Origin of the sequence: Bacillus sp. DX3.1, assembly GCF_030292155.1 — a bacterium.
Lineage (GTDB): Bacteria > Bacillota > Bacilli > Bacillales > Bacillaceae_G > Bacillus_A.
Window position 1 is genome coordinate 4,948,700 of the sequence record NZ_CP128153.1, and the last position, 57,671, is coordinate 5,006,370.

General features: G+C 37.7%; 57 protein-coding genes and 4 pseudogenes (2 of these 61 running past the window's edge). 4 read left to right on the forward strand and 57 right to left on the reverse strand.

What is annotated here, in order from left to right; genetic code table 11:
- The 14 genes and pseudogenes from QRE67_RS24840 to QRE67_RS28730 form a co-directional block, all read right to left on the reverse strand.
- A protein-coding gene (locus tag QRE67_RS24840) for a CgeB family protein (RefSeq protein ID WP_286122815.1) crosses the window boundary here: on the reverse strand, positions 1–2,885 show its 5' portion. Its footprint begins 646 nt before the window's first position; 2,885 of the gene's 3,531 nt are visible here — the first part of the coding sequence; its start codon is at positions 2,883–2,885; its stop codon lies beyond the left edge, outside the window.
- An 18-nt stretch (positions 2,886–2,903) separates the two neighbouring features.
- On the reverse strand, positions 2,904–3,173 hold the full coding sequence (locus QRE67_RS24845; protein ID WP_286122816.1) for a hypothetical protein: 270 nt from the start codon (positions 3,171–3,173) through the stop codon (positions 2,904–2,906).
- Positions 3,174–3,248: 75 nt separating this feature from the next.
- Positions 3,249–4,550, reverse strand: a complete 1,302-nt coding sequence (locus QRE67_RS24850; protein ID WP_286122817.1) for a glycosyltransferase — start codon at positions 4,548–4,550, stop codon at positions 3,249–3,251.
- A complete protein-coding gene (locus QRE67_RS24855; protein WP_286122818.1) occupies positions 4,501–5,742 on the reverse strand; it encodes a glycosyltransferase family 4 protein in 1,242 nt (413 codons plus the stop codon). Before QRE67_RS24855 ends, QRE67_RS24850 begins: the two co-directional genes overlap by 50 nt.
- Before the next feature lie 298 nt (positions 5,743–6,040).
- Positions 6,041–7,042: a rod shape-determining protein gene (locus QRE67_RS24860; RefSeq protein WP_286125373.1), complete on the reverse strand. Its 1,002-nt coding sequence runs from the start codon at positions 7,040–7,042 to the stop codon at positions 6,041–6,043.
- A 159-nt stretch (positions 7,043–7,201) separates the two neighbouring features.
- Positions 7,202–7,474, reverse strand: coding sequence for a sporulation transcriptional regulator SpoIIID (gene spoIIID, locus QRE67_RS24865; RefSeq protein ID WP_286122819.1), 273 nt, complete (start codon positions 7,472–7,474; stop codon positions 7,202–7,204).
- Between the two features lie 809 nt (positions 7,475–8,283).
- Complete coding sequence (locus tag QRE67_RS24870; protein WP_286122820.1) at positions 8,284–8,664, reverse strand: triple tyrosine motif-containing protein; 381 nt, start codon at positions 8,662–8,664, stop codon at positions 8,284–8,286.
- 135 nt (positions 8,665–8,799) lie between these two features.
- Positions 8,800–9,828 carry a serine O-acetyltransferase gene (locus tag QRE67_RS24875; RefSeq protein ID WP_286122821.1) on the reverse strand — a complete coding sequence of 343 codons (1,029 nt, stop codon included), beginning with the start codon at positions 9,826–9,828 and terminating at the stop codon, positions 8,800–8,802.
- A 57-nt stretch (positions 9,829–9,885) separates the two neighbouring features.
- The gene (locus tag QRE67_RS24880; protein WP_286122822.1) at positions 9,886–10,854 is read right to left on the reverse strand and encodes a glycosyltransferase; all 969 of its coding nucleotides are present in this window, start codon (positions 10,852–10,854) and stop codon (positions 9,886–9,888) included.
- A gap of 14 nt (positions 10,855–10,868) precedes the next feature.
- A complete protein-coding gene (locus QRE67_RS24885; RefSeq protein ID WP_286122823.1) occupies positions 10,869–12,998 on the reverse strand; it encodes a CgeB family protein in 2,130 nt (709 codons plus the stop codon).
- A gap of 79 nt (positions 12,999–13,077) precedes the next feature.
- Positions 13,078–14,898, reverse strand: a complete 1,821-nt coding sequence (locus QRE67_RS24890) for an FkbM family methyltransferase (RefSeq protein ID WP_286122824.1) — start codon at positions 14,896–14,898, stop codon at positions 13,078–13,080.
- A 329-nt stretch (positions 14,899–15,227) separates the two neighbouring features.
- The gene (locus QRE67_RS24895; protein ID WP_286125374.1) at positions 15,228–15,362 is read right to left on the reverse strand and encodes an ABC transporter ATP-binding protein; all 135 of its coding nucleotides are present in this window, start codon (positions 15,360–15,362) and stop codon (positions 15,228–15,230) included.
- A 230-nt stretch (positions 15,363–15,592) separates the two neighbouring features.
- Positions 15,593–16,567 (reverse strand): annotated as a pseudogene (locus tag QRE67_RS24900) (IS4 family transposase); the annotation flags it as partial.
- A gap of 60 nt (positions 16,568–16,627) precedes the next feature.
- Positions 16,628–16,843: pseudogene (locus tag QRE67_RS28730) on the reverse strand (IS3 family transposase); the annotation flags it as partial.
- A 219-nt stretch (positions 16,844–17,062) separates the two neighbouring features.
- Here QRE67_RS28730 and QRE67_RS24905 point away from each other — a divergent pair.
- The gene (locus tag QRE67_RS24905; protein ID WP_286122825.1) at positions 17,063–18,424 is read left to right on the forward strand and encodes a pectate lyase family protein; all 1,362 of its coding nucleotides are present in this window, start codon (positions 17,063–17,065) and stop codon (positions 18,422–18,424) included.
- A gap of 207 nt (positions 18,425–18,631) precedes the next feature.
- On the opposite strand, the pseudogene QRE67_RS24910 reads toward QRE67_RS24905, so the two are convergent.
- From QRE67_RS24910 to QRE67_RS25010, 21 genes and pseudogenes are all read right to left on the reverse strand, one after another.
- Positions 18,632–18,847, reverse strand: a pseudogene (locus tag QRE67_RS24910) (IS4 family transposase); the annotation flags it as partial.
- A gap of 213 nt (positions 18,848–19,060) precedes the next feature.
- A complete protein-coding gene (gene spoIIQ / locus QRE67_RS24915; protein ID WP_286122826.1) occupies positions 19,061–20,056 on the reverse strand; it encodes a stage II sporulation protein SpoIIQ in 996 nt (331 codons plus the stop codon).
- Positions 20,057–20,218: 162 nt separating this feature from the next.
- Positions 20,219–20,926 (reverse strand): ABC transporter permease, encoded by a 708-nt coding sequence (locus QRE67_RS24920; RefSeq protein WP_286122827.1) that lies wholly within the window; start codon positions 20,924–20,926, stop codon positions 20,219–20,221.
- Positions 20,927–20,928: 2 nt separating this feature from the next.
- On the reverse strand, positions 20,929–21,771 hold the full coding sequence (locus QRE67_RS24925; RefSeq protein WP_286122828.1) for an ABC transporter ATP-binding protein: 843 nt from the start codon (positions 21,769–21,771) through the stop codon (positions 20,929–20,931).
- Between the two features lie 297 nt (positions 21,772–22,068).
- Positions 22,069–23,076 (reverse strand): LytTR family transcriptional regulator DNA-binding domain-containing protein, encoded by a 1,008-nt coding sequence (locus QRE67_RS24930; protein ID WP_286122829.1) that lies wholly within the window; start codon positions 23,074–23,076, stop codon positions 22,069–22,071.
- A 174-nt stretch (positions 23,077–23,250) separates the two neighbouring features.
- Positions 23,251–24,864 (reverse strand): long-chain fatty acid--CoA ligase, encoded by a 1,614-nt coding sequence (locus tag QRE67_RS24935; protein ID WP_286122830.1) that lies wholly within the window; start codon positions 24,862–24,864, stop codon positions 23,251–23,253.
- A gap of 137 nt (positions 24,865–25,001) precedes the next feature.
- The gene (gene spoIID / locus QRE67_RS24940) at positions 25,002–26,024 is read right to left on the reverse strand and encodes a stage II sporulation protein D (protein WP_286122831.1); all 1,023 of its coding nucleotides are present in this window, start codon (positions 26,022–26,024) and stop codon (positions 25,002–25,004) included.
- A gap of 248 nt (positions 26,025–26,272) precedes the next feature.
- On the reverse strand, positions 26,273–27,577 hold the full coding sequence (gene murA, locus QRE67_RS24945; protein WP_286122832.1) for a UDP-N-acetylglucosamine 1-carboxyvinyltransferase: 1,305 nt from the start codon (positions 27,575–27,577) through the stop codon (positions 26,273–26,275).
- 35 nt (positions 27,578–27,612) lie between these two features.
- Positions 27,613–28,215: a YwmB family TATA-box binding protein gene (locus QRE67_RS24950; RefSeq protein WP_483298720.1), complete on the reverse strand. Its 603-nt coding sequence runs from the start codon at positions 28,213–28,215 to the stop codon at positions 27,613–27,615.
- Between the two features lie 156 nt (positions 28,216–28,371).
- On the reverse strand, positions 28,372–28,608 hold the full coding sequence (locus QRE67_RS24955; protein ID WP_286122834.1) for a DUF1146 family protein: 237 nt from the start codon (positions 28,606–28,608) through the stop codon (positions 28,372–28,374).
- A 277-nt stretch (positions 28,609–28,885) separates the two neighbouring features.
- A complete protein-coding gene (gene nuoN / locus QRE67_RS24960; RefSeq protein ID WP_286125375.1) occupies positions 28,886–30,406 on the reverse strand; it encodes an NADH-quinone oxidoreductase subunit NuoN in 1,521 nt (506 codons plus the stop codon).
- Positions 30,407–30,413: 7 nt separating this feature from the next.
- Complete coding sequence (locus QRE67_RS24965; RefSeq protein WP_286122835.1) at positions 30,414–31,916, reverse strand: NADH-quinone oxidoreductase subunit M; 1,503 nt, start codon at positions 31,914–31,916, stop codon at positions 30,414–30,416.
- On the reverse strand, positions 31,913–33,778 hold the full coding sequence (gene nuoL / locus QRE67_RS24970) for an NADH-quinone oxidoreductase subunit L (RefSeq protein WP_286122836.1): 1,866 nt from the start codon (positions 33,776–33,778) through the stop codon (positions 31,913–31,915). Before nuoL ends, QRE67_RS24965 begins: the two co-directional genes overlap by 4 nt.
- A 29-nt stretch (positions 33,779–33,807) precedes the next feature.
- Positions 33,808–34,122, reverse strand: a complete 315-nt coding sequence (gene nuoK / locus QRE67_RS24975; RefSeq protein WP_286122837.1) for an NADH-quinone oxidoreductase subunit NuoK — start codon at positions 34,120–34,122, stop codon at positions 33,808–33,810.
- A complete protein-coding gene (locus QRE67_RS24980) occupies positions 34,115–34,639 on the reverse strand; it encodes an NADH-quinone oxidoreductase subunit J (RefSeq protein ID WP_286122838.1) in 525 nt (174 codons plus the stop codon). The genes nuoK and QRE67_RS24980 overlap by 8 nt, the downstream gene beginning before the upstream one ends.
- The gene (nuoI, locus tag QRE67_RS24985; protein WP_286122839.1) at positions 34,636–35,055 is read right to left on the reverse strand and encodes an NADH-quinone oxidoreductase subunit NuoI; all 420 of its coding nucleotides are present in this window, start codon (positions 35,053–35,055) and stop codon (positions 34,636–34,638) included. Before nuoI ends, QRE67_RS24980 begins: the two co-directional genes overlap by 4 nt.
- A 24-nt stretch (positions 35,056–35,079) precedes the next feature.
- Entirely contained in the window at positions 35,080–36,081 is a 1,002-nt protein-coding gene (gene nuoH, locus QRE67_RS24990; RefSeq protein ID WP_286122840.1) for an NADH-quinone oxidoreductase subunit NuoH, read from the reverse strand.
- Positions 36,081–37,181 carry an NADH-quinone oxidoreductase subunit NuoD gene (gene nuoD, locus QRE67_RS24995; RefSeq protein WP_286122841.1) on the reverse strand — a complete coding sequence of 367 codons (1,101 nt, stop codon included), beginning with the start codon at positions 37,179–37,181 and terminating at the stop codon, positions 36,081–36,083. Before nuoD ends, nuoH begins: the two co-directional genes overlap by 1 nt.
- Positions 37,182–37,186: 5 nt before the next feature.
- Entirely contained in the window at positions 37,187–38,629 is a 1,443-nt protein-coding gene (locus tag QRE67_RS25000) for an NADH-quinone oxidoreductase subunit C (protein WP_286122842.1), read from the reverse strand.
- Positions 38,626–39,144 (reverse strand): NADH-quinone oxidoreductase subunit NuoB, encoded by a 519-nt coding sequence (gene nuoB, locus QRE67_RS25005; protein WP_286122843.1) that lies wholly within the window; start codon positions 39,142–39,144, stop codon positions 38,626–38,628. The genes QRE67_RS25000 and nuoB overlap by 4 nt, the downstream gene beginning before the upstream one ends.
- Positions 39,135–39,503, reverse strand: a complete 369-nt coding sequence (locus QRE67_RS25010; protein ID WP_286122844.1) for an NADH-quinone oxidoreductase subunit A — start codon at positions 39,501–39,503, stop codon at positions 39,135–39,137. Before QRE67_RS25010 ends, nuoB begins: the two co-directional genes overlap by 10 nt.
- A gap of 145 nt (positions 39,504–39,648) precedes the next feature.
- Here QRE67_RS25010 and QRE67_RS28955 point away from each other — a divergent pair.
- Positions 39,649–39,896: pseudogene (locus QRE67_RS28955) on the forward strand (EAL domain-containing protein); the annotation flags it as partial.
- A 163-nt stretch (positions 39,897–40,059) separates the two neighbouring features.
- On the opposite strand, the gene QRE67_RS25020 reads toward QRE67_RS28955, so the two are convergent.
- The 19 genes from QRE67_RS25020 to QRE67_RS25110 all read right to left on the reverse strand — a co-directional run bounded on the left by QRE67_RS25020 (position 40,060) and on the right by QRE67_RS25110 (position 54,965).
- Positions 40,060–40,713: a DUF975 family protein gene (locus QRE67_RS25020; protein ID WP_286122846.1), complete on the reverse strand. Its 654-nt coding sequence runs from the start codon at positions 40,711–40,713 to the stop codon at positions 40,060–40,062.
- Between the two features lie 112 nt (positions 40,714–40,825).
- Positions 40,826–41,623, reverse strand: coding sequence for a DUF975 family protein (locus tag QRE67_RS25025; RefSeq protein WP_286122847.1), 798 nt, complete (start codon positions 41,621–41,623; stop codon positions 40,826–40,828).
- Between the two features lie 183 nt (positions 41,624–41,806).
- Complete coding sequence (gene atpC, locus QRE67_RS25030) at positions 41,807–42,208, reverse strand: F0F1 ATP synthase subunit epsilon (protein WP_286122848.1); 402 nt, start codon at positions 42,206–42,208, stop codon at positions 41,807–41,809.
- A 20-nt stretch (positions 42,209–42,228) separates the two neighbouring features.
- Entirely contained in the window at positions 42,229–43,638 is a 1,410-nt protein-coding gene (gene atpD / locus QRE67_RS25035) for a F0F1 ATP synthase subunit beta (RefSeq protein ID WP_286122849.1), read from the reverse strand.
- Positions 43,639–43,870: 232 nt separating this feature from the next.
- Positions 43,871–44,731 carry a F0F1 ATP synthase subunit gamma gene (atpG, locus tag QRE67_RS25040; RefSeq protein ID WP_286122850.1) on the reverse strand — a complete coding sequence of 287 codons (861 nt, stop codon included), beginning with the start codon at positions 44,729–44,731 and terminating at the stop codon, positions 43,871–43,873.
- 215 nt (positions 44,732–44,946) lie between these two features.
- Complete coding sequence (gene atpA, locus QRE67_RS25045; RefSeq protein WP_286122851.1) at positions 44,947–46,458, reverse strand: F0F1 ATP synthase subunit alpha; 1,512 nt, start codon at positions 46,456–46,458, stop codon at positions 44,947–44,949.
- 11 nt (positions 46,459–46,469) lie between these two features.
- Positions 46,470–47,012 carry a F0F1 ATP synthase subunit delta gene (locus QRE67_RS25050; protein ID WP_286122852.1) on the reverse strand — a complete coding sequence of 181 codons (543 nt, stop codon included), beginning with the start codon at positions 47,010–47,012 and terminating at the stop codon, positions 46,470–46,472.
- A complete protein-coding gene (gene atpF, locus QRE67_RS25055) occupies positions 47,009–47,515 on the reverse strand; it encodes a F0F1 ATP synthase subunit B (protein WP_286122853.1) in 507 nt (168 codons plus the stop codon). Before atpF ends, QRE67_RS25050 begins: the two co-directional genes overlap by 4 nt.
- A gap of 125 nt (positions 47,516–47,640) precedes the next feature.
- Positions 47,641–47,859, reverse strand: coding sequence for a F0F1 ATP synthase subunit C (gene atpE / locus QRE67_RS25060; protein ID WP_286122854.1), 219 nt, complete (start codon positions 47,857–47,859; stop codon positions 47,641–47,643).
- A 60-nt stretch (positions 47,860–47,919) separates the two neighbouring features.
- Positions 47,920–48,642: a F0F1 ATP synthase subunit A gene (atpB, locus tag QRE67_RS25065; protein ID WP_286122855.1), complete on the reverse strand. Its 723-nt coding sequence runs from the start codon at positions 48,640–48,642 to the stop codon at positions 47,920–47,922.
- Positions 48,643–48,649: 7 nt separating this feature from the next.
- On the reverse strand, positions 48,650–49,042 hold the full coding sequence (locus QRE67_RS25070) for an ATP synthase subunit I (RefSeq protein ID WP_286122856.1): 393 nt from the start codon (positions 49,040–49,042) through the stop codon (positions 48,650–48,652).
- Entirely contained in the window at positions 49,042–49,266 is a 225-nt protein-coding gene (locus tag QRE67_RS25075) for an AtpZ/AtpI family protein (RefSeq protein ID WP_286122857.1), read from the reverse strand. Before QRE67_RS25075 ends, QRE67_RS25070 begins: the two co-directional genes overlap by 1 nt.
- Positions 49,267–49,322: 56 nt before the next feature.
- Positions 49,323–49,406 carry a DUF4024 domain-containing protein gene (locus tag QRE67_RS25080; protein WP_286125376.1) on the reverse strand — a complete coding sequence of 28 codons (84 nt, stop codon included), beginning with the start codon at positions 49,404–49,406 and terminating at the stop codon, positions 49,323–49,325.
- Between the two features lie 496 nt (positions 49,407–49,902).
- Complete coding sequence (upp, locus tag QRE67_RS25085; RefSeq protein WP_286122858.1) at positions 49,903–50,532, reverse strand: uracil phosphoribosyltransferase; 630 nt, start codon at positions 50,530–50,532, stop codon at positions 49,903–49,905.
- Between the two features lie 377 nt (positions 50,533–50,909).
- Positions 50,910–52,151, reverse strand: coding sequence for a serine hydroxymethyltransferase (gene glyA, locus QRE67_RS25090; protein WP_286122859.1), 1,242 nt, complete (start codon positions 52,149–52,151; stop codon positions 50,910–50,912).
- Positions 52,152–52,418: 267 nt separating this feature from the next.
- Entirely contained in the window at positions 52,419–52,991 is a 573-nt protein-coding gene (locus QRE67_RS25095) for a TIGR01440 family protein (protein WP_286122860.1), read from the reverse strand.
- A 190-nt stretch (positions 52,992–53,181) separates the two neighbouring features.
- Positions 53,182–53,625 carry a ribose 5-phosphate isomerase B gene (rpiB, locus tag QRE67_RS25100; RefSeq protein ID WP_286122861.1) on the reverse strand — a complete coding sequence of 148 codons (444 nt, stop codon included), beginning with the start codon at positions 53,623–53,625 and terminating at the stop codon, positions 53,182–53,184.
- Positions 53,626–53,760: 135 nt separating this feature from the next.
- Entirely contained in the window at positions 53,761–54,201 is a 441-nt protein-coding gene (locus tag QRE67_RS25105; RefSeq protein WP_286122862.1) for a low molecular weight protein arginine phosphatase, read from the reverse strand.
- A gap of 266 nt (positions 54,202–54,467) precedes the next feature.
- Positions 54,468–54,965 (reverse strand): PTS sugar transporter subunit IIA, encoded by a 498-nt coding sequence (locus tag QRE67_RS25110; protein WP_286122863.1) that lies wholly within the window; start codon positions 54,963–54,965, stop codon positions 54,468–54,470.
- Positions 54,966–55,363: 398 nt separating this feature from the next.
- Here QRE67_RS25110 and QRE67_RS25115 point away from each other — a divergent pair, with 398 nt between their 5' ends.
- Positions 55,364–55,750, forward strand: a complete 387-nt coding sequence (locus tag QRE67_RS25115; RefSeq protein ID WP_286122864.1) for a DoxX family protein — start codon at positions 55,364–55,366, stop codon at positions 55,748–55,750.
- Between the two features lie 203 nt (positions 55,751–55,953).
- Positions 55,954–56,565, forward strand: a complete 612-nt coding sequence (locus QRE67_RS25120) for a flavin reductase family protein (protein ID WP_286122865.1) — start codon at positions 55,954–55,956, stop codon at positions 56,563–56,565.
- A gap of 417 nt (positions 56,566–56,982) precedes the next feature.
- Here QRE67_RS25120 and QRE67_RS25125 read toward each other — a convergent pair whose 3' ends face one another.
- From QRE67_RS25125 to QRE67_RS25135, 3 genes are all read right to left on the reverse strand, one after another.
- Positions 56,983–57,246 (reverse strand): DUF3935 domain-containing protein, encoded by a 264-nt coding sequence (locus tag QRE67_RS25125; RefSeq protein WP_286122866.1) that lies wholly within the window; start codon positions 57,244–57,246, stop codon positions 56,983–56,985.
- A gap of 88 nt (positions 57,247–57,334) precedes the next feature.
- Positions 57,335–57,466: a hypothetical protein gene (locus QRE67_RS25130; RefSeq protein ID WP_286122867.1), complete on the reverse strand. Its 132-nt coding sequence runs from the start codon at positions 57,464–57,466 to the stop codon at positions 57,335–57,337.
- 39 nt (positions 57,467–57,505) lie between these two features.
- Positions 57,506–57,671, reverse strand: the final stretch of a protein-coding gene (locus QRE67_RS25135; protein WP_286122868.1) for a manganese efflux pump MntP. The gene runs 383 nt beyond the window's last position; the window shows 166 of its 549 coding nt (coding positions 384–549); its start codon lies beyond the right edge, outside the window; the stop codon is at positions 57,506–57,508.

The following is a 57,671-nucleotide window of genomic DNA, read 5'->3' on the forward strand; positions in this document are numbered from 1 at the left end:
TTTTCTGTAATATATTTTAATCTATGAGTATACGTATGTTTGCTTAATACTTCACGTATCCCTAATAACGATTTTTTTCGATATGCTCTTTCATCATTTAATAAAGAATCAAAGGCTTGATCAATGTCATTTTCATTTTCAGAAATATACACTAAATCTCCGAAAATATTCTCAACCCCTTGAGCATACGTACTCACAACTGGTGTTCCACATGCTAATCCTTCAAACACACGACGTGAAAACATTGTTGGAGATTGTTTTACAGTGTTGACATTAATCATTACTTTGTACCCTTTATACGCTTTATCAATCTCATAATATTTTAAGCTTCCTTTAATGTAAGGGTCAAAACGCTCTGGAAAACGATGATTTGGCATTAAGCCTTTTTTGTTTTTCTCATAGTTACGGTCAAAAATTTCTAATCCATATTTTGCAGCTTTGTCCAATACACGATCCATGTCAACAGAACGTTCTTCGTGATGACGGTAATAAGATCCCGCAAAACACGCTTTATTTTCACGTTCTTCAACAATTTTAATTGGATTATGAATCACCGGCTGCGCAGCAAACGGAAGAGCATACACGTGATCATGACCAGCTCTTTCTTGATAAGATGGAATCATATTTTCATCTGTTGTGAAAATATAATCAAATCGTTTTGCTGTTTCAATAAAGCGGTCAAAATGCACAGGATCTTCTTTATTCCAAAACACTGTCGGAATGTTATTCTCATTACACCATTTCAGTAAATTAAATAATGGCTTCATATTTTCTTCTCCGTAATAGCCAACACGCTTATTCCAGCTACCGCCGTTACCTTGCCATGCTGACTCTACCATAAGAAGATCTGGTTTATTATGACTTAATACTTCTAGCCAATTTTTCGGTGTAAATGTAATTAACTCACATTCTTCTTTATACGATGCTGTTGTAAATTCATCAAAAATAACTGCCATTTTCAAATCTTTCAACGGTCTTGTTGGAACTATTTCTAAAATACTTGTTTCTTGACTATTGATCCAATTGATTTCTGTATTAACATTCACAATTTCCATTTCTTTCACAGTAAATCGCTGAATGTTAAATTTACCTAAACCAGAAACACGAAAAGCAATTCTAAATTCTTTAACGTCTGGATGCGGACGAACAATCGTTGGCGTGTTTAACTTCAATTGTAATACTTGAACTTTTTTATCACCTGAATATCCAATAAACATCGGTAACGCTTCTAATCCTTCTTCAACATCCGCTCTTACGTAAAATTCATAAACATGTTTTTGTTGAATCGGCATTAATGAAATAGTAGGAAGTTCAGTAAATTTATTATTCTTTTCTTTATAGGAAAGATACATCTTTTTATCATTTGTTACATGAGATTCTCCAACAAAAGCATTATCTTCGTTAGATAACTTCAATAGCTTTCCTGTTTGAAACCAATTCATTTGGTTTAAATCTACTTCTAAACTGTTCGTAATTTTAATTGGTTTTTCATTAACAGCTATATATAAGTTACGGAAGTAACCACCGTTGCTCACTCTTAGGAAGCATTTTATATCTGTAGTATTTTTATTAAATTGAAGAATTGTTTTCTTATTAAACGGCACTTGGTGTAATTTTTGTTTTTTTCCATATTTGTACTCTAAAACAAATAAAGTGACATCCACATCACCAAATGTTTCAGCACCAGCATAAAACTCATAATAATGTTTATCTTTTGGATGAAATAAACTATTTTTCGGTGCTTCATGAATGTCAATATTTTCAAAGCACGGTACATACATAAATTGATTTCCAACTAACCTTGATTCAAAAATAGCTTGCGCATCATGATATAAAATTTTGTTATCTTTCTTCCAATTAAACAACGCCTCTTGTGGCAATTCAAAATGATAGTCATGCTCAGAATGTGATTCATGGTTAAACACAATGTCTTCATTTAACCAATAGCCATTTCCAGAAACAGCTATATTCTCAATTGTCAGAGCTCCCCTTCCGGAAACACGAATTGCTAGACGCATTGCATTGATATTCTCTGTAATATTAATAAGCTTTTTATCATTAAGGTCGATTTGTTCAACCCTTACTCTCTTATCTTCTTCATAGAATATTAAAAATAGATTCGCATCTACGTCACTACTTTTGCTGCCCTCAAATGCAACAGCAAGATTTTGTGTTTGCATTTGAATTGGATTTTTCGGAACCTCAGCAAACTTTCTATTACCTTCATTGTACGGTAAATATAAATGCTGGTCTTCTTCTAAATCGATATAAAAAGCTGATGAGCCTTTTTGATATACGATTTCAGATTGATTCGGTACATACCAATTTGTCCCGCCAATTAAACTAAAATTATTTACTCCATTTCCCTCTGGTGAATCCCACAATAATACATCATCTATACGGATAGTATGAATTTGGAACTGCCCTTTCCCGCTCACCTTCAAGGCAAAACGGACATTATCTACCTCTTTAGGGATCACAATAGACGTAGCAACATTAAATGGAATACTATGGTCAGCCTTCTTCTGATCATTTCCATAAAAAATAACATGTAGACTCACATCTACTTGTTTTTCTTTTTTTCCTTTCATCTCAACTTTATATTCCTTACCAGGTTGTACTCGAATCTGTTTATTCTTAGGAACAATCTTGAAGTCTGTATTTGTTTCGCAATATGATAAATGAGTGTACTTTTCAGTCATAAGATTAGAAGTAAAAGTATTTGTTTTTTCATTGAATACAATAGGAGCATCTGCTTGCTTAAACCATTTGCTAAATGAAATTTCTTCTACTCCCAATTGTTGTACCCATTTATTTGGACGTTTATTAAGCCATTGACGCTTTTCCTTAACTTCTTGTAGCTTTAATGAAAACTGATTGTTCATAATCTACTTAACTCTCCTTTACTTATTCCCTAAAGTCACTCTTAATTTTTTTCGAATACGCCAATACTTAATTGTACAACGCCCTAAAAAAGAACTGCGAAGAGATTGGTATTTATGTTGCAACTGTTCATATTTTTTCTTCTCATTAAAAAGTTCTTTCAATTCTTTTTCACGTAAATTTAATTGCTCATGCAATTCCTGTTTTATTATCATTAATTCTCTTTCCATAGCAGAAACTTGCTTCGTTAATCTTTTATTCTCCAAATCTACTTTACTCAGCTCTATCATATATACCACCTTTATAGCATAATCTCTTTTTTCCTTACTTATCACACAAAGAATTTCAATAACAAACACTATCTTTTAAGATGCTATTTCTCTATAAATATCGATGAATGCTCGCTTTTCCTCATTCCAATTGTATTTTTCACGAGCTGTAAAACAATTCTCTTTCATTCTTTCTCTTTCTTCAGGATGATCTAGTAAATAGTTTACCCCTTCAGCAATCGAAGCAGGCTCATGAGAGTCTACACAGACCCCTACATTTTCTTTTTCAACTACACCCTGGATTTCAGGAAAACTACAAGCGACAACCGGTACCCCACTCATCATATATTCAAATAGTTTATTTGAAGAAGCTGAATAATGGTTAAAACAAACATTATTTAATAGTTGAAAACCTAAATAAGCATTCTTTGTATAATGTATTAGATCCTGAACTGGTACTTTTGGAAGAAACTTCACACGTTCTTCTAGCTGCATGTCTTGTACCATTTTTTGCAGCTCTGGTTTAATTCGTCCATCACCAATAAACACAACTATCCCTCGTTTAAACATTGGAACCGCTCGTACTAACTTATCAAGTCCTCGACCAGTTTGAACACCACCTTGATATAAAAGAATCGGTTCATCTTTTGGGAGATTTAATAATTCATGTAAATCTACGGAATCACTAAACTCAGGATTTGAGACAAATGGATAGTTATGAATAACTTTTGGATAAAAACCATACAAATCTTCTGTATATTTTGCTCGTGTATGATTTTCCATAATCATTACATCACAAAATTTAATCAAAAACTTCTCCATTACACCGTAAATACGACTATTATATCCTGTTCGACTCGTTTGTACTTCGTGAGAGTCATAAATGAGTTTCTTTCTTCTAAATATTTTTGCACACATAAATCCTTGCGGTACAGTATTCAAATCATTCGAATGGTATATATCATACTTCTTCTTTAAACCAGCCCGTATCATTCTGAACAAAATTGCTCCCCTCACAAACAAAGTAGCAACCTTCCTCTGTGAAAGTAAATAAGCTAATACTAGCAAACTAATTGTTAGTATCGGAAACTTCCAAACTCCTAACATAGCGAAGAGGCCAAAAGCACCCATTGTAACGATATTTTTCATCGCTACTCTTTTTGCACGTTTAGCCAATCCGAATACTTTTTGTAATGATGGAATTCGATTTTTCACACGGGTTACAGTAAATCCTTCCGGACGCTGTTCCCATGTAGGAAGATCGACTTGTTTCCAATCATGAATACAAATTAAATCTACCTCATATCCAGCTTCGACCAAAGCTGTACATTCTCTTAATACACGAGCATCATTTGTGAAGTGGTTCCATACAAACATGCAAACTTTCTTCTGTGACATTTTTTTCCTCCAGTACTTGCACTAAAGTTTTGATATTTGTTTTCCAACGCAATGTTTGAAACGCATATCGGTATCCATTTTTTCCAAGTTGCTTCTGTAACTGTTTATCATTTGCCAATTTTATAATATAATCGCCTAGTTCATTAACTGTTCGATTTTCAGCAACAAATCCACATTCCGCTTCTTCAATAACTTCTTTTGCATAACCATCAACATCAGCAACAATCGGTTTTTTCATACTCATATAATCAATAACTTTTCCAGGAAGAACTTTTTTAAAGACATCTTGCTCCACTAAACTCACATAAGCTATGTCTGCAGCAGCAACTTCAGCAAGTGTCTCCTCACGGTTTTTAGGTTTAATTAATTCAATATTAGAGAGGGTTTTATTTTGAATCCTCTCCTCGATATCATTTTTTTTATAACCATATCCGATAATCTTAAATGTAATATTTTTATAGTCTTGTAAATACTCTGCCACGGAAATTAATTTTGTAATATCTTGTGCCAATCCAATGTTTCCTGTATAAATAATTGTAAGATTATCACTATTATTTTCCTTCGGGACAATAGATAATTCCTCTTCCGTTAGTGAATTGGGAATAAATGAAATAAGCTTTGGTTCAATACCCTTTGAAACAATGTAGGAGAAAAAACCTTTACTATTAATAATGATTTGGTCAGCCGCATGATAGATGCTATTTTCTAATTTATAAGCGATTTTTAATATCCACTTTTTATTAAAAAAACCTACTCCTATTAATGATTCTGGCCATAAATCTCGTACATCTAAAATCAATTTTGCTTTCATTCTTTTCTTAGCAAACATACCAGTTACAGCAACGAAAATTGATGGCGTAGACACAAAGACATAATCATATTTTTCTTTATCTTTACATATTGCCAGGATAAATCTAAGAGCAACTTCTATATACAACATCAACCTTCGAAAAAGATTTCTTGTATACTTCCTCATTTTCGGATGAATACGTATCGTATCTTTCTCTATATCCCCATTACCCCAATAGCTTGGATCTTTATATAAATTACGATTTGGGTAACTAGGATCAGAAGTTAGTACCGTAACCTCATATCCCTTTTTCTCCAATTCTAAGTATATATTCTTCATTCTATTCGCCGCGCTACCAATTTCCGGATAAAAATTCTGTGTAATCATTAAGATCTTTTTCATATCGAATAATCTACCACCCACTTATGATATTAAAATCATCTATATAATATTATATTATTATTCATACCTTGAAAATTAACATTTGTTTAAAATCAGATTACAAAAAGTAAGATTTATACATACATAAGGATACTATGAAACATTAATGAGTTAAATACTTTTTTACAAATCCCAACATAATACTACAATTACATGCTCATGAAGCTAAAATTATTCTATAAAGATATAAAAAAATAATAAAAAACACCTGTACAAAACTGAACTATAGATTCAAGTTTTGTACAGGCATTCCTTAGTTTTATTTTAGTGCACGACGTGGTAATTTATCGATGTTCTCTAACATGATTCCTGTACCAACTGCAACGCAATGCATTGGGTTTTCAGCGATTAACACCGGTACTTTTAACTCTTCTGCTAAAAGCATGTCGATGCCGTGTAATAACGCTCCACCGCCTGTTAAAATAACACCGCGGTCAATAATGTCTGCAGATAATTCTGGTGGTGTACGCTCTAATACACCTTTTGCAGCTTGTACAATAATAGAAGCGTTTTCTTTTAATGCTTCTGTAATCTCTTCTGAGCATACTTTAATTGTACGAGGCAAACCTGTTACCATGTCACGGCCACGAATATCAAGCTCTTCGCTACGTGCACCTGGGAATACTGTACCGACTTTAATTTTAATATCTTCTGATGTACGTTCCCCGATTAATAGTTTATACTTACGTTTAATATAATTTAGAATCTCCATATCAAACTTGTCGCCGGCCATTTTGATAGAGGAGGAGGTAACAATATCACCCATGGAAAGTACGGCGATATCTGTTGTACCTCCACCAATATCAACAACCATGTTTCCGCTCGGTTGGAAAATTTCCATACCAGCACCAACAGCAGCTACTTTTGGTTCTTCTTCTAAGAATACTGTTTTACCACCTGAACGTTCAGCAGCTTCGCGAATTGCTTTTTGTTCTACAGATGTGATGTTTGTTGGACAACAAATTAAAATGCGAGGTTTTGAAAAGAAGCTTTTCACGTCCAGTTTGTTAATGAAATGCTTTAACATTGCTTCTGTAATTTCGAAATCTGCAATTACACCATCTTTAAGCGGACGAATCGCTACAATATTACCAGGTGTACGTCCTACCATACTTCTTGCTTCTTCACCTACCGCTAATACTTTACCAGTATTACGATCAATTGCTACAACAGACGGTTCGTTTAATACGATACCCTTACCTTTTACATGAATTAATACATTAGCCGTGCCTAGGTCAATTCCGATATCTCTCGCAAACATTCCTGTTTCTTCCTCCTCGATATTCAAAATCAGGTTGCACCCGAATTCTTTTACACCTAATTTCTGATTTTATCATAAATTTAATGAAAACGTAACATTTGCAAAAGAATTCTTCTGAAAATATTACGTCAGCACCAAGGAATGTTTGCCAATATCATGTTATTGCCGCACAGTTTTTTCTGTATCTTCTTTTTGGTACTTTTGCTTCGTCGCTTCCCCGCCGCGCAGGTGACGAATCGACTTATGATAATCAAGAATTTCTTTCACTTCATTTGCGAGCTCTGGATTTATTTCTGGTAAACGTTCTGTTAAATCTTTATGGACTGTACTTTTTGATACCCCAAACTCCTTTGCAATTACACGAACTGTTTTTCTTGTCTCCACGATATACTTACCAATCTTGATAGTTCTCTCTTTGATGTAATCGTGCACACCACTCGCCTCCCTAAATTGGATGTGAGAAGTGTGAAATGAGACTCGCTGCATATGACTAAGAAGTAAATTCGAGTGCTGCTTGTAAGCGCTAAACATTCTGGAATTTATAATGAAATGATTCACGATTTCTCACCTCAAACACTCTCTTTGCATTGGTTTATACCATTGTATTGCTGGTATTCCAGTTATATGCTACAAGTTCTGTATTTTTTCGGACTAAGATGACAAAAATTACATTTTTCGGGAGGGCAATCATAAATTAGATAACGTGAAACTTTAATCAGTGGGGGCCTTCATCCCCACCTAACTTCTTTGCTTTTTGCTGAATTTTGAGATGGGGGTATTGCTACCCGTTAATGTAGGATAAACATTTCTAAATATGGACCTAGCTCTATTTCATCTCAAAAGTGCTTATATGACCGCTGATTTCATCCCTATATAGAGTACATATTCCATTAATAGTTTTACTAAGAAAGGAGCTTCCAATCTGTTAAAGCAAAATAAAATATAGAAAGGCTGGCTCATTACGTGATGAGTCAGCCTTTGAGAACACTTATTATTATATATTTAACACGCAAATTATAGTGCCTGATTTCTTCGCTCCCCCTCCATCCTAAAAATCGGATAGCTTGAGTTACGAGAGTTTCATAAATCTATGTTATTTTCTTGAAAACTTAACCAAATATCTATAGAACTATAAAATCTTTCTTGTAAATAAGCTTTGCATACATTAGATGATAAAATTAAAAGAGCAACTAAGCTAATTAACTCAGTTACTCTTTTATATCAAATAAAAATAGAGAATCTTATTTTCCCATCTTTACTACACTTGTACTCTTTGCTTCGATTTTATTATTTTTATCTTTTACGAACACTTTTACCTTATAGTCACCAGATTCCTTCACTTTATAAGTTAAAGAATTCTCTGGTTTATAATTCATTTTTTCTACTACTTCGTCACCTTTATAAATATAATAAGCATACTGTAGCTTATCTCCTGTTGCTTTTGCTCCAACCTTTAAATTCTGATCATCAATCTTTTGAATCGTCACGTTTTTAATCTTTAAATTATCCGCTTTTTTCTCTTGATTGACATTCTTTTTAGATGTTTCTTGAGTTGTTTCCTTACCACATCCAGATAATATAAGTAATACTGCTATGAATGGTAAAATTAATTTTTTTATCACTGTATTCACCTCAAAAATCAAAATTTTAATTATTCTAGTGAAAATTATAACAAAAAAGGAATATAAAAGTAACGAAAAATTCAAAGATGGCCTTCGCCAACAATAACAAAATACCTATTCTAAATAAAAGACCCTTTATTTTATCACTTTATATTTCGATACTTCTGTACTGATAATCTTAGCTGGAACTCCAGCCACTACACAATTACTAGGGATATCTTTTGTTATTACAGCATTCGCCTCGATAATCACATTGTCTCCTATTTTTCCACCTATGCACTTTGCACCAGAAGCAATAAAAACATCGTTTCCTTTTATTGGTATTTCCTCTTTAGATTCAATTGTAACATTTTGACCAATAACACAGTTTTCACCGATTACAGCCTTAGCATGCATTACTACACCTATGCCTCCATAGGCAAATCTTGTTCCTTTTCCGATCTCAGCAGTATATGGAATAACAGAATTATATCTAAAATGAATGTACTTTTCCGTAAAGTTTGCCCCCTCCTGCAAACCATTTTCGTAACAAAATTTAGATATCTCATGCAATTCCGTGATACTCATATCAACCATCTTTTTTATTACATAGTTATGAGAGACGAGATTAAAATCGAAAATTTCATAATCTGTAATTCCAATGGTATCAAACATCAGTTTTGTGCCCTCGGTAAAATGATCAGCTACGATCATCTTGAAATTCCCAATTTCTTTCAATTGATGTATGCCGATTATTTTTATCCCAAAAAATATTTTATCCCACTTCTGGTCATCTACATCTACAAAATATTTAACCGCTTTCCGTGTATCAAGTATACTTTTAACAGCAGCCCCTTTTTTAGATACACCAAATATTACAATAGGGACTTCTGGTTCTGTTATAATTTCCTTACTGTAAAAACCTTGAAATTTCATTCGATTTGTCGTGAAAGCTATTGTTTCTTTACTCTTATCTCTTATAAAAACCCGAACACGATATATCCCTGGCTTTTGCAGGTTATATTCAAATGTTCCTTCATTCGTATAAGCTCCTTTTTCTACAATATCATCCTCACAGTAAAGGTAATACGCGTACTGTAGATTTTCACCTACAACATCACATGTCACTTTCAATTGATAAAAATTTTCTATTTTTATATCGATGTCTCGAATCTCTATACTCAATCCTTTTCATCTCCTTCGAAATTACCTTATAAACAGACACAATTATTCTTATTACACTTATTTTCTTTCCATTAGCTCATCGATTTCAAAAGAGATTTTTTTCAATGAATATTTTTCCTCAACAAATTGTTTCAATTGCTTACTATCATTCAATTTATTTATCTCAATAAATCTAACAGCTTCATCTGTCGTTTCAAATATGTATTTTTGAGGGAACACAGTGTTTACTCCTTCTCTTCTCAAAACGATCGGATACGCTCCAGATGCCATTCCCTCAATAGGGACCATATGAAAGCTTTCATAATCACTCACTGATAATACATATCCTATATTGGTTAACCACTCTGAAACGTCTCCCCATCCTTCAAAAGATATATGATCTTTAAAGGGTGACTGCTCAATTCTATCGAACACCTTGTCATAGAATTCTCTTTCAACTGGATTATTCCAAACCCAGCTAAACTCTTCTGGATGTTTTCCTTTAATAAATAAACGGTACCTATTATCTTGATAAGATAACTTTTCAAAGATATCGAATGCTCGATCAATCCTTTTCAGCTTTGGAACTATTCCAATGATTCCTAAGTTAAATTCTGATCCTGCTTTTTTAGATGTATTAAATCTATCAATCTCTACAGCGTTATAAATAACTTCCATTTTTTCGCGTGGCACTTTTGCTACTCGATGAAACTCTTCATAAATATACGGAGAAATTGCTATAAGCTTATTAATCTTACTATAATCAAACATGGCAGGATACTTCGTATTCATCTCAAAACGATGTAAACGCACAAACAACTTTTGATGTTCTTTCTTATGCTGTTGGTACCAAACAACATTTCCTAATCCCCATTCACAGAATAAAATATCTGCCCACTCTATGATTGCAAGGCTTTTTTCGACATCATGCTGTTCATGACCTTGCCATTGGTCAATCCGTACTTCATAGTTTAGCTCTGTTTCAAAAAAATTGATAATATGAGAAATAAATTTTAAATCATTTCCGATAAACGCTATTTTCTTCATGATTGTCACCTAAATTAGATATTTATTTTACGAATAAAATTATCTATGCCCTTTCTGCTTTTATAATTGCCAATTACATTAAAATCATCAATATTAAAGAATCTAAATCCGTACTTAAACAAGTTATCTAAAGATCGCTGTGAACGACTTGTAAGCTGATTTACAAACTCCAATGGGCTCAACAATTTACTTGCTTCCTTGTACAATAATGACTGATCCATATTCCCATTCGTCACATATGTATATTCAGGTCCTTGCTTTTTAACAATAATTGTTTTCTCTGTATATGAAGTTGCCAGCATCATATCTGTCAAATAATGTTCACCGTAATAATTTTGCAAATGAAACGGAGCATAATATTCTGTTTCAATTATATCGTTAATACTTTCATAATGATGGATATAGTCGATTAAGTATGTCTTTACCATATCATTATTATTCGTATTAAATATTTTTAAGTAACCCTCGAAAATATCCAAAAGAATTACTAATTTTTTATTTTGAAACTGTTGTCTATGAAATTGCTCCATTAATTCTTCATAGTCCTTATGACTCTTCACAACCCCAATTACTGTTACTTGTAACTCTTCTTTTTTATAAGAAAAGCTCATATAATCTAACATATCCCTAACTCTGTTATGATAAGTATGGTGTGATAAAACCTCTCTTAATGCATGTAAACGAACCTTTTTATAAAAATATTCGTCTTCAAACAACAACCTTATTCGCATTTGCAGCTCCTGATAGTCTGATGAAGCAACTACTAAATCCCCAAGCATCGTTTTAATCCCTAACGACTCAGAGCTAACTACAGGAGTATTAGCAGCAAGTAATTCAAATACTCTTCTTGAAAACATCGTCGGTGAATCAATGATACTATTCACATTTAAAGAAACTTTGTAACCTTTATAAGCAAGATCGATTTGATCTCCTTTTAATGTTCCGACAATATACTGTTTAAATTCTTCCGGGAATCTATTAGGAGATGTCGGATTATCATAATTACGATCATAAATATCTAAACCATATTCCCCCGAAATATTGATCATATTATCCATTGCACGTTTTCTTTCAGGAAATTTATCTCCATAATACGCTCCTGCAAATACGACCTTATCTCTACGTTCAAATCTCTCAACTGGATTATGATATTTTGGCTGTGCAGCGAATGGCAATGCTGCAACTGCTTTACATCCTTCAGATGTATATTTCCTAATTGAATTTTCATCCGTAGTAAATACAAAATCAAAATGCTTTGCAGTATTAATAAACGCATTGTAATGAAAAGGATCCTCTTTATTCCAAAAAATCGTTGGAATCTCTCTATCTTTACACCATCGTAATAACTGCAATAAAATTTTATTATCACGAGACCCACCAGTTCCTACCTTATTTTGCCAATCTCCATTATTACCAAACCAAGCAGACTCACAGAAAAATAGATCTGGTTCAACCTCTAATAACTCTTGCTCCCAATTATCTGGAGTAACCTTGATAAGGTTAAACTCAGGCTCAAACGACCTAGTTGTAAATTCATCTGCAATGAAAATAACATTTAAATCTCTTATATTTTTAAGCTTTCTTTTTGGAACATCTAGGTTCATTCTTGTATTATCTTCACGTACCCAGATAAATGGGTTGTGTAAATAAACCGCTCCATTTCGTCTTAAACGTATTCCTATTTTTAATTGATCACTTTTATCTAATTTTGGAACAGTAAAGCACACACGTTTTCCTATATTTACTTTTGTCTGATCAATTTTTTTACCATCTGCTTTTAAAAATATAATATGGACCTCTGCACTACATTTTCCAGAACTAAAACCTGAACAAAAAAGTTCCATTTCTTTATTTTGATATTTGTAGAAATATTGAAAGAGCTTAGATTTAAACTCTTTATTTTCACAAAAAATATACTCATGCCGATCTTCTGGTAGAGAAGAGGTAATTGTAATTCCTCGTTCTTGATTTTCAACATCTACCTGTCCATTTAACTTAAAGTACTCTCGTTTTAAAACCATTTGATATGTTTTTGTTATAGAATCTATCGATGGCATATTAGTATCAAAAGACTTTAGGCGATTCTTATAATACATCTTTTCTTTTGCGATATTTTCCATCCTATGAAATAGTAAGTTTTTCATTGTTTCTCTCCTAGCCAAGTTTTACTCGTAACACTCTCATATATTTTGACTTACATATAAAACACGAAAAGTATTCATGTTACTTTTTAGTCTCTTGTTCTTTGGAATCCTTATACCCTTTTAATAGCCCCCAGTATTTTAAGGTCAACTTTCCTAGTCTGGAATTTTTTAAGGCTGTATATTTTCCTTTAATTTTTTCATACTTTTGTTTATAATCCTTCAGATCCTTTAATAACACCCGATTCTCACTTTGAAGGTTGTTATAGTTTTGTACTAAATGCTCATGTTCTTTTTGCAGAGCTTCATAAGTAAAATTTATAACTTTTCGATCATACTCAATTTTCTGGGATGCTTTGAATAACTGCTCGTACTCCTTTTGAAGACTATTATAATTTATAGCGATAGCATCTCTTGCTTCTTGTAGATTCTGATAGTTATTGGATAACTCTTGATTTCTTTTTTCAAGCTTTCGACAGCTATCCATTAATTTTTCACGTTCTAATACAACTTCATTTTCTATTTTAGAAAGCAATTCCTCTTCTTTATTTAAAAGGCAAATATTATCAATGATTGCTTGTTGTAATTCTGCCTCTAGATTTATTTTCTCAACAGCTAATCTTTCATTTTCTTCCTTAGTAATATGTAGCTTCTTCTTTATCGTTACAAGTTTTTCCTCATCTAACCCAGATTTCTCTTCTACTTTTGCATAGTTACCTTCTAGAAGCTTAATCTTCTCCTCTTTTTCAGCTAGTAAAGAAAGATATTTATCGGCATGTCTATCCTCCTTTTGAATGAGCGCTTCTATTTTCTTTGTTAGTGAGTCTTCTATGTTTTTCAAATGATGAAATCGAATTTCAGTTTCTTTTTTATCCTTTTCCATTACATCTAATAAAAATGTACTTTTCGCCTTTAGCTCTGTAATTTCATTTAATAACTCGTTCTTCTCTTTTATATGCTGTTTATTTAATTTCTCTACTTTCAATTCTTTTTCATTTTCTTCTACTACTTTGAGTAGTTTTAGTTTTTCTTTTAAAGCTTCATTATCAGCATTTAATAACGCTAGTTTGTTTTCTAGGTTTCCATTAATCCCTTTTATTTGATTATAATTTTTTTCAACCTTACTTATCTCATTTTTCAACTTCTGCATTCCTTCTGTTACATTTCGATATTTAAAATTTAGTTCTTGAATTCTATTTGTGAAACGTCTTAAAGGTTTTGATTTAAATGTATTTGCTATATTTTCTAAGTCAGCATAATTTTTTGGTTTTATATACACATAATTATCTAAGTATCTATCTACCTGAATGTAATTCATACTACTTAACAATTCGTCTACCTTAGGATAATGCTCCGAAAATATTTCAACCCAAAGCACTGGACTAGCATTATTTAAATGATTCACCATTCCTTTAATAACCTCATATTCCAATCCCTCTACATCGACTTTTATTAAGTCTGGTTCTTCAAGATTGAGGTCGTCTAGTGAAACTACTTTAATCTCTCCATTTTTATTTAATTGTATATTAGACGCTCCTGTATTTTCTTGATTATAATTCAACGAAGCTTTTCCACTTTTTTCCCCAACTGCATAATTAAAAGTTTCCAAATTTTCTAATCCATTAACTTTAATATTATATTTTAATATTTCATATATTTTTTCAGCTGGCTCAAAGGCATAAACTTTTTTCGGATTAAAACACTTTGTAAAGTACACTGTGTGATTTCCTATATTTGCACCAATATCATATATTACTCCATTCTCAGGTATATAATCGCTAAAATACTCTAAAGCTTCCTTCTCATAATAATCTTTCGTACTACTAATAATTCTTCCGATGTAATCGTCAAAAACTCGAATAATGTTATCATCTTTAAGTGTTATATCTAACGTCTTTGTCATGTTCTCCTCCGTCAACAAGTAATAAGATATCTATTATAAATAAAAACAATTTTTCACTATCTTTAGCCCCCCTAAATCAAAATTAACTTTTAGAAATGATGATTTTTTACACACACTCATTTTTCTTTATTTATGTACGGATTAAATATAAATGGGCATAATAAAATTCTACATGAATTATACCACGGGAATAAATGGATAATCACATCCCCTAAACATAAAAAAATGCATTAGGATGTTTATTCCTAATGCTAACTTCTCATTTTATAATTTGAACGAAAAGGATTCTTACCATATGTTATACCTTATATAAAATGCACACTCAAACATTATTCCTCTCGATCTAATTTTTCCTCGCAAAGACTCTGGTGGGGAACTTCTTTCTTACTGGCGATATAATAATATAATAAGAATAAAATAACCAATAAAATAAGAGCAATCGAAAGGACAAATACGAACGACAGTGGAATCCCCTCCTTTTCCTTATATATATTCGAGAATTTCGTCCAATTTCCTTGTTATTACTATATTTTTACGTATACCAAATCACTAGCGTTGTGTAAATAATAATTGAAAATTCATTTTATTTATTTTTATCGTTCAGAACCAAAAAAGGAAACACTTCAATAAAGGTGACTTTATCCATTTGGTTTTTATTTACAGTTAAACTTGAGTGACGTCGACCTTTTGCTTGTTATGGTACAACTTCCCCTTCAATTTTCCGGATCCAGATATGTGCGGATTTCCAAAGCGTAACCTTTAAGTACCGGCTGATTTGCAGGATTTTACGTTTACTCTCCGTTTGGATCTGTATGAGTACATACAGGCAGTAGACGATGAGTGCAATGAATACTTGATTTTGAATCGCCCATTCGCTTTGACCATAGAACTTTTTGATGTGCAAATGTTGTTTTATCCATTTGAAAAACAGTTCAATCGCCCAGCGCGATTTATACATATCCGAAATTTTTTCAGGCTCTAAATCAAAGCGGTTGGTAAGTAAATGAAGCATATTCCCTTTTGAATCTACGACTTTTAGTAAGCGAAAAAAGTTTTCTGCGCGATTTTGCGTCGTTCCAATGAGTACCATTTGATCCGATAAAACAGAGGAATCTTCGGGTGTTTTAAAGTCATAAATTTCTCGTACGACCACATTTTTACGTAGCCTAGAAAGGAAAAAATAGCCCTCATCTGTCATACGATCAAATCGTTCATAATCCAAATAACCACGATCAAAAACGTACATGCAAGCTTTGTCGTCTACCATAAATTCGGGCTGACCACGGTCATGTTCCTTCGCATTTGTAAGTATAGCTTTTTCTGGATAGGATACGCCTTTTCCTATGAACACTAGGCGTAAATGCAGTTTCACACCGGCTTTCGTTTTACGGAATTCTGCCCACTTATGATTCGTTAGATTGAGCGGTAAAGTGCTCGAATCAATAATTTTTAGAGGCATGACGATTTTTGAGTAGTTCGTTTTTTGATGAATTTGAACGACTAAATCAAGAAATAACTGTTGGAATACATCCGGATTCATTCCGTTTAATCGGCGTGATAGCTGTGAAACACTGATGGAATCTAAGTTTACTTCATCTTGAAGTTGATCATCAAATAAACAATCTCTCAGTGCATGCAGGCTTTCCGTTTCGTGTAGTTGCGCAAAAAGCCCTAGTTATCTAGCCTTAGTCTTTGAACTGGACCACTAATGTGAGACAGGAATAAACACCTATGCTACCTGTCCCCTATACTCAATCGGGGACAGGTAGTTTAATTTTTTAAACGGTCGTATGTGATTATAATAATGCATGAAATGATTCACTTTTTCTTCGGCTAAATTCTGAAAAGCATAAGAAGTATAGACGGATCCCTGATCGCTATGGAGGATAACTCCTTTTGCCTCTCGCTTCTCACAGACAGCTTGTAATGTCTCTAACACAAGGGATACAAGAGAGTTTTAACCCACTATTTAAATTTTAATGTAACTTTAGTTTATAAAAAATATGATAAAATCGTATCTATTAAGTTTATAGTCATTATGTTGTGAGCATTATGCAAAATTGAACACTTATTTAGTGAAAGTGTTCAATTCTATTCAGCGGCCACAGTTATACTAATTAACAAAAAAATGATAGCATCAAGAGCTTTTATAAGGAGAGAGAACATGAGAAACCTTTATAAAAAGAAGTGGATATACCTAGTTCTATGTATTTTTTTCAGTGTATTTTTTTTCAATACCTTAAACCATTTGCGAAACTCCTCTAATTCAAAAACTTTTTATTATACACCTATTACGCCTGAGCAATTTGGAGCAACTGGACTTGGTAAAGAATTCGATACACAAGCTTTACAAAAAGCCATTAACAGTGGTTCACACCTTATTTTAAAAAGTGGTGCTACTTATCTCATTGATAAACCTCTTATTATCAATCATTCGATTAAAATTGAAACAAGTAAAAAGAACGGAAAACCAGCTATAATTTTACAAAAAAATAAAGATAGTGCACTTATTTTTAAAAATGACCCCGTAAAATCAACTTATGTAAAACAAACAATTACCCCTAATCAATCTTATGTTGTATTAGAAAGTACAGAAGGAATGAAAATCGGTGATCTACTACATTTAAAGTCTGATAAATTATGGTATTGGGATAATCGGCGTTATTTGACTAAAGGTGAATTACATAAAATCACAAAAATCCAGGGAAATAAAGTGTATCTTGAAAGTCCAACAAGTGAATATTATAAAATACAAGAAGGGGAAAAAGTTACAGCCACCACATATCCTGAACAAAATCTAGAGTTATATAACATTTCATTCAAGCACCCAAAACCTCAAGATACAACAATGCTAAAAATAAATTATGCGAGCAACGCCAGAATAGAAGGTATTTCTGTAATAAATTCTAAAATAACAGGTATTCTCCTAAACAAAACATTTCATACATATGTTTCAAATAGCTATGTAGAACTAGGTACAACAAAAGAAATACCAACTGGCTATGGTATACAAGATTACGGGGGAATCGGAAACGTCATTACAACTAGCACCTTTAAAAAAGTGAGGCGTGGGGTAGATTTTTCCGGAGATACACCATCTCGTTATGGAACAGTTTCCTATTCAAAAGCCTTTGGATATAAAAAAGGCACATTGGCAGTAGGAAATAGTGGGTTTGGTACACACTCCACCGCTGAACATATTCTCTTTGAAAATAATTATATTGAAAATTTCAATCATGCTTTTATTACACGAGGAAATCATATTTCAATCAGAAATAACATATTAAAGGGTTTTAGTCAAAGTTTTGTAGCTACTTCATACGGTGATAACGTGAAAATATGGGATAATATGTATGAAAGTAAAAATGGGAGCAAGTTAGATTATTTCGCAATCATTCATAGGCAATACCACGGAGCATTTACTGCAACAGAAAATACTATCAATGGTCTGACCGGTCCATTCATTAAAAAGAGTTCAACAAATCTTCGTTATATACACGTTAACTCTAATCAGACTATACCTTAAAATAAAAAGGAGTTTATCAAAACAAACTCCTTTTTAAAAAATTATTTATAATAATTTTAACACTAGCGTTTTGTAAATAATGATTGAAAATTCATTTTATTTATTTTTATTGTCCAGAACCAAAAAAGGAAACACTTCAATAAAGGTGACCTTATCCATTTGGTTTTTATTTACAGTTAGACTTGAGTGACGTCGACCTTTTGCTTGTTATGGTACAACTTTCCCTTCAATTTTCCGGATCCAGATATGTGCGGATTTCCAAAGCGTAGCCTTTAAGTATCGGCTAATTTGCAGGATTTTACGTTTACTCTCCGTTTGGATCTGTACGAGTACATACAGGCAGTAGATGATGAGTGCAATGAATACTTGATTTTGAATCGCCCATTCGCTTTGACCATAGAATTTTTTGATGTGCAAATCTTGTCCATGTGTTTGGTCCTTTTTAGTGGATTTGGACAGGGTACCACCTGGCTTTATCCATTATAAAGGACTTTTTCTATGCATAAAACAATATTATTGAAGATTTTGAACGTTTTTGAAATGCAAGCTATTTTAATGCAACGCTAGTGATACCAAATTATTTTTATATAATAATAAAAAAATCAATTCCCTTAGAGGGAATTGATTTTTTTCGTTTTATTCTTGTGTAGAGGAAGAATCACTAGATGGTTCTGTTGAGCTGTTTGTTGATTTTTCTTCTTTTTGTTTGTCTTCAGCTGAGCCATTTGTTGATTTTTCTTCTTTTTGTTTGTCTTCAGCTGAGCCGTTTGTTGATTTTTCTTCTTTTTGCTTGTCTTCAGCTGAGCCATTTGTTGATTTTTCTTCTTTTTGCTTGTCTTCAGCTGAGCCGTTTGTTGATTTTTCTTCTTTTTGCTTGTCTTCAGCTGAGCCATTTGTTGATTGCTCTTCTGTTGCTTTTTCATTACCAGAGCCGTTTGTTGATTTTGCTGCGCCTGCTTCCGCTTTTACCTCTGCAACAGACTTATTCAGGTAACGCTCTGGATTTACAGCTACGTTATCTTTACGTACTTCAAAATGGACGTAAGATCCTGCTTCTTTGTTCATTGCGCTTAGACCGGATTTTCCTAGTACTTCACCTTGTGCAATTTGCGCACCTTTTTCTACTTTCACACTGCCTAAGCTTTGATAAAACGTCGTAATACCATTTCCATTATCGACTGTTACCACATAACCAAGAAGCGCATCTTTTTCCGCTTTCGTTACCGTACCGCTTAAAGCTGCTGTAACATCAAATTCTTTTCCATTTTTCGCAGCAATATCGATTCCTCGATTTACAGAGTATGTGTTGTTATAAAAGACAAGTGCTTCTTCTTGTTCCTCTGCCGCTACTCCATCTTCATAAAACTTCTTCTTCACAACAACTTCTGTGCCCTTTGCAACAGGCATTTTCACAACTTCTGAAGATTTTGTTACGGGTACTGCAGGATTTTCACCTTGACTATACGGCGTTGCTTGCTCTTTATTAGGCGTTTTCTTCGGATTAGTCGCCTGGAACCATAGAGCAACCGACAAAATTACCGCTGCACACGCAATGTATAATGCCGGAAATACCCACCGTTTTTGAAATAAATGAACTACCTTTCGAGACTTTTTATTATCCCTTCCTCGCATTCTATCATCACCTCAGCAATCATTTTGAACAAAATCACCCCATCCTATACAACTTATAACTAATTATCTTTCGACAAAGTTTGTAAAAATATGTATAGGAATTACAAAATTTCCGAGGAAATGATAAAATAATCAAAAAACTGAGCTCATTGGCTCAGTTTTTTAGTCTAGTTGTTTCTTTTTGTAGATGAAGAGGCTAATAATAAGAGCTGCAACTAACCAAATTGTTACGTTTAATACGTTGTTCGAGATTGCGCTGAAGCCTTCTCCTTTCATAATACTGCTGATTGCTTCGCTAATATTTTTAGTCGGTAAATATTGGAATGCTGTTTTTATACTTTCATTTTTCACAAGCATCTCCAACAGGTCAGCAAGGAAAAAGAAGAATAGTATTGGCATCCCAATAATTGAAGTTTGCGGTACATTTTGAGCAAGCAGTCCGATACATGTTCCAATTAGAGTAAATAAGATTGTTCCAAATACAAAGATCAATAATAAAAGCGCAATGTTTCCTTCCAGTTTGTCTAAAATAAATAAATTTATAAAACATACCGCTACAGTCATGATTCCTGTTAATGCACTTTTTCCAATTAACACTTCAAAGGCCGACGCTGGTGACAACATAAGGACGCGAAGCGTATGTTTTTCCTTTTCTTCTGCAATCATCATCGCTTGCACAAATCCACCAATAAAAACCAATGACATAATTGTCGTTAAGCTTACTGCCCCTCCTTGCATCTGACCCATTCGACTATAAAGAAAAGCCATGAAAATAGGTAATACTAGCATCATTAAAACTTGTGAATTGGACTTGAAATCCTGTACTTCTTTCCGAAGAATTGCTGAAAATCGTCTCATTGAAAATGTCATAATTATAATCCCCTCCCAGTTACTTCGATAAAGATATCTCCTAATGTTGGCTCATAAGAATGAATCGATAGCAGTTCGCCGTTTTTCATCCACTCAGAAATACGTTTTGCCCCTAGCTCATCTTTTTGCACTGTTTCTTTTTTCTTATCTTTTAAAACAACTTCAATTTTATCTTTCGCATACTTGAGTCGTAAGTTTTCTGGTGTATCAAGCGCGACAATTTCCCCGCCGCATAAGAAGGCAATGCGATCACAGAGCGTTTCTGCTTCATCCATATTGTGTGTTGTTAAGAAAATCGTTGTCCCTTCTGCATTTAAGTCCCTTAATATTTTATGAATGTTTTGGACGTTCACTGGATCAAGTGCAGACGTTGGTTCATCTAAGAACAGCATATCTGGTTTATGCAAAATTGCTCGTGCTAGCGTAACACGCTGCTTCATCCCTTTTGATAATTTTTTAACAGGTGTTTTTTTATCTTCTAATAAGTTCACTTGCGCTAGCACTTCATCAATCCGTTCTTTTTTACAGTCGTATAAATCGCAAAATAATAGTAAGTTATCATAAATACTGAGTCTTTCATATAAGCCACTGTTATCTGTTAAAATACCGATTCGTTTATAATCGATGCTACTTGGTCCTGTAATATCTTTCCCTAGCACTCTCACTCTTCCTACACTATGAAGTAATTGGGAAGTTAATATTTTCACTGTTGTTGTTTTGCCCGATCCACTCGGTCCAAGAAATCCAAAGATTTCGCCTTGCTTCACTTCAATATTCACATTTCGAAGTGCTGTTTTTTCCTTGAAGGTTTTCATTACATCCTTCATTTCAATTGCCAATGTCATTTCGCCATCCCCTTTGTTTTTTCTTTTATAAGTTACATTTCGCTTCAGCAACTTGCTTAGCCGCTTTCGCTTTTTGTTTGCGCTGTTCTTGACTCAATCATATGAGGAACAAAGGGGCTGCGCAGTAAAATGCCGGTAAAAGGAGTATTTTTACCGGTGAATGGCGTATAACTTTATCTCATTGGAACAGCTTATAAGACCATTGGAGCAATATTACCCTTGAATGAGGCAATATATGAACCATTCCATACAAAAGGGGAATTGTCTTTCTCTCATCATGGTAAATGCAACATACATTTATAGGCCGATGACAGCTTTCAATTCATCCATCCTTCCTTTGGAAAGGGGAATGGAACTTTTTCGTTCATCATCTAAAATTAAACTAAAACTGTTCCGTGTCCAGGTGATGACTTCGCGTACACGCTGTAAATTCACGAGGTAAGAGCGATGACAGCGGAAGAAGCCAAATCCTTTTAAACGTTCTTCTAATTCACTTAATGTGAGTGTACACATGAAGTCCCCATCACGAACATGAATGTGCGATGTTCCATTTTGACTTTCAATGAAATGAATCTCTGTCGGATCAATTAAAATGATTTTATCGTTCACTTTAGCTGGAATTCGCTCTAGCTTCATTTGCGGGATCATTTGAACAACTTTTTCTGCATCTACTTCTTCGTTTTCTTCTTGCTCAATTTCAACTTTTTTAACACCATCTTGATGGAGTACATACACATCTTCTGTTAAAGAAAGTGCGTCAGATAAAAACGCTGATGTAATAAAGATTGCTTTTCCTTGCTCTTTTAACTTCATAATCGCCTTTCGAATCATAATCGTGCTCTCTATATCGACATTTTGTTCAGGCTCTTCAAAAATAATCAGATCTGGGTTATGAATCATTACACGGCCAATATGCAAACGTCGTTTTTCAGAAAATGTCAGCTTTTCGATTTTGATATTTAGCTTATCGACTAGTCCCACGTACTGAACAACCTCTTCGACGGATACATTCGATTCGTATAAACCTGATAAAAAGGCGAAATATTCTTTCACTTTCAATCGGTCATATGCTTCATCTTTCAAAAAACAAAAGCCAATGCGCGAATAGACTTGTTTTCGAAGCGGCTCTCCATCAAACAAGACGCTCCCTGTAGATGCCTCCTCTGCCCCAATAATAAGGCTATGTAAAACCTTTGCAGTATGATTGTTACATTGCAGCACAACACATTGTCCCTTTTCAATTTTGAGCTGAGTCGTTGGCAACTGATTTGTCTTCCCCAATTGTTTTAGCTCGAATAACGCCATTCTTTCTCCTCCAGATTGCTTTTTTATCATATTATACCAAATACAAGATAGAAAATTATTACATTTATTACAAAAATAAAAAGGAACTAATGTAGCATTAGCTCCTTTTCTGTCTACCTATCATTTATAATTCAATCACCAATATAAGAACGGCGCAATCCAACTTCTTCATTATCACGATTTCACCATATAACTCTTCAATTGATCACGCAGTGCCCGTTTCAAAAATTTACCGACGGATGTTTTTGGGATTTCATCGACAAATAAAATATCATCTGGCATCCACCATTTTGGAAATTGATCTTCTAATAATGCATAAAGCTCTTCTTGAAGGGCTGCTTGTCCTTCTTTCAGAACAACGCAGGCAACCGGACGCTCTTGCCATTTTTCATGTGGAACAGCAACAACCGATGCCTCTAATACTTTATCATGTGCCATTAAGGCGTTTTCTAAATCAACGGAAGAAATCCATTCACCGCCGCTTTTAATTAAGTCTTTCGTCCGGTCGGCAATTTTAATGAACCCTTCTGAATCAACTGTTACAATGTCTCCTGTATACAACCAACCATCTTTCATCGCTTCTTCCGTGCGCTCATCGTTATAATAGCTACCAGCAATCCATGGTCCACGCAGACAAAGCTCGCCCATTTCTTCGCCGTCCCACTTAATTTCGCCCTCTTGACCGATGACTTTCATTTCAAGACCTGGGAATAAGTAACCTTGGCGGGAACGCAAATCATAATATTCTTCTTTTGGCAGGTCACGTTGATATGACTTCGGACAGTTAATGACAACAGCTGGGCTCGTTTCTGTCATCCCGTAAATTTGGCGGAAAGCAATCTCGTATTTCTCTTCATATGTGCGAATCATACCTTTTGGCGCTGCTGATCCACCTGACCAGATGGTGCGGACACTACTAATATCGTAGGAATGCTTTTCGAGCTCTTGCAGTAAGCCAATCCAAATTGTCGGCACGCCGGCAGTAATGGTTACCTTTTCCTGTTCAATAAGCCCGGCTAAAATTTCCGAATTAAAATGTGGCCCTGGTAGTACGAGCTTTGTACCAAACCATGTACCCGCAAACGGCAGTCCCCATGCATTCACATGAAACATAGGAACGACTGGCATACAAGTGTCTCCTTCTGATATGTTACCGCCGTCCACAAGTCCTAACGTGTAGCTATGAAGCGCAATACTGCGGTGCGTATAAACGACACCCTTTGGCTTTCCTGTCGTTGCAGAAGTGTAGCACATGCCCGCAGGTGCTTTTTCATCTAAGTCTTTTATAAATGGAAATGTTTCGTCGCCGTCTTCGAGTAGTGTATCGTAATGATAGGCTGGTGATAATGTTGTGTGAGGTAGTGTAGCATCGTCTGTCATAATGATAAATGCTTTAACGTGAGGAATCTCGTGTTGAATGCTTTCAAGTATTGGAACCATATCTTCGTCAACAAGAATGATTTTGTCTTCAGCGTGGTTAATGATGTACGAAATATGTTCTGCTGAAAGTCGTAAGTTAATTGTATGTAAAACAGCTCCGATTCCCGGAATCGCAAAGTATGCTTCTAAATGGCGGTGATGGTTCCAAGCGATTGTGCCAACTTTGTCACCAGTCTCAATCCCCATTTTACTTAGCCTACTAGCAAGCCGCCTTGTCCGCTTTGCAATCTCTCCGTATGTTAATGTTTGAATACGCGATGCAGTGCGTGAGACAACTTCCTTCTTTGAAAAATACTTCTCCGCTCGTTCCATCATTGTCGGAATGAGAAGTGGTACATCCATCATCATATTGCATTCCCCCTGTATTATTCTTATATATACACATACACCTGTATTATAACACAACAAAACGAGACAAAAGCCAACAACATTTCTTTTGTTTTCTACAAAACATGACAAAAAGCATGACGCCACAGCGCCATGCCTTATTTCCTTGCCATTAACTTTCCCTCATACTCATTCATCGTCTTAATTGCTACACCTTTATAATAATGAGCAACAATGTCTGTATAACCTTTTCCTTCTTTCGCCATACCATTGGCACCAAATTGGCTCATGCCCACGCCATGACCGTATCCCTTCGTTGTTACGATAATGTTGCTTCCTTGTTGTTTCCACGTAAAGTCAGAGGAGCGTAGTCCGAGCTTTTCACGGACTTCTTTTCCTGTTAATACTTTCCCTTGAAACTCAACTTCTTTGACGCGTTTTCCTTCTGTACGGCCTTTAATGGCACCAACCTTTCCATTTCCTAGTGTTTTCACACCAAGGCGCTTTTGAAAGTCAGCTACGGTAAAGGTTTGTTCACTCGTAAATTTCGGAGCAGCTTGATCCCACGGACTGTCTACACTTTTCAAATACGGATAGTCGTTGCCCCAGTAGTCGGCAGCATTCTCTGTATAGCCGTTACTCGTTGAGAAGAAGGATGCTGTGATTGGATTTCCTTCATACGTTAAAACTTGTCCGGCTGTTTTGGAGACCGCTTCTTCAATCCGTTTCATGTTGCTTTCGTATCTCTTGCCCCATTGCTCTTTGAGCTCCGCTTTGCTTTTGTACACTTGGTTCGCGACCGTATCCGTTACATCCGCTTTGTTTTCCTGTTTACTTCCGCTGAGCATGTGCTTCACAACGAATGTCCGCGCTGTTAATGCCTGTGCCTTTAATGCCTCCATTTCGAAGTTTGCCCCCATTTCAGCAGCTACTACACCTGCGACGTAATCTTCCATGGGCACTGTTTCTACCTTCTTTTGCCCGCTGCGATACACATCAACTTGCACAGCGGTGTTTGTCTTGGCAGGAGCTGGCTGTTTTTGCACGGCTGGAGGATTCGCAGCTACTTTCGATTCGTTTTCTTTCCCTTTCGTAAACGGAATCACAAGCATGCTCGGTACGATAATGACTAACGCTACTAAGAGCGCAACTGTAACAAAAAGTGGCTTTGAAATGTTCATCTTTTTCCCCCGCTATGAAATTAGATTCATTTCATTCTTATGGAAAGAAACAAACTTTTAGAACAGAGTACGAGGAACTTCTCGAAAAAGCCACTAGAAAATTGGGACCTATCAAGGTATAACTTTAAAGGAAAGAATTTTCTAACTATTTTCAGGTGAACATGCATAAATAAGAAAGTTATTGACTATAACAGTAATAGCCCAAAAAAAATAGCCTCTATGTCAGAAAGACATAGAGACTATTCCCCTTAAGCGCGAAGATCAGATACTTTTTGTTCTGTCACTTCTTCTACTTGTTCGTTTACACGTTCAATATTTGCACCTAATGCCGCTAACTTACCATGGAAGTTTACATATCCACGATCAAGATGTTTTAATTCTGTTACACGAGTGTAACCATCTGATACTAAACCAGCTAAAATTAATGCAGCTGCAGCACGTAAATCTGTTGCTGCTACTTCTGCACCTTGTAAGTTGCCTGGTCCATTCATAATAACAGAGCGACCTTCGATTTTGATATCTGCATTCATACGGCGGAATTCTTCAACATGCATAAAACGGTTTTCAAATACCGTTTCTGTAATCATGCTTGTGCCGTCAGCTTTTAATAACAATGCCATCATTTGTGATTGCATATCTGTTGGGAAACCTGGGTGCGGCATTGTTTTAATGTCAACCGCTTTTAGTTTATCTGGACCGATAACGCGTACGCCCTCGTGTTCCTCGATAACTTTAATACCCATTTCTTCCATTTTCGCTGTAATAGAACGTAAATGTTCTGGTACAGCATTTTCAATTAAGATGTCTCCACCTGTAATTGCAGCTGCAACCATAAACGTTCCTGCTTCTACGCGATCAGGAATAATAGAATGATTTGCACCATATAATTTCTCAACGCCCTCAATACGAATCGTGCCAGTTCCAGCTCCGCGTACTTTTGCTCCCATTGCATTTAAGAAATTCGCTAAGTCTACGATTTCTGGTTCTTTCGCTACGTTTTCAATTACTGTTGTCCCTTTTGCTAATACAGCTGCAGACATAATATTTTCTGTTGCCCCTACACTCGGGAAGTCTAAGTAAATTTTTGCGCCTTGTAATTGACCGTCTACATATGCTTCAACAAATCCGTTACCAACTTTTACTTTTGCTCCCATTGCTTCGAAGCCTTTTAAATGTTGGTCAATTGGACGTGAACCAATTGCACAGCCACCAGGAAGTGCAATACGAGCACGACCATTACGTGCTAATAGTGGTCCCATTACAAGAACAGATGCACGCATTTTACGTACATACTCAAATGGAGCTTCAATGTTTAAATCCTTTGAAGCATCAATTGTAACTTGATTGTTTTCAAATACGACTTCAGCATTTAAATGACGTAACACCTCGTTAATTGTGTATACATCAGATAAAACCGGTACTTCAGATAGTACATTCTTTCCGTCACTCGCTAATAGGGCTGCAGCGATTATAGGTAATACAGCATTTTTTGCGCCCTCTACACGCACTGTGCCGTTCAACCGCTTTCCGCCACGGACGATGATCTTTTCCAAATTATTCCCCTCCGTGTCCTTTATTCAATATCTATTCAATACTCAGAAGTTATGATCGGTGTGCCAACCACAATTATATCTTTGTTGTCTATAGAACGTATTGCTATTTGCACATTGATTTTCTCTCTATTTGTTGAAAGAGCGTCATTCCACTTTTTATTGTATGCGGAGACTGACACAAATGCTCTTTCTTCTATCTCTTCGATCGCTCTTGCTGAAAGATCTTTCAAAACCTCATTGGTTTTATTTTGCAAAACACCTTCAATCTTATCATCCAGTACACCTTGAACACAAGTATAAATTGTAGGTTTTGTACTAAAAATTTTATCCATTTTTCGAACGATTTCAGAGTCCCATTTTGACCCACTTATTTCAAAAATAATGAAAGTGTTTTCTTTAGTATTTTCCTTTGTCCACGTTACTACTATTCGTTCTTCATAGGAAGAAAATTTTTTGTATGAGGTTGCTTTATATCCATCGTGGGATTCTTCTAATTCCCAATTTTGAATATTCGCATTTTCTTTCACTTCATTTAGCAGATTTTGAAACGTATGTATGTTAGAAATGGTTTTTGTTTCTCGTGCTAGCCATGACCACCGCTCCATTTGTGCTCCATTTTTTTCAAGAGCTGCAATCATACTCTCCATCTTCTCTTCGTCACTTATGGGCTTTATCTCTTTATATCCCACTAAGAATACGACAATACTTACGATAACAATAAGAATGACTTGTAACTTTCTCACGTTCATCCCCTCCTATCCCCATTGTTAACGGAGATATGAGGTTCTATACGCTTACTTTACTAAATACGTTAAACTCTTTGAATACCCTAAATAATCAAGGAAAAAGTTGCTGACAGATGTCCCGATTGCAATCGTAACAAGAATGAGTAGGATCCTTGTTTGCAGTACTTTTCCCGCTTTCATCAGGCGTTCGATATGGAGGCCTTGCAATGCCCACCACGTAATGGTAATAAACAGTAAATGCGACACAATCGCAATCAGTGCTTGTTGCCCTAAAAGATGCGCCAAAAAAATCGCCCCCTTTTGTTTAGCCTACCACTCAGAATACAAAAACCTCATGAATGGAAGCTTCACTTTATCCGGCCCTAATAGGCAGTATGATCCCCACCTTAAAATTTACAAAAAGTAAAGAAGTTAGGTGGTGAATAACTACCTATAGGAGTCCGGTTGGCAAGAGTTCACCATTAGCGGAGAGATAACATCTCTCCGCTAATGGAAGTTTTACCTTTTCCCATTGCACCAAAATAAAAAGCGTAGAGTTAATCTCTACACTTTTTTATTTTCACTATTGTACCACGTTCCCAGTAAAGAAGAAATCTTTCATTAATGGAAAATATTCATAAAAGAAATTGTAGCCGATTGCTGGTAAAATTCCTAACACCAAAGTTGCAATCGCACAAAAACTAATAACGACTTTCAAGTTGAATGTAAGATTCACTTGTTCTTCCGTATTTCCCTTTCGAAAGAACATTTGCTGCAAAATGCGGAAGTAATATACAAATGAGATAACCGTTGTTCCCATCATGACTGATGCTAATACATAATGTGCCGGCTCTACGAAAAATGCACCTAAGAAAATATTCACCTTTCCGATGAAACCAGCTGTTCCTGGAATCCCCGCCAAAGATAAAATAAAGATGGTCATCATAACGGCGGCAAACGGAGATCGTTTGTACAAACCCGAGAAAATTTCCAAATTTTCTTTTCCACTTTGTAAGATTAATCCGTGAATAACAGCAAAAGCTCCGATGTTCATCAGAAGATAAGCCAACATATAAAACCACATGCTGTCCATCATAAACGGTGATAGTGCTACAAAGGGAACAAGCAAGTAACCAGCATGTGCCACGCCAGAATAGGCAAGCAGACGCTTTACGTTGTGCTGCCTTAGCGCCGCCGTATTACCAATTATCATTGTAATTCCGGCCAGGACTGCGATATAAATGTTCATATTACCAAGCAGTGATTGTGTACTACTATTAACAGGTATGCCGGCAAAAACCATGAGGAACAGCCGGACAATCATAATAAAACCAGCGATTTTGGAGATTGACCCTAGAAATGCGGTGACAGGCGTCCCCGCTCCTTCATATACATCTGGTGCCCACATATGAAACGGTACTGTCGCAATTTTAAAAGACAAACCAACGAACAGAAGCAAGAAGGCCAATGCTAACAGAAGCTGTATGTTTCCATCCACGCCTTGCATAAACAGGCGCTGCATATCCATTATATTTGTCGATCCCGTCATACCGTATAAATAGCTCATTCCAAACAGCGTAATTGCCGTAGAGATTCCGCCGTTAATGACATATTTCATCGCCGCCTCATTGGCAGCACGATTTCCCTTTTGTATACCTACTAAAATGTACGAAGACAACGATAGCAATTCCAAGCCGATAAAGAGTGTAATAAAATCTACGCTAGACGCCATAAACAGCGCCCCGAGAAGAGCTGTTAAAAACAAATAATAGTACTCTCCTTTATCTTGAATTGGCCACCTTTTATCATCGCTCATCGCCATACATAAGACGAGAATTGCTCCAAGTAGTAATAATGTTTTAAAACCTTTTGAAAATCCATCTAGTACGAATGAGCCGTTTAAAATGTCTCCAGCTGGCTCACTATACAGTGAAATTAAAGCTACAAGTGATAATATGATTGCACCAATCGCTCCAATCGCTAAGTAGCGACGATCAAAGCTAGGTTTTAAAAATAAATCAAACAGTGAGAGAAGGATGGCAGCTCCGAAAAGGATAAATTCCGGCGTCATTAAATGCCACGATAAGCTAAGTAGTGTATTCATATCCATCCTATCTACCTCCCAGCATTTTTACGGTGTCTTGCAGCGGCATTCCCAGCATTTCCGGTATAACACCTATCACGATAATACAAGCGAGAAGCAAAACAATCGGAACGTATTCCCAGCCATGCACATCCCGCTTCGGCTCCGAGTTCCCTTTTCCGAATGTAACTTGCAAGGTAGCCCGAAGGACATATACCGCTGTTAAAATAATGCCAAGTGCTCCAATCGCAGCGATGATCGGCTTTGCTTGGAATAATCCAAGGAATGCGAGAAATTCGCTAACAAATCCGGACATGCCCGGAAGGCCGAGCGAAGCCATGCTTCCGGCTAATAGAAAGCCGCTCAGCACTGGTACTTGTTTTGTCAAGCCACCAAGCTTGGTTATGTTAGAAGTCCCAAAGCGCTCCTCAATCATGCCGAGCAAGAAGAACAGTAAAGCGGCAATTAAACCGTGGGACACCACTTGAAATAACGCGCCTTTCATACCCGCTACATTGAGTGCAGCCAATCCCATTAAGACAATTCCCATATGAGAAATACTAGAGTAGGCTAACACTTTTCGGAAATCCGTTTGAACCAGTGCCAAAAACGCACCATACAGCAAGTTGACCACACCTAAAATGGCAAACACCATTGCAAAGTCGTTAAACTGTTCTGGAAATAACCCTTTCCCAAACCTGACAATCCCATATGCCCCAATCTTCAGCAGAACACCTGCATGTAGCATAACTGCCGCAGGATGGGCTTGTACGTGTACATTCACCATCCAGCGATGCAACGGAAATACCGGCAGCTTAATTGCAAATGCAATCATAAGAGCAAGGAATAAACCAAGCTGCAAGGAATCTGAAATAATGCCGGTAGATGTCGTTTCAGCTCCTGTCAAAATCTCTTTTAGCTCTGTAATATTCGTTGTACCCGTTTTCGCAAAGAGAATAGAAAAGGCAATCAGTAAAATAGCGGAACCAATGCCGTTATAGATTAAATAGCTATACGCTGCTTTTTCGCTATTCAATTTCCCCCACTTTCCAATTAGTAAAAACATCGGTGGCAATGTAATTTCAAAGAAAACGAAGAACAAGAGTAAGTTTTCTGCGGCAAAGACACCTAACATACCAATCTCAAGTATTAGTAGCAGCATATAAAATTCTTTTATATGTTTCTGAATCGAAAACGCCTTTATCGCAGCAAGTGTTGCCAAAAGCGCCGTTAAGAACATCATCACAAGTGAAAAACCCTCGATGCCAAGCTCATAGTAAATGGAAAAAAATTCTTTATCCACATCTGGAAAACGCCCAAATTGAATCCATTTTACCTTTTCCGCAAACATCGTTAAGCTCTTTCCGGAAGCATATGTACTGGCTAGAACAATGGCGATGCCAAGCGGAAACAACGTTCCAAATAGGCCGAAACCTCGCGCCGCTCTTACCTCTTTGCTAGGTGTTAACGCGAGCATGAGAATACCAAGAAGCGGTGAAAAAATGAAGAATGATAATAAGAATGCATTCATTGCCAATACCCCCCTGTAAATAACAGAATGACAACTAATGCCGCTAAAGAAACAGCAGTCACTGTTCCATACATTTGTACCTTCCCATTTTGTAATTTGGAGCCACCGCTACTAGTACCTCGTACTATACCGCCAATCAATCGTGCGATTCCTTCAACGATATATGTTTCAAAAAAACGAAGTACAATCGCAATTCCTTTTACGAGCGGGAGTACCACAGTGCTATAGATTTCATCTATATAATATTTCTCCTTCAATATGCTGTACGTCATTGTTTCTTTTCCGCCAGCCCAGTCCTTGGAAATAGAACGTTTTCCATACATGAGGTACGCCAAGAAAATACCTGCTAGTGAAATAAGCGTCGCAACAACCATAATCCAGATAGGACCATGACTTTTCTCGACTTGAAACTGGACATCTTTTGTAAGCCAATCCCCAAGGAATGTTCCGAACCACGGTGTATTGATGTAACCCGCCAACACGGCGAGGACACCGAGGACAATCATCGGAAACGTCATCACGCGCGGGGATTCGTGCACATTCTTTTGCTCTTCAGGAGCCTCTCCTGTAAAGACAAGAAAGTATAAACGGAACATGTAGAACGCTGTAAAGAAAGCCGCGATGATCGCAAGGACGAATAAACCGTAATTGCCGTGCATCCACGCTGCCATCAAAATTTCATCTTTACTAAAGAATCCTGAGAAGAGTGGAACTCCGCTAATGGCCAGCGTACCGATCAAGAAGAGCGTCCCGGTTACTTTCATTTTCTTATGCAATCCGCCCATTTCTTTAATGTTTTGCGTATGCACCGCATGAATGACGCTTCCTGCCGCTAAGAAAAGTAATGCTTTAAAGAAAGCGTGCGTCGTTAAATGAAAGACACCTGCAACGTATCCAGCCGAGCCAAGAGCGAGCATCATATAGCCAAGCTGACTAACTGTGGAATACGCGAGGACTCGTTTAATATCCGTCTGCACAAGCCCAATGGATGCTGCAAAAATCGCGGTAAAGGCGCCAATGACAGCGACGGTTTGCATCGCTACAGCACTTGCGGAGAAAAGTGGGAACATCGTTGCTACTAAATACACCCCAGCCGCTACCATCGTCGCTGCATGAATAAGTGCCGATACAGGCGTCGGTCCTTCCATTGCATCTGGCAACCACGTATGCAGCGGAAACTGACCGGATTTCCCCATCGCACCGACAAAGATTAAAATCGCAGTGAGCGTAATCATTGCAGGTGCTATTTCTCCAGATTGAACTGCCTTAAAGATTGCATCATACTCAAAACTACCAGTTTGCCAAAAGAGTAAGATCATCCCGATAAATAAGCCAACATCTCCAATGCGAGTCATAATAAATGCTTTTTTCGCAGCAGCTTTCGCTTCTTCTTTAAAAAAGTAAAAGCCGATGAGTAAGAACGAACCAAGTCCAACTAGCTCCCAAAATACATACAGCTGCAATAAGTTTGTGGAGATGACAAGCCCCAGCATCGCAAAGGTAAATAACCCTAAGTATGCATAGAAAACAGGAAGCCTTTCCTCATCATGCATATATCCTTTCGAATACACATGTACGAGTAAACTGACAAGTGTAACAATAAAGAGCATTAAGGCATTCAATGCGTTAATCTCAAAACCAAACGAAATATCTACATCACTAAGCTGTAGCCATACCCATTGCTGTTTGACCGTTCCTGATGAGAATCGTTCTATTAATACAAGTACCGCACCCACAAAGGAAAGAAATGCAAGGAGAATGCCGAGTAAACTGCTTCCTTCTTTCAGTTTCTTCCCGAACATAATGAGCAAAAGAAATGAGGCAAGCGGGAAAAGCGGTATGAGCCATGCGTAATTGATCATTGTTTCCTTCCCCCTTTTCGGTCACAATGTTAATGCTTTAGTGAATCCATTTCATCTACATTCACCGTTGCACGGTTGCGATATAGCGCAATTAAAATCGCAAGTCCCACCGCCGCTTCCGCCGCCGCAACAGACATCGTAAACAGTGAAAAGATTTGTCCCGTCAAGTTTGGAAAAAAGCCTAATTTACTAAAAGCAATTAAATTTAAATTCGCTGCGTTTAACATTAGTTCAATACACACTAATACAATGACCGTATTACGCTTTGTTAAAGCCCCGAATAAACCGATGCAAAACAGGATAATCGCAAGGGTTAAGTACGCGGAAGCTGGGACGCTACTCATGGGAATCTTCCTCCTTCTCATCCTTCTTCGCAAGTACAATTGCTCCAATAAGTGCAACAAGTAAAATAACCGATGTTAATTCAAATGGGATAATATATTTTGAATACAGCAATGTTCCAATTTGAAGTGTATTTTCCTCATGAAGCGCTAACCCACCCTGCGTACTGCGGTCTGTAAACTCGATATTATTAACAGCAAAGTACATCACTGCACCAAATGCTACAACTGCAAGAAATACGACCAATTTGCGGAGACTAAAGCTCGCTTCACTTTCGGCGTTATGCTTCGTTAGCATAATGCCGAAAATCATAATAATCGTAACTGCCCCGGAATAAATCAAAATTTGCGCAACCCCTACAAACTCTGCCGATAACAAAAAGTACAATCCTGCAATACTAAGAAACGTAAACACAAGGGCGAGCATCATATGCATCACTTTCGTTAAGTTCAACATAAGAATACCGCCTATAATCGCCGTTAAGGACAATGCTAAAAACGCTACCAACTCACCGCTCATGCTTTATTCTCCCTTCTGACGTTCTCATCATTTTCATCGAGCCACTGTAAATTTTTAAACAAATCATCTCGTGTATACTCAGCAAGCTCGAAGTTATTTGTCATGACGATCGCTTCTGTTGGACAAACCTCGGTGCATAAATCGCAAAGAATACAAATTTCAAAGTTAATATCATACGTATCGATGATTTTCCCTTTTTTCGTAGGGCCTGGATGCTTCTTCCCGGTTAATTGAATGCAGTCAGTTGGGCAAATATTTGCACATTGATTACAAACGATACATTTTTCCGGATAAAATTTTTGAATACCGCGGAAGCGATCCGGTAATGGCAATGGCTGATTCGGGTAATCGTACGTTACCTTTTTCTTGCTTAAGTTACTAAGCGTATACTTTAGACCTTTAAATAATCCCTTCATGTCTTACTGGCACCCCCTCTTAGATTAGAAGAACAACTCCTTAATCAATGCCGTTAAGAAAATGTTTGCAAGCGCGATTGGCAATAGTACCTTCCAGCCAAACTCCATCAATTGGTCGCCTCGCATACGCGGGAACGTCACGCGAAACCAAATTAATAGAAAAACAACGCTGCTGAACTTTAATGCAAACCAAACGGCACCGGGAATAAAGCCAAGGAACGGAATCGGCTGCCACCCTCCTAAAAACAACACCGTTATAAGCGAAGCCATTCCAAAGAAGTACACGTATTCAGAAAGCATAAAGAACGCCCAGCGGAAACCCGAGTATTCCGTATGGTAGCCAGAGACAAGCTCCGATTCTGCTTCCGGCAAATCAAACGGCGTCCGGTTTAACTCCGCTACAGCAGCAATTAAGAAAATGACAAACCCAACTGGCTGCGCAAAGATGTACCAAATCTTCTCTTGAGACTGTACAATTTCATTTAAGTTCAGACTACCCGCTAACAAAACGACACCAATTACGCTCATCACGAGCGGAATCTCGTAGGAAATCATCTGCGCCGCAGCACGCATTCCGCCTAATAACGAATATTTATTGTTTGATGCCCAGCCCCCGGTCACAACACCAATCGTTGTAATACCTGAAATGGCAATATAATAAAGAAGTCCCACTCCAATATCAGCAAACTGAAACTTATCCGTAAACGGAATCACTGCGAGCACCATAAAGGCTGGGGCAAATGCGATGACAGGTGCTAATATAAACAGCGGCTTATCCGCAGCCTTCGGAATGCTATCCTCTTTTAATAACAGCTTTAACACATCAGCTACGGTTTGCAGTAAACCGAATCGTCCACCAACCTGGTTCGGACCAATCCGGCCTTGCATAAATCCCATCACTTTCCGCTCTGCTAAAATCCCGTATGTAACAAAACCAAGAACAGCAAACAGGAGCAAAACTGCTAACCCAAAAAAGATAAGAAAATTCGTCCAACCTGCCGGTGACTCTAAGAGGTGCTGTATCATCACCCATCAACCTCCCCAAGTACAATATCAACGCCACCTAAAATCGTAATTAAGTTCGCGATATTTTCGCCTTTCAAAAGCTTCGGTAAAATCTGCAAGTTGTAAAAAGACGGTCTGCGGAATTTCAAACGATACGGCTCTTTCTTCCCTTCACTAGCAATATAGCAACCGATTTCTCCGCGTGGTGACTCAATGCGGACAAAGGCCTCGCCCTTTGGCACCTTAATAATTTTCGGCACCTTTGCCATCGTCGGTCCGTCTGCCGGAAACTGCTGGGCAGCTTGTTCGATAATTTTCAGGGATTCCTCAATTTCCTCCATGCGGCAAACGTAACGGTCCCAAGCATCTCCTTCTTTACCTACCGGAATATCAAAATCAAAACGATCATAAATGGAATACGGTTCATCCTTACGAAGATCCCACTTTACACCCGTGCAGCGTAAATTCGCTCCGCTCAGCGAATAAGAAAGGGCGTCTTCCGCACTATACGTTCCCACACCTTTCACACGATGTAAGAAGATTTCATTCCCGCTCACAAGATCGTGATAGCCTTGCAGTTGCTCTCTCATATAAGGGACAAACTCACGGACCTTTTCAATCCAGCCGTCCGGTGCATCCCATTTCACGCCGCCCACCCGCATATAGTTGAACGTAAGCCGCGCGCCGCACAATTCATTTAGCAAGTTAATAATCATCTCCCGCTCCCGGAATGCATATAGAAACGGGCTAACGGCCCCGATATCAAGCAAGTTTGTTCCCCACCAAACAAGATGACTTGCAACGCGGCCAAGTTCCATCGCTAGAACCCGCAAATATTCCGCACGCTCTGGAATCTCCAGACCCATCATCGTCTCGACTGCGTGACAGATGACATAGTTATTAGTCATCGCCGATAAATAGTCCATTCGATCTGTATACGGGATAATTTGCGTATACTGCAAACTCTCTGCAATCTTCTCCGTTCCCCGGTGTAAATAACCAATGACAGGTGTAGCTTCCTTAATGATTTCTCCATCGATTTTAATAATAAGTCGAAATACACCGTGCGTACTCGGATGCTGCGGTCCTACGTTTAACAACATTTCTTCTGTACGAATCATATTTGCTACACCTCCACATCCAATGGCTCGTAATCTTTCCGAAGCGGATAACCAACCCAATCTTCTGGCATTAAAATACGCGTTAAATCTGGATGTCCTTCAAATACAACACCAAGCAAATCGTACGCTTCACGCTCCGGCCAATTGGCTCCGTTCCATAGCGATGCAATCGACGGTACTTTCGGCGTTTCACGATCCAACTTCACCTTCACTGCTACAGACTGCTTCTTTACATATGAAAACAAATGAACATACACTTCCATATGTGTTACAAAATCCGTCGCATGAAGCTCCGACATATAGTCAAAAGCCAGTCCTTCATGATTTCGCAATAATTCCATTACCTCATAATAATGCTCCAGCTTGATAACAAGCGTTGGTACATCCTTTGAAAGGTTATTAATATAGTAATCTGCTAGCGAATGTTCGCCCATTTTCTCCTTTACAATCTTCAAGTACGTATCTAAATAGGGCTGGTTCTGTGACGGCTCTTCTACTTTTGGTTCTTCCTCCTTCTTTACCCCGGCCCCTCTTGCCTTTGCTGCAGCTGCAGCTTTCGCTTTGGCCGCTGCGATTGCCTTGGCCTTTTCTTCATCCGATGCTGCTCCGCCTTCTGTTCCCTTCTGCTTCGCTAGCGCTGCTGCTTTTGCTTTCGCTGCTGCCACGGCTTTCGCTTTCGCTTTTTCCTTTTCTTCATCCGATACTGCTCCGCCTTCTGTCGCCTTTTGCCTCGCTAACGCTGCTGCCTTTGCTTTGGCTGCTGCCGCGGCTTTCGCTTTTGCCTTTTCTTCATCTGATACTGCTCCGCCTTCTGCCGCCTTCTGCTTCGCTAACGCTGCTGCTTTCTCTTTGGCTGCTGCCGCGGCTTTCGCTTTTGCCTTTGCTTTGTCTTCATCCGATACCGCTCCGCCTTCTGTCCCCTTCTGCTTCGCTAACGCTGCTGCTTTTGCTTTGGCTGCTGCCGCGGCTTTCGCTTTCGCTTTTGCCTTTTCTTCATCCGATACTGCTCCGCCTTCTGTCGCCTTTTGCCTCGCTAACGCTGCTGCCTTTGCTTTGGCTGCTGCCGCGGCTTTCGCTTTTGCTTTTGCCTTTTCTTCATCCGATACTGCTCCGCCTTCTGTCCCCTTCTGCTTCGCTAGCGCTGCTGCTTTTGCTTTGGCTGCCGCCGCGGCTTTTGCCTTTGCTTTTTCTTCATCAGAAGCTGCGCCACGATTTATTTCCTTTTGTGCCGCTAGTTCTTTCGCTCTTGCCTTTGCTTCCTCTGCAGCACGGCGTTTTGCTTCCTCTATATTTACCTCGCCATCTTTTGGTAGCGCTTTCTCTTTTTCTTCTTGTACATCGGACATTTCTGCTTCATTCTTTGCCGCGAGTCGTTTCCGTGCTTCTTCCTTCGCATGTCTTGCAGCTTCTTTTTTCATATTTTCTATATCTTTATTTGGATCGCTCATCTATTCGTCACCTGCTTTCCAGTCTTTGCTTCGTAACGAATTTTCTCTTTTAATTTATTAATCCCGTAAATTAAAGCAGCTGGGTTCGGTGGGCAACCTGGAATGTATACGTCTACCGGTACAATTTGGTCCACTCCTTTAACAACAGCATAGGAGTTCACATACGGACCACCAGCTGTCGCACAGGATCCCATCGCAATTACCCATTTCGGTTCCGGCATTTGATCGTATAAACGACGAACAATCGGTGCCATTTTCTTCGTTACTGTCCCAGAAACAATCATGACATCGGATTGTCTCGGTGATGTGCGAAAGAATGACCCAAATCGGTCTAGATCATAATGCGATGAGCCAACTCCCATCATTTCAATGGCGCAGCATGCAAGTCCAAATGTCATTGGCCATAAAGAATTGCTACGCGCCCATCCCTTTACCTGTTCCAGTGTTGTAAAAAAGATATTTCTCTCTAGTTCCGCACGCTCCCCTGGGTGTAAATCTTCAAAATTTATAGCCATTGTAACACCTTCTTCTTCCAAGCATATGCCAGACCAATAAGCAGCATAATAACAAAGATTAACATTTCAACAAGCGCGAACAAACCAAGCTTGTCATATGCGACAGCCCACGGATATAAAAATACGGTTTCTACATCAAAAATGACAAACAGCAATGCAAAAATGTAGTAACGAGCATGAAAACGAACATTTGCATCATGATATGGTTCAATTCCGCTTTCGTACGTCGTTTCTTTTGCTGCACTCGGTTTATATGGGCGCAACAGTTTTCCTAATGTAAGAGCTACTACCGGCAGCAATATACCCACTAGTAGAAAGATGCCAACAATCATATAACTATTTTCATATACATTTGCCACTGTGAAACCCTCCCCCCTTAATAAGAACAAGTTCACTTAGTAAACAATATGATTCATTTGCATTATTTATTATTTTTTTAATTTTTCTAAATAATACAACTATACTTATTATACCAAACTTCAAATTCTTATGTCGATATATTGGGAAAAAGAAACCGTGTCAAAACTTAAACAATTAAAGAAACATAGAATTCAAATATCTATTGATAACTTCGGCATAAGTTATTCTTCATTTCTCGGTTAATACATAAAAAAATACTAAGAGAATTTATACAAATGGTAGAATATCGTGCTGAAGAAAAAGCTATTGTTTTAACGATTCTTTCCTTTGCCAGTATGCTACAGCTCCCCGTCGTTGCAGAAGGAATTGAAACGACAGAACAACTTCAATTCAATCACTTTCTTATTTACAGATTCTGGATAAAAATTCCCTTTTTCCCCATAGAAAAACACCTCCAACTGGTCGTTACATCTACATACGACAGTGGGGGATGTTTTATCCTTGTCTCACTTTATTGGGTCACTCTAAACAATTAATGTTTATGCTTGGTGTTTTTTAGAAAGAAGGATCTTCCTTTTTGTAATAATTCTTTGAAATTTCTTCATAAAATGCCGCTGTTGTTGTATAAAAATATGGTGCTAACCATAAGAAACCGATTCCTAAAGTAATCACACTTAGTAAAAACCATCCAATAAAACTTAAACATAATAAGAAATAATCCATTTTATGTCCATCCATCATACGACGACTTTCAGTAATCGCTTGATTCATTGAATACTCTGGATGATCGTTTAAAATAAAGTATGTCATGGAATAAGAAAATGATTTAATAATTCCTGGAATAATAAGTAGCAATGTCCATAAAGCAAGATAGATGTATACTAGTAAGTATACTAAAAATGATTTTATGAATTTATTTCCATCTGTAAACCATTTAAATAGCTGCCCAATACGAACCTCTTTTTCACGAACCGCATGCAAAGCAAGATAATTGGCCCCTAAAGTTAATGGCCCGATAATAAGCATTGCGACAATATCCACTGAAAGCGATTCTTTTGCTTCCTCCCATCCCCAAGCTGTTGCGAAAGGAAATGTAATACCGACTCTACAAGCAGAGACAAGAATGGCAATAAGTAATGTAGTACCTACTGCTAGTCCCCATTTCCCTTTCAATGCATCAAGTGCTCTTCTTTTTAATTCACTAATCATACAAGTCCTCCTAATCCATAATTTATATTAGTATAACATGCCCCTAGCATCTTATATTCCTAAAAAAAACGGGATGCATATAACTATTATGCACCCCGTTTTCCATATATTCTTAATATGATTCATTCCCTGATACATGCTGATAAAAGTGCGCGGTTGTAGTATACATATATGGTAAAACCCATAAAAATCCGAAGCCTAAAGTAAACACCGCTAGCACACACCATCCGATAAAGCTAAGCCATAAAAGAAACAAATCCATTTTATGTCCTTTCATCATGGTTTTACTTTCTTTCATTGCTTGTAAAACTGGATACTCTGGATGATCGATTAACACAAAAAATGTCATCGCGTAGGAAAAAGACCCAATAATTATATAAATAATTGAAATAAATACTAGAACAAAGTATGCAATTAAGAATACCGCATAACCATCCGATCCAAGGACTGAAAATATAATTATAAATATAACCGTCACTAGGAAAGGAATCCATACTCCTGAATAGAGAAGCATTAAAATCATCGCTTTCATAGTAGTCATCATTCTTTTAAAACCGCGAAATCCTTCAAATACGGAATCTATTGTAACATTACTTCTTCTACTTAACTGTAAAACAGTATTGCTATATCCATAATATGTAATACCTTGTGAGGCAAACATAACCACTATAAAAGCAACATAAAGCAATAGAAAAACTAAAAGAGCACCAACTGAAAAAAATTCCTCATAAAATACACCTTTAATTCCATCTGCAAATCCGCCTACTGCTAAACTAAAAAGTACAAAAATAAGGGCCAGGGCAAACGTAATAACATACGACAAAATATAATATAAGAGTGTTGCACCAACACCCAGCCCCCATCTTCCTTTTAAAGATTCTAATGCTTCCCGTTTCATTTCACCAATCAATTTCTTCATCTCCTTTATGAATAGAATTTGTATGATTACTATATTCATAACAACTTATGAATATAGTAATCATGCAATTATAACATTTCGAATCATTTTTTTGGAAAATATAAGATTTTATGTACATAATTACTAAAAAATAATAAAAAAAATCCGTAAAGGAATGGACCTTTACGGATTTTCTTATTTCATATCGGAAACGTTCAAACGGTTTACCGCACGCTGCAGCGCCAGCTCTGCACGTTTGAAGTCAACATGTACTTGTTTATCTTGCATACGCTGCTCAGCACGGCGCTTCGCTTCATTTGCACGATGAATATCGATATGGTTTGCTTCTTCAGCAGATGATGCCAATACTGTTACTTTATCTGGACGAACTTCGATAAAGCCACCGCTTACTGCTACATAATCAGTGTGACCGCCATTTTTCAAACGAACCGCACTAATTTTCAGCGGTGCAACAGTTGGAATGTGACCTGGTAAGATCCCCATTTCCCCACTTTCTGCTTTCACGCTTACCATTTCTACTTCTTTTTCGTAAACCGGTCCATCAGGAGTTACAATACTGACTGGAAATGTCTTCATAATGCGTCCCTCCTAAGGCCTTACGCCATCATTTTCTTCGCATTTTCAATAACTTCTTCAATACTACCAACAAGGCGGAATGCATCTTCTGGAAGGTCATCATATTTTCCTTCTAGAATTTCTTTGAAACCACGAACCGTTTCTTTTACAGGTACGTAAGATCCCTTTTGACCTGTAAATTGCTCTGCCACGTGGAAGTTTTGTGATAAGAAGAATTGAATACGACGAGCACGTTGTACAATTAACTTATCTTCTTCAGAGATTTCATCCATACCTAAGATAGCGATAATATCTTGAAGCTCTTTGTAACGCTGTAATGTTTGCTGTACTTGACGAGCTACTTCATAATGCTCTTCTCCTACGATTTCTGGAGAAAGTGCACGAGATGTCGAAGCTAATGGGTCTACCGCTGGGTAAATACCCATTTGTGTTAAACGACGCTCTAAGTTTGTTGTTGCATCTAAGTGAGCAAACGTTGTTGCTGGTGCTGGGTCAGTGTAGTCATCGGCTGGTACATATACCGCTTGGATAGACGTGATAGACCCTTTATTTGTTGATGTAATACGCTCTTGTAATTGACCCATTTCTGTTGCAAGCGTTGGTTGGTAACCTACCGCAGATGGCATACGACCAAGAAGGGCAGATACTTCAGAACCAGCTTGTGTGAAACGGAAGATGTTATCGATGAACAATAGTACGTCTTGTCCTTGCTCATCACGGAAATGCTCAGCCATTGTTAAACCTGTTAATGCAACACGTTGACGTGCTCCAGGTGGCTCGTTCATTTGTCCGAAGACCATCGCTGTTTTCTTGATTACGCCAGAATCGCTCATTTCGTGGTATAAATCGTTACCCTCACGAGTACGCTCACCTACACCAGCGAATACAGAGATACCACCGTGTTCTTGTGCGATGTTATTAATTAATTCCTGAATTAATACCGTTTTACCTACACCGGCTCCACCGAATAGACCGATTTTACCACCTTTAATGTATGGTGCAAGTAAATCTACTACTTTAATACCAGTTTCAAGAATTTCTACTTTTGTAGATAATTCTTCGAATTGAGGTGCAAGACGGTGAATTGGATCACGGCGTACATCCGCTGGAATCTCACCATCTAAGTCAATCGCATCACCTAATACGTTGAATACACGACCAAGTGTTACATCACCAACTGGAACGGAAATTGCTTTACCAGTATCTTCTACTTCTGTACCACGAACAAGTCCGTCTGTGGAAGACATCGCAACTGTACGAACTGTGTCATCACCTAAGTGAAGTGCAACTTCAAATGTTAGGTTAATACTTGTTCCGTTTTCATTGCGTTGTTGTACCGTAAGGGCATTGTAGATTTCTGGTAGCTTTCCGCCATCAAACTTAACGTCTACAACCGGACCCATGATTTGCGTAACGCGCCCTTTATTCATCGGGTTCCCTCCTAGCTTTCTTTAAATTAGCCAGCTTTCTATGAGAGTCGGCTTTCATTTTTTTATTAGTGTAGCTTTGGCGACTCTTCTGAAGGAGCCGCTTCCGCTTTTTATTGAATCTAGCTCCAGCGGTTAGAATGCTCGGTGGCTTCGCTTTTTCCTGCGAGGCAAAGAACGCCTCTACGTCAAAAGCTCCATCCCTCTCCCATTCTGAATGAACCGCTTTCGCTTTTTATTCTAACGCTGCTGCGCCACCAACGATTTCCGTAATTTCTTGCGTAATCGCTGCTTGTCGAGCACGGTTGAATGAAAGTGTAAGTGTATCGATAACTTCCATCGCGTTGTCTGTAGCACTTTTCATTGCTGTCATACGCGCCGCGTGTTCACTTGCTTTACCATCTAGTAATGCACCGTACACTAAGCTTTCTGCGTATTGTGGCAATAATACTTTTAAAATATCTTCTTCTGAAGGTTCAAATTCATATGCTGTCGTCGGTTTATCAGACGTCACTTCCGTAAGCGGTAAAATTTTATTTTCCGTCACTTCTTGTGAAATTTTACTTACAAAATGGTTGTAGTAAATATACAGCTCATCATAAGCACCATCTGCAAACATCGCAATTGCTCGAGAAGCAAGATCTTTAATATCTGTAAATGATGGGTGGTCAGAAAGTCCAACTACTTCATCAATGATGTTAAAGCCACGACGTTTTAAGTAATCACGACCTAGTCGTCCAAGCACAATAATTGAATATTGGTTTGAATCCATGTTGTGACGTTCACGAATTACGTTACTCACTGTACGTAAAACGTTACTGTTATAACCACCTGCTAGTCCGCGATCAGACGTAATAACGATATATCCTGTTCGCTTCACAGGACGTGCCGTTAGCATCGGATGATTAATCCCTTTGCTACCTCGCGCAATGCTCGCTACTACTTCTTGAATCTTTTCCATATACGGAACGAAAGATTTAGCATTTTGCTCTGCACGACTTAACTTCGATGCAGATACCATCTCCATCGCTTTCGTAATTTGGCTCGTTTTCTTTGTCGAGTTAATTTTCGCTTTTATATCGCGTAAAGATGCCACAGGTTTTCACCACCTTTTTTCCGGAAGTTGGCACGATTAGTAAGAGCCCAATTGGTTCATCTTCCTAATCTACATTGCAAGATACTCTTGCTCATGATTGAAGGAAAAGAATAGGTGCACCTACTCTTTTCCTCTACATAACCGTTAGCAATTCCTGTAAGAGTTGCCTTTTTATATAATCTAGCTTCAGCGGCTATAAGCCACCTCCACTTTTTTTATGCTTCAGAAGCTACAAAGACTTTTTTGAAGCCATTGATTGCTGCAGCAAACTTTTCGTCATCCGCAAGTTTCTTTGTTGTGCGAATTTCGCTTAATAGCTCAGCTGCATTTGAATCTAACCAAGCATGGAATTCTTCTTCAAAACGAGTGATATCTGCTACTGGGATATCATCTAGGAATCCACGTGTTAGAGCGTAAAGAACCATAACTTGTTTCTCTACTCGTAACGGTTTGTGTAATCCTTGTTTTAATACTTCAACTGTACGCGCACCACGGTTTAATTTCGCTTGTGTTGCTTTATCAAGGTCAGAACCGAACTGAGCGAACGCTTCTAACTCACGATAAGATGCAAGGTCAAGACGAAGTGTACCTGATACTTTACTCATCGCTTTAATCTGAGCAGATCCACCAACACGAGATACTGAAGTACCTGCATCAATCGCTGGACGTACACCAGAGAAGAATAAATCAGATTGTAAGAAGATTTGTCCATCTGTGATAGAAATTACGTTTGTTGGGATGTAAGCTGATACGTCCCCTGCTTGTGTTTCGATGAAAGGTAACGCTGTTAAAGAACCGCCGCCTTTTGCATCACTTAATTTTGCTGCACGCTCTAGTAAACGAGAATGTAAGTAGAATACATCCCCTGGATACGCTTCACGACCTGGAGGACGACGTAATAGTAATGACAATTCACGATAAGCAGCTGCTTGTTTCGATAAGTCATCATATACTACTAATACGTGTTTACCGTTGTACATGAATTCTTCACCCATTGTTACACCAGCGTAAGGAGCTAAGTATAATAATGGAGCTGGTTGAGAAGCTGATGCTGTTACAACGATTGTGTACTCTAATGCACCATGCTTACGTAGTGTTTCTACTACGTTACGTACTGTAGATTCTTTTTGTCCAATTGCAACGTAGATACAAACCATATCTTCATCTTTTTGATTTAAGATTGTATCAAGTGCAACTGCTGTTTTACCTGTTTGGCGGTCACCGATGATTAACTCACGTTGACCACGACCAATTGGTACAAGTGCGTCAATCGCTTTAATACCTGTTTGAAGTGGCTCATGCACAGATTTACGATCCATTACACCTGGTGCCGGGCTTTCAATTGGACGAGTGTTTGTTGTATTAATTGGGCCTAAACCATCTACTGGTTGACCTAATGGGTTTACAACACGGCCGATTAGTTCTTTCCCTACTGGCACTTGCATGATGCGGCCTGTACGACGAACTTCATCACCTTCACGAATTTCTGTGTAAGGTCCTAAAATAATAATACCTACATTATTTTCCTCTAAGTTTTGTGCTAGTCCCATAACGCCGTTAGCGAACTCTACAAGTTCACCAGCCATAACGTTATCAAGACCATGAGCACGTGCGATACCGTCACCGACTTGGATAACTGTACCAACATCGCTAACTTCGATTTCAGACTGATAGTTTTCGATTTGTTGCTTTATCAGTGCGCTAATTTCTTCAGCTCTGATGCTCATGTGCTTCACCCCTATCTATTCTTCATAAGTTCACGCTGAATACGTGCTAACTTTCCTTGTAAACTTCCATCATAAATGCGATTTCCAATGCGGACTTTAATGCCGCCTAGTAAATCTTCATCTACAACATTTTTTATGCGAATTGCATCTTTTCCCGTTCTCTTTGCGAATGCTTCTGCGATGCTAAGCTTTTCCTCTTCAGATAGAAGACGAATCGAATATACAGTCGCGTCTGCTACGTTACGCTCTTCATTTGCAAGAGCAACATATTCATTTGCAATTTCAGGTAATATTTCGATACGCTTGTTATCCACTAAAATGTATAACGTATTTAAAATCGATTCAGAAATAGAAGAAAACACGTTAGAAAGAAATGTTTTTTTCTGTTCCTTTGAAATGTTTGGTTGTGTTAAAAAGCTATGTAGTTCTCCGTTCTTTACAAAAACGTTTTGTACAAGTCGCAATTCTTCTTCAAACATTTCTAATACGTGTTTTTCTTTTGCGATTTGAAAAAGAGCGACAGCATAACGTTTAGCTACAATCTCATTGCTCATCGCGCTTCTCCTACTTCTTTAATATAATCGCGAATTAATTTTACTTGGTCTTCTTCTTTTAATTCTTTTTCAATTACTTTAGAAGCAATTTGAATAGATAAAGAAGCAACTTGTTCTTGCAGAGCAACAATTGCTTGCTCTTTTTCGCGTTGAATTTCTTGTACAGCAGATGCTTTAATTGATTCTGCTTCTTCTTTTGCAGCAGCAACAATAACATCTTTTTGATCTACAGCTTGTTTTTTCGCTCTTTCGATTAACTCTTGCGCTTCAACACGTGATTGTTTTAACATTTCACGTTGTTCTTCCACTAATTTTCTCGCCTCTGCGTTGTTCTTTTCTGCAGCGTCGATTTCATTAGAAACATGCTCTTCACGTTCCTTCATAATTCCCATTAAAGGACCCCAAGCAAATTTACGAAGCATTACTAATAGAATTAGGAAAACGAACAATGTATAAGCGATCGTTCCGAATGGAATGGCAGCTCCTAATAATAAAGTTGGCACAAGGATTCACTCCCTTCAAATATCTAAATTGACCATATGAAAAAAAGACAAATATTTCGTTCATAAAGCAATGGCGAAGAAAGTCAAAAAACACTCTTCGCCATCTATGTAAGGGGAGCTATCCCTTATTTGTTCATTACGATGAATGCAATAACTACACCGATAATTGGAAGTGCCTCAACTAATGCAACCCCGATGAACATGATTGTTTGAAGTGGACCTTTTAATTCTGGTTGACGAGCAACACCCTCGATTGTACGTGATACGATAAGACCGTTACCAATACCTGCACCTAGTGCTGATAAACCAATTGCAATTGCAGCTGCGATTACACCTAAACTCATTTGAAATGTCCTCCTTTGTATTATAAAAAATAAATTTTTTTACTTACTTATTAAAGTATATTAATGGTCATGACTTACTTTATGCGCCATGTACACCATCGTTAACATTGTAAAGATAAACGCTTGGATTGAACCAACGAACACACTGAATCCCATCCACGCTAACATCGGTACAACAGCACCCAATGCTCCAAGTACTGCTCCACTTCCACCTAATTTAGCAAGTAATCCTAATAAAATCTCACCAGCATAGATGTTACCGAATAGACGAAGACCTAACGTTAATGTGTTAGCAAATTCCTCAATAACCTTTAAAGGAAATAAGAACTTCATAGGTTGGAAATAACCTTTTAAATATTCTTTTGTACCCTTCATCTTAATACCATAATAATGGGTGAGGGTAACTACCATCACGGCTAATGTTAATGTAACTGCTGGGTCAGACGTTGGCGATCTCCACCATGCAATATGTTCACCAGCCTCAGTTGTTGAATACATGAATGGTAGACCGAGCATGTTTGATACGAAGATAAACATCATCAGCGTAACGCCGAGCGTTAAAAAGCGTCCGCCTGTTTTCCAGTCCATCGTACTGTTAATAATCCCTTTCGCAAAGTCTAGAGTCCATTCAAGGAAGTTTTGCATTCCTGTTGGACGAAGAGCTAAGCGACGAGTCCCGATAACAGCGATTAAGAAAACAATGAGTGCTGCAACAGTAACCATCATGACTGAGGACAAATCGAACGTTAAACCTAGAAATTCAACTAATTTACCGTGTTCCACTAGTAATTCACCTCTCTTCCCTGCTCTTATACTCTAAATAAAGAAAATCTATGATCATGACAAGATATCCTGTCAGCAATCCTACACCTAAGCTCCACATCGCAATTAAATGCTGATATTTTGCTGCAAACAAAATTAATAACCCTATCGTGGCAAATCTCGAATATGTACTAACAGCGGTCGCCTTAAATTTCACGTTTTCTCCATTTGTAACGCGATCTAAGAGCTTGTCTGTTCTACGTGCAATGATGCGCAAACTAAGAAAACTGAAAATCGTTCCGATAATCAGTCCAAGAAATACATCCTTGTAAGAGGTACATCCCCATCCTAGTACAAAAAGTGCAAGCAAGTAGTACATATATTTCTTTTGTCTTTGAACAAGTCCATGTACGTCTATCATCATTGCTCTCCCGAATAATAATGTTGAATGAGTCGAACCATTGCATAAATCCCTGTTCCTAATCCAAGCAATAAGCCAATAATAAGAAACAACGGAAACGTCCCAACCTTGCTATCAATCCACTTCCCACCAAAAATTCCAATAAGAATAGAACCGACTAACTGGGATAAAATTCCCGTCATTAAAGCATATGCTTTAACCGGATTGCGATCGTCTTTTTGCAAGGATTCATCCCTCCAATATGTAAACCTCATTCACGATGTGTTAATAATAACTCATTTTATTGCATAAATCCTATACAAAACAAAAAGTTTACTTTTTCGTCACGGAATAGATATAATTTTGTCACTGAAAGCCCTACCATCTATCCCCGTTGTTAGCATACAATAGGGTATTAGCAGTGTCAACGAGAAATCGTAAAAAATCAAAAAATTTGAGTATTAGTCAATTCTTGCCAAAAATGAAAACGTTCCCCTTTAAAATACTGGTGAAAGATGTCTAATTTCTAAGAGATTTTTCTTTATAATAGAAGGAAAAGTTCACAAGTTTGTCACGATTATATTTTTAAAATATAACGTTTTTCTTCTATAATATAGTATTTCACTGAGATCAGACATCTATAGTATATGTGTTATATATGCAAGTTATGTTGTATATACAAAAAATCCCATGCCCGGATCCCATCAATCTAAAACCCTTCCCCTCCCCTACCTCCCTTATACATAAAGTGAAACTTTTCTTTGTGGAAGGTTTTCTTCACCCCTCGCTAAGAAGTAGCCCGCACCAATCGGGTTTTACTGCTCACGAGTAGCGGGATGAATAAAAAACAGACGAGTAGGGAATCCCTCTCGTCTGTTGTCTTACTTCGTTCCAAATAAACGGTCACCAGCATCGCCAAGACCAGGAACAACATAACCATGATCATTTAATTTCTCATCTAATGCTGCTACATAAATATCAACATCAGGGTGCTCTTCTTGTACCACTTTTACTCCTTCTGGAGCAGCTACGATACACATTAATTTAATTTGTTTCGCACCGCGCTTTTTCAGAGAGTTAATTGCTTCTGCTGCTGAACCACCTGTTGCTAACATCGGATCAAGTACGATAAAGTCACGTTCTTCTACATCCGTTGGAAGTTTCACATAGTATTCTACAGGTTGCAATGTTTTCGGGTCACGGTATAAACCAACATGGCCTACTTTTGCCGCTGGAATTAACTTTAGAATCCCGTCTACCATTCCTAAGCCCGCACGTAAAATTGGAATTAAACCAAGTTTTTTACCAGCGATTACTTTTGTTGTCGCTTTGCTTACAGGCGTTTCGATTTCGATTTCTTCAAGTGGAAGATCGCGTGTAATTTCAAATGCCATTAAACTTGCTACTTCATCCACTAATTCACGAAATTCTTTTGTACCTGTATTTTTATCGCGAATATATGTAATCTTATGCTGAATTAACGGGTGATCAAATACATACAGTTTTCCCATGTGAATCTCTCCTTCAGATGATATTCATGCGTGAGGACACGCCGTTTTGCACTATTTACGATTGTAAAGAAAACGTCGCCAATATTCAAGGGCAAATTTGGGAAAGTTTCAAATCCGTTATCGTTCTACCTAATATCTTTACCAATTATGGAAACCGTATCCTTCACGATATATACAAAGTTTATTCATAGTTTGTATACATACATGAGGTGTGTAATATGCCCTTCCCATGCAATATACATGAGTCAGCATGATTTATCCCGCTATTCGCGGGCAGTAATACCCCCACCTCAAAGTTTCACTTTATTATCAAATCGCGCCTATCAGAAAAAGACTGCTGAAACGATACGTTTCAACAGCCTTTTTCAATCTACCTATTATAGATTTGTATACATTGGGAATTTATCTGTTAGTGCAGCTACACGCTTACGCGCTTCTTCTAATGCTACTTCATTATCATGATTCTTTAACGTATGAGCGATAATTGCTGCAATTTCATCCATTTCTTCTAAGCCGAAGCCACGAGACGTTACTGCTGCTGTACCGATACGTACACCACTCGTTACAAATGGGCTTGCTGTTTCGAATGGAATTGTGTTTTTATTTACTGTAATTCCAACTTCATCTAATACGTGCTCTGCCACTTTACCAGTAATCTCTAAATTGCGAACATCGATTAAGATTAGGTGGTTGTCCGTTCCGGCAGAAACAAGTGTAAGTCCTTCTTTTTGAAGACCTTCTGCTAAACGGTGTGCGTTATTGATGATATTTTGTGCATATGTTTTAAAGTCTTCTTGTAAGGCTTCACCAAATGCAACTGCTTTTGCAGCAATAACGTGCATCAATGGTCCACCTTGGATACCTGGGAAGATTGATTTATCAATTTGCTTTGCAAATTTTTCTTCACATAAAATCATACCGCCGCGTGGGCCGCGTAATGTTTTATGAGTTGTTGTTGTTACGAAATGTGCATGTGGTACTGGGTTAGGATGTAAGCCCGCTGCAACTAAACCTGCAATGTGAGCCATATCTACCATTAAGTATGCACCAACTTCATCCGCAATTTCACGGAATTTCTTGAAATCGATCACGCGTGGGTATGCACTAGCACCTGCAACAATTAGTTTCGGTTTATGTTCTTTCGCTTTTGCTAATACATCATCATAGTTAATGCGATGTGTTTCAGCATCTACGCCATATTCTACAAAGTTATACTGGACGCCACTGAAGTTAACAGGGCTTCCGTGTGTTAAATGACCACCGTGGGATAAGTTCATGCCAAGGACTGTGTCGCCATGCTCTAAAATTGTGAAGTATACAGCCATGTTTGCCTGTGCACCAGAGTGTGGTTGAACGTTCACATGCTCTGCACCAAAGATTTCTTTTGCGCGATCACGAGCGATATCTTCTACTACATCCACATGTTCACAGCCACCATAGTAGCGTTTTCCAGGGTAACCTTCTGCATATTTGTTTGTTAATACAGAACCTTGCGCTTCCATTACAGCTTCACTTACGAAGTTCTCTGAAGCAATCAGTTCAATTTTTGAACGTTGTCTTCCTAGTTCAGCTTCAATTGCAACAAATACCTTCTCATCTTGACGTTTTAAATGCTCCATCAAAATCCCCCTTTTCTGAACGAATTACACCTATTCCCGACGTTTTTTTCTTATTTATCCAGAAAAAGCGAAAATTCCAGTTGTAATTCTATCGAACCTTCATGTTTTCAACTACATTCTAACATGACTTTCTAGATCATAAAAGAAAAAAAAGGTCGAAATCGACCTTTTTCTTTTCTTCCTAATGAAGTAAGACAACATACCTCTTATACCATATACATATATCAAGTCCAGCTAGAATAACGATTCGAACTGGACTTCTCTACTTTAGCTGCAAGTAAGTGTTTCTTCTACTGACACATATACTGCACGTTCTCCGCCAATCAACTTACCACGTGTTTTTGCCATTGTTACATGTGCATGTCCAATCTCTTTCACACGCGTGCGAACAGGAACTGCAACATGTTTAAGGTGCATGCCAATAAACGTATCACCAATATCTATCCCTGCATCTGCTTTTATAAACTCTACCACTACAGGATCTTTTAAATTGTTATATGCATACGTCGCAATCGCACCACCTGCTGATCTAACAGGCGTAACGGTTACAATTTCAAGTTGGTACTTCGTTGCGGTCTCCCTTTCTACTACTAAAGCACGATTTAAATGCTCACAGCACTGGAATGCTAGCTCAATACCATTTTGTTCTTGAAATTGTTTTAGCTCAGAAAAAATCGCTTCCGCTACTTCCATCGTCCCTGATGTTCCAATTCTTTCTCCTAGCACTTCGCTCGTGCTACAGCCCACTACAAAAACTTGACCACTTTGTAAAGAAGCTTGCTCTTGAAAATCAGAAAGCGCTTGTTGTAGCTGCTCTTTCACTTGTACTATTTCCGTCATGACACCTCTTCCTTTCACAGGTTGGTTCAACACATTATATTACGATTAACAGTTATCCCGCTATTCGCGGGCAGTAGTCCTCCCCACCTCAAGATTCTAAGGAAGCCAAAGAAGATAGGTGGGGGATAAACTGCCCGTAAAAGCCGGATTGATGAGGGCTAATAATCAGTGGGAGATGCCCCCCACTTTATTACTTCGCTTCGTATGTTTTAATTTTACCTACACGGTTTTCGTGACGTCCGCCTTCATAATCAGTTGTTAACCAAATTTTTGCGATGTCACGTGCTAAACCAGCTCCGATTACACGCTCGCCCATTGCCAGCATGTTCGTGTCGTTATGCTCTCTCGTTGCTCTTGCACTAAATGTATCATGTACTAATGCACAGCGAATACCGTGTACTTTATTTGCCGCAATAGACATACCAATGCCTGTTCCACAAATTAAAATACCACGGTCTACTTCACCACTAGCAACCATTTCTGCTGCTGGAAATGCAAAGTCAGGATAATCAACAGAACCCGCTTCACATTCACATCCTAAATCAATATATTCAATGTTTAATTCTTCTAATAAACTTACGATTTCTTTACGAATATTCATTCCACCATGGTCAGATGCTACTACTACTTTCATTATGAACCCCTCCAATAATAAGTGAAACTTCTATCAGTAGGAATCTTTTCCCCACTGATGATTTGTGACATAAACCGGAAACTCCCTTTCTCGTTAGAGCAAGATCATCTCCAATATCGTATTATACACGAAACATTAACCGTCTGAATATTTTTTAAGTAAAGTTTGTACAAGTTTTTCCATCTCCGCCATCGTCGATTGATAAATGGATAATGAACCACCAAACGGATCTGAAATATCCTTATTTGTACCTTCTACAAATCCATATAATGTATGCACTTTCTCTCCTGCATTTGGGTGATATTGAAGTAAAAGCTGTTTATGGCTTTCTGTCATCGTTAATATCGTATCAGCCCACTGTAGTATTTCCTCCGTTACTTGCTGCGAAGCATGTGTAATCGAAATCCCCTTTTTTGCTAGTGCATCTTTCGCATGTAGGGATGCATCGCTTCCAGCGGATGCAAATACACCAGCAGACTTCACTTCAAATTGCTCTTCCCCATAATGACGAAGCAACGCCTCTGCCATTGGGCTGCGACATGTATTTCCTGTGCAAACAAATAACACTCGCTTCATCTAAACCCACTCCTTATGGTGAATGTCTTACATTCATCATAACGTACGTTACAATGAAAAAAAAGAAATGAGGACATACAAAAAGCGCATTTCCCTTTTATTTTTCATAAGAGAAATGCGCTTTATCCATATATATATGAAACCCTATTTCCAAGTGCCTACAATATAGTAACACAGTTAGAAAAAAAATCTACTACCATGGATGAATTTCCATAAAAAATAAGGAATCCATTTCATACAAAATAGATTCCTTACTAAAAAAGCAATTATTTCATTGTAACTTTCATTACTTCTGTTGTACCTTTTGTAGATGAAATACCTACAGTTGTGTCGATAGATTCAGCTGCATCTGTATTTGTAATAACGATTGGTGTAATTGTGCTTTTTGCTTTTTCGCGAATTAATTCTAAATCGAAAGAAATTAATTTGTCGCCTGTCTTTACAGCTTGTCCTTCAGATACATGCGCTTCGAAACCTTCGCCCGCCATTGTTACTGTTTCTAAACCAACATGGATTAAGATCTCTGCACCGTTTTTCGCTTTAATTCCAACAGCATGTTTTGTGTGGAATAATTGTACGATTTCACCGTCTACTGGAGATACTACTACACCTTCAGTTGGAACGATTGCAACACCGTTACCCATCATACGACCAGCGAATACTGGATCTGGTACTTCTTCAATATTTTTCACTTCTCCAGTTAATGGAGCTACGATTGTTTCTGCATTTGTTTTTGAACCAAGACCAAATAATTTTTTAAACATAGGATAGTCCTCCTTATAATTCATACTCATGTTAAAAATGTATAGGGCAATCCCTAGAGAGTATTGAGATAAATATACAATTCATTTCTTCACAATATTATATTGTAAAAACGCTTTCGAGATTAAAAACGTTCTTATCAACCAGAATCTTATTGTATCTCTTTGCAAAATCCCAGTCAATTCAGATTTTCTGAACAAAATAAAAAAAGTTAACTTCTTGCTTATATTTTCGCTTTTTTTCTCCAACTTGTCTAGAGGTCCTTACATCATATTTATATTTTCTTACTCATTTGTTATATTTTTTTCACACTTTTAACAAAAACTACTTGACTAAAGTAAGTAACTAATTTAATATTGCTTACATAAGGTAAGTAAATAACTTTTTGGAGGTTTTATAAATGATGAACATTGGTCTTCTTATTATTCGTCTTATTATTGGAATTACATTCATGGGTCATGGTACTCAAAAATTATTTGGTTGGTTTGGTGGCCACGGCCTTAAAGGAACAGGCGGCTGGATGGAATCAATCGGCTTACGCCCTGGCGTATTTATGGCATTTATGGCTGGTGCAACTGAGCTATTAGGTGGTTTCTTATTCGCAGCAGGTATTTTCACTTGGGTTGGTTCTCTATTTATAGTTGGTACAATGCTAGTTGCAATCTTTACTGTACACGGAAAAAATGGCTACTGGGTAACACAAAACGGATTTGAATATAACATGATCTTAATTGCTATTGCAGTTGGTGTTGCATTAACTGGACCTGGCGCTTACGTTTTACCTTAATCAATTAGCTCGATTTTAAAATATTCTTAGACGATAAAGGAGCGAATTCAAAGGTCTGCCTGACAGACTTTTGAATTCGCTCCTTTTCTTTTTAAACAGATTTACAAAAATCGGCAAAAAAATGTTTTTTTAGCAGGAGTTTCTCTTCTTTATATTGTAAACAAACAAAGAAGTATTCATACCAAGGAAGGGAGATTACAAATATGCTGTCAATCAATCCTAATGAACAAACAGAAAAAGATAATTACAAGTTATTAACAGGGAGCATTATTCCGCGCCCAGTTGCATTCGTAACCTCGACTACAAAAGACGGCGTGTTAAACGGAGCACCATATAGCTACTTTAATATTGTGGCTGCCAATCCACCTCTCATCTCTGTTTCTGTACAACGAAAAGCAGGAGAGCCAAAAGATACCTCTCGAAACGCAATTGAAAAAGGTGAATTTGTTGTACATATTTCCGACGAATCCTATGTGGGGGCGATTAACGAAACTGCTGCAAACCTCCCTCCCAATCAAAGTGAAATTGAATTAGCCAAACTAACCCCTATTGAAAGTGATGTCATCTCAGTACCAGGCGTAAAAGAAGCAAATATTCGTATGGAATGCGTATTAGAACGCGCGATTCCATTAGGTGGAACACCAGATTCACCAGCATGCGACCTATTAATCGGTCGCGTTGTCCGCTTCCACGTTGCGGAACATCTATACGAAAATGGTCGCATTCATGCAGAAGGACTCAAACCTGTAAGCCGCTTAGCAGGTCACAATTACGCAAAACTTGGTGAGCAATTTGAACTTGTACGGCCAATCTAAAAGCGGAAGCGGTTCGCTCAGAATGGGAGGAGGATGGAGCTTCTGACGTAGAGGCGCTCTTTGCCTCGCAGGAAGACGCGAAGCCACCGATCATTCTTGCCGCTGGAGCTGGATACATCTAAAAGCGGAAGCGGTTCGCTCAGAATGGGAGGAGGATGGAGCTTCTGACGTAGAGGCGCTCTTTGCCTCGCAGGAAGACGCGAAGCCACCGATCATTCTTGCCGCTGGAGCTGGATACATCTAAAAGCGGAAGCGGCTCGTTCAGAATGTAAGGGGGATGGAGCTTCTGACGTAGAGGTGCTCTTTGCCTCGCAGGAAGACGCGAAGCCACCGATCATTCTTGCCGCTACCTAAATAAAACCAAAAGTCCAGCCTTCACAATAATTGGCTGGACTTTTCTTATGTCTATAACTTTTCTCACTTCTCTTCCAATGCAGGCACTGTTTCTTTCTTCACTTTTCCAAGTTTTATAACAAAGAAATATAATGAAAGAAGTGTAATGATAAATACGATAAAGAATGGGTACGGTGAGTAAAACATACGTGCCGCTTCTGTTTTACCCTGAATAAATTTTAAAGAATCCATATCTAAAAACTCAGCGAACATTTGTACACCGAGCATACTAAACCAAAATACGAAAAAACTAATGATAATTCCAAAAAGTTGTTTTACTCTTGTCACCAAGAACACCCCTTCTATTATAAGAGTTGTTTTTATTATCATGAATGATGGTAGAAATACTGAACCTTTTACAGAAAGGGGCTTTCATTTACCATTCGCGGATGAGCTTCATCCATCCGAGCACTGCTATTTGTAAAATAATAAGCCAAATTATGAGCAAACGTAGCCACCTTGGAAAAAATGTTACAAACCAAATGTACCATTCCAACAATTTCCCCATACTTCTATCTCTCCTATACTTTCTTATATGATAGCAAGATTATATTGGAAATAGAAGGATGAGTCCAAAACCAACAAGAATGATACCGCCAAGCACTTCACCATATATACCAAGCATACGCTTTACACGCCTGCCAATAAGTAAACCACTCCACGCTAGTACCATACTGACTAATCCAAAAATCAATATGGTTATAATCGTTTGC

Excerpts from the sequence above, each read along its gene's own strand:
- glyA (WP_286122859.1), bottom strand. The coding sequence starts at position 52,151 with ATGGAGCATTTAAAACGTCAAGATGAGAAGGTATTTGTTGCAATTGAA.
- rpiB (WP_286122861.1), bottom strand. The coding sequence starts at position 53,625 with ATGAAAGTAGTAGTAGCATCTGACCATGGTGGAATGAATATTCGTAAA.
- nuoK (WP_286122837.1), bottom strand. The coding sequence starts at position 34,122 with ATGAGTAGCGTCCCAGCTTCCGCGTACTTAACCCTTGCGATTATCCTG.
- QRE67_RS24925 (WP_286122828.1), bottom strand. The coding sequence starts at position 21,771 with ATGACATTGGCAATTGAAATGAAGGATGTAATGAAAACCTTCAAGGAA.
- spoIIQ (WP_286122826.1), bottom strand. The coding sequence starts at position 20,056 with ATGCGAGGAAGGGATAATAAAAAGTCTCGAAAGGTAGTTCATTTATTT.
- QRE67_RS24880 (WP_286122822.1), bottom strand. The coding sequence starts at position 10,854 with ATGAAGAAAATAGCGTTTATCGGAAATGATTTAAAATTTATTTCTCAT.
- nuoD (WP_286122841.1), bottom strand. The coding sequence starts at position 37,181 with ATGATTCGTACAGAAGAAATGTTGTTAAACGTAGGACCGCAGCATCCG.
- nuoB (WP_286122843.1), bottom strand. The coding sequence starts at position 39,144 with ATGGCTATAAATTTTGAAGATTTACACCCAGGGGAGCGTGCGGAACTA.
- spoIID (WP_286122831.1), bottom strand. The coding sequence starts at position 26,024 with ATGAACATTTCAAAGCCACTTTTTGTTACAGTTGCGCTCTTAGTAGCG.
- QRE67_RS24930 (WP_286122829.1), bottom strand. The coding sequence starts at position 23,076 with ATGGCGTTATTCGAGCTAAAACAATTGGGGAAGACAAATCAGTTGCCA.
- upp (WP_286122858.1), bottom strand. The coding sequence starts at position 50,532 with ATGGGAAAACTGTATGTATTTGATCACCCGTTAATTCAGCATAAGATT.
- QRE67_RS25095 (WP_286122860.1), bottom strand. The coding sequence starts at position 52,991 with ATGACGGAAATAGTACAAGTGAAAGAGCAGCTACAACAAGCGCTTTCT.
- QRE67_RS24845 (WP_286122816.1), bottom strand. The coding sequence starts at position 3,173 with ATGATAGAGCTGAGTAAAGTAGATTTGGAGAATAAAAGATTAACGAAG.
- QRE67_RS25120 (WP_286122865.1), top strand. The coding sequence starts at position 55,954 with ATGCTGTCAATCAATCCTAATGAACAAACAGAAAAAGATAATTACAAG.
- QRE67_RS25050 (WP_286122852.1), bottom strand. The coding sequence starts at position 47,012 with ATGAGCAATGAGATTGTAGCTAAACGTTATGCTGTCGCTCTTTTTCAA.
- nuoN (WP_286125375.1), bottom strand. The coding sequence starts at position 30,406 with ATGAATACACTACTTAGCTTATCGTGGCATTTAATGACGCCGGAATTT.
- QRE67_RS24935 (WP_286122830.1), bottom strand. The coding sequence starts at position 24,864 with ATGATGATGGATGTACCACTTCTCATTCCGACAATGATGGAACGAGCG.
- QRE67_RS24885 (WP_286122823.1), bottom strand. The coding sequence starts at position 12,998 with ATGAAAAACTTACTATTTCATAGGATGGAAAATATCGCAAAAGAAAAG.
- QRE67_RS25080 (WP_286125376.1), bottom strand. The coding sequence starts at position 49,406 with ATGGTAGGGCTTTCAGTGACAAAATTATATCTATTCCGTGACGAAAAA.
- atpC (WP_286122848.1), bottom strand. The coding sequence starts at position 42,208 with ATGAAGACATTTCCAGTCAGTATTGTAACTCCTGATGGACCGGTTTAC.
- QRE67_RS25105 (WP_286122862.1), bottom strand. The coding sequence starts at position 54,201 with ATGAAGCGAGTGTTATTTGTTTGCACAGGAAATACATGTCGCAGCCCA.
- QRE67_RS24855 (WP_286122818.1), bottom strand. The coding sequence starts at position 5,742 with ATGAAAAAGATCTTAATGATTACACAGAATTTTTATCCGGAAATTGGT.
- QRE67_RS24965 (WP_286122835.1), bottom strand. The coding sequence starts at position 31,916 with ATGAATGCATTCTTATTATCATTCTTCATTTTTTCACCGCTTCTTGGT.
- QRE67_RS25000 (WP_286122842.1), bottom strand. The coding sequence starts at position 38,629 with ATGAGCGATCCAAATAAAGATATAGAAAATATGAAAAAAGAAGCTGCA.
- QRE67_RS24920 (WP_286122827.1), bottom strand. The coding sequence starts at position 20,926 with ATGACATTTTCAATGAGACGATTTTCAGCAATTCTTCGGAAAGAAGTA.
- QRE67_RS24905 (WP_286122825.1), top strand. The coding sequence starts at position 17,063 with ATGAGAAACCTTTATAAAAAGAAGTGGATATACCTAGTTCTATGTATT.
- QRE67_RS24850 (WP_286122817.1), bottom strand. The coding sequence starts at position 4,550 with ATGTCACAGAAGAAAGTTTGCATGTTTGTATGGAACCACTTCACAAAT.
- QRE67_RS25020 (WP_286122846.1), bottom strand. The coding sequence starts at position 40,713 with ATGATTAGTGAATTAAAAAGAAGAGCACTTGATGCATTGAAAGGGAAA.
- nuoH (WP_286122840.1), bottom strand. The coding sequence starts at position 36,081 with ATGATACAGCACCTCTTAGAGTCACCGGCAGGTTGGACGAATTTTCTT.
- atpE (WP_286122854.1), bottom strand. The coding sequence starts at position 47,859 with ATGAGTTTAGGTGTAATCGCAGCTGCAATTGCAATTGGTTTATCAGCA.
- QRE67_RS24890 (WP_286122824.1), bottom strand. The coding sequence starts at position 14,898 with ATGACAAAGACGTTAGATATAACACTTAAAGATGATAACATTATTCGA.
- QRE67_RS25115 (WP_286122864.1), top strand. The coding sequence starts at position 55,364 with ATGATGAACATTGGTCTTCTTATTATTCGTCTTATTATTGGAATTACA.
- QRE67_RS24860 (WP_286125373.1), bottom strand. The coding sequence starts at position 7,042 with ATGTTTGCGAGAGATATCGGAATTGACCTAGGCACGGCTAATGTATTA.
- QRE67_RS25070 (WP_286122856.1), bottom strand. The coding sequence starts at position 49,042 with ATGATAGACGTACATGGACTTGTTCAAAGACAAAAGAAATATATGTAC.
- QRE67_RS24950 (WP_483298720.1), bottom strand. The coding sequence starts at position 28,215 with ATGATTGCAGCTCTTGAAAAAAATGGAGCACAAATGGAGCGGTGGTCA.
- QRE67_RS24980 (WP_286122838.1), bottom strand. The coding sequence starts at position 34,639 with ATGAGCGGTGAGTTGGTAGCGTTTTTAGCATTGTCCTTAACGGCGATT.
- QRE67_RS25130 (WP_286122867.1), bottom strand. The coding sequence starts at position 57,466 with ATGGGGAAATTGTTGGAATGGTACATTTGGTTTGTAACATTTTTTCCA.
- QRE67_RS25110 (WP_286122863.1), bottom strand. The coding sequence starts at position 54,965 with ATGTTTAAAAAATTATTTGGTCTTGGTTCAAAAACAAATGCAGAAACA.
- nuoI (WP_286122839.1), bottom strand. The coding sequence starts at position 35,055 with ATGAAGGGATTATTTAAAGGTCTAAAGTATACGCTTAGTAACTTAAGC.
- nuoL (WP_286122836.1), bottom strand. The coding sequence starts at position 33,778 with ATGATCAATTACGCATGGCTCATACCGCTTTTCCCGCTTGCCTCATTT.
- atpA (WP_286122851.1), bottom strand. The coding sequence starts at position 46,458 with ATGAGCATCAGAGCTGAAGAAATTAGCGCACTGATAAAGCAACAAATC.
- atpD (WP_286122849.1), bottom strand. The coding sequence starts at position 43,638 with ATGAATAAAGGGCGCGTTACGCAAATCATGGGTCCGGTTGTAGACGTT.